Source organism: Gorillibacterium sp. CAU 1737, assembly GCF_039888655.1.
In the GTDB taxonomy this organism is placed as follows: Bacteria; Bacillota; Bacilli; order Paenibacillales; family NBRC-103111; genus Gorillibacterium.
In genome coordinates, this window is sequence record NZ_JBDQQO010000001.1 from 687,983 (window position 1) to 745,102 (window position 57,120).

Genomic DNA, 57,120 nt, shown 5'->3' on the forward strand with positions numbered 1-57,120 from the left:
TGGCTATGGATTCCCTGGACTTCGGGTAGACGGCAACGACGTGCTGGAGGTCTATCGCGTGGTGAAGGAAGCGCGCGAGCGTGCAATTGCCGGAGAAGGTCCGACGTTGATCGAGGCGATGATGTACCGGATTTCGCCGCACTCGACCTCGGACAACGATCTCCTGTACCGCACCAAGGAAGAGGTCGAGACGAACCGCAAGCTCGACGGAGTGCCGCGCTACCGCGACTACCTGATCGAAAGCGGATTGTGGAGCGAGGAGCAGGACAAGGAATTGCTAGCACGCGTGGACAAAGAAGTACGGGCCGCAGCGAAATTTGCCGAGGACGCACCTCATGCGCGTGTTGAAGACCTGCACCGCCACTTGTATGCCGAGACGTCCGAAACGGAGGGGAACCCATCATGGCGGTAATCACGTACCTCGAAGCAATCCGCACGGCAATGAAGGAAGAGATGGAGCGGGACGAGAACGTCTTCGTGCTTGGCGAGGATGTAGGCAAGGGCGGCGTATTTAACGCCACCAAAGGCTTCCGTGATCAGTTCGGCGAAGATCGCTGCATGGACACGCCCCTTGCGGAATCGGCTATCGCCGGTGTCGCTATCGGCGCAGCCATGTACGGCATGCGCCCGATCGCCGAGATGCAATTTGCCGACTTTATCCTGCCGGCCACCAATCAGATCATCAGCGAGGCGGCCAAAATCCGCTATCGTTCCAATAATGACTGGAACTGCCCCGTCGTTATTCGCGCACCCTTTGGAGCGACCGGCGGCAGTGCTCTGTATCACTCCCAATGCACGGAATCCATCTTTTTTGGAACCCCCGGGCTCCAGATTGTCGCCCCTTCGAATCCCTACGATGCGAAAGGACTCATGAAGGCCGCCATTCGCAGCGAGGACCCCGTCCTCTATTTCGAACATAAAAAATGCTACCTTTCGATCTCGGGCGAAGTTCCGGAGGAAGACTACATCGTGCCGATCGGCAAGGCCCGTGTTGCGCGGGAAGGCGAAGACATCACCATCATCTCCTACGGCATGGCCGTCAACCTGACGTTGAAGGCGGCAGAGGAGCTGGCGAAGGAAGGCATCACCGCCCACGTACTCGACCTTCGTTCGCTTGCCCCGCTCGATAATGAGGCCATTTTGGCCGCTGCGGCCAAGACGGGGAAAGTGCTCATCGTCCACGAAGACAACAAGACGGGCGGCGTTGGCGCGGAAGTTTCGGCCATCATCTCCGAGGAGCTGTTCTATGACCTCGATGCGCCGATCATGCGCTTGTGCGGGCCGGATGTTCCAGCCGTCAGCATGAGTCCGGTGCAGGAGAAAGGCTTCCTGCTCACCCCCGAAAAGATCGCCGACGCGATGCGCAAGCTGGCTGAGATCTAAATCGTAGGCGAAGAAGGTATCCCCGCGAGGGGTTCGATTAAAGGAAAACCATGAAGGAAACGAGGGATCGTCCCATGAGTGGCAAGGATAGCCGCGGAACCGCCGTACCGGTTCCCCATCTGGCCGAAAGCCTGGTTGCCGCAACCGTTGGCAAATGGCTCAAGAAGCCGGGCGAAACGGTCGAACAATATGAAGTGTTGTGTGAACTGATTACGGAGAAGGTCGTGGTAGAGATGCCTTCTCCGATCGAAGGCGTCTTGACGGAGTATGTGGTCGCCGAAGGCGCAACCGCCCAGGTCGGCGACCCGATCTGCTACATTCGCGAGCCGCAGGACCAAGCGGCCGCTCTAACCGCTGCGCCAGCCGCTTCGGGGCATGCCGCCCCGAACGCTCTCGCAGGGGCGGGGCAATCCGCAGCGGTCGCGCCTGGATCGCCAGCCGCTGCCGAAACGCCTGCCGCAGGCGGCGAGCACAGCAGCCGCTTCTCGCCAGCCGTGCTGAAGCTGGCCGCTGAGCACGGCGTGCCGCTTGCGAGCGTGCCAGGCACCGGCCTCGGCGGCCGCATCACGCGCAAGGACGTGCTCGCCTTCGTCGAGCGCGGCGGCGCCGCCGCTGCAACGACGGCGCACGTTTCTGCGCTGCAGGCGGCCCCGGCGGCGCCTACGGCCCCGCAAGCGCCGACTGCTGCGCCGGCCGTGCCGCAGCAAGCCCCGGCAGGTCCGGTTCGCTCCACCGGCCTGCACCTGACTTCCAACCCGCCGACTCCGTTCCGTGAGGCGGACCGGGTCGACGACAGCAGCCGCGGGGAGTACTTCATCGACGTCACGCCGGTGCGGGACACCATCGCGAGCCGCATGCGGCAGAGCGTTGCGGAGATTCCGCACGCCTGGACGATGGTGGAGGTCGACGTGACCAACCTCGTTCAGCTCCGCACGAAGCTGAAGGACGAGTTTATGCGCAAGGAAGGCATCAACCTGACGTACCTGGCTTTCGTGCTGAAGGCTGTCGTCGGCGCGATCAAGGATTATCCGATCCTGAACTCCGTCTGGGCGGTGGACAAGATCATCGTGAAGCGCGACATCAACATTTCGCTTGCGGTCGGCACCGAGGACTCGGTCATCACGCCGGTCATCAAGAAGGCCGATCACAAGAACATCGCCGGGCTCGCCCGCGAGGTCGACGAGCTCACCCGCAAGGCGCGGACGGGCAAGCTGGCCCTCAGCGATCTGCAGGGCGGTACGTTCACCTTGAACAACACCGGCTCGTTCGGCTCGATCCTGTCCTATCCGATCATCAACTATCCGCAGGCTGCGATTCTTACTTTCGAATCGATCGTCAAGAAGCCGGTTGTCATCAACGACATGATCGCCGTGCGCTCCATGGTGAACATGTGCTTGTCGCTGGACCATCGGATTCTCGACGGCGTCATTTGCGGCCGCTTCCTGCAGCGGGTAAAAGAGAACCTCGAAAGCTACGGACCTGACACCCAGCTGTATTGATTGCATGCATCAAAAAAGCCGCCTTCCTTCAGCATCTGCTGAGGAACGGCGGCTTTCGCGTTCGGGTTGAGTGCCGAAGCGGCGGTCTTCGACCTGTCAGGTCGGAGTAGCCAGCGCTTCAAACAGGTACAAAAGCGTGGACAGCAGCATGCTGCCGATCATCAGCCACAAAACGATGCGGAACCAGAACTTCGAAGACTTTGAAGACATCGAATAACGACTCCCCTTTTCAGGTGTTTTGGAAACGAGTAAGATAGAGAAAGCGCGCTATAGCGCAAGCTACATAGAAGTGCCATATCCGAACGGCCTTAAGAAAGCAAGCCTCGCGGGCACTTGGCATTGGAAACACACGATGAGAGTTCATGAGCTACTGGGTTTGCAAGCTCACGCTAGACCCAATAGGTTCAGTTTACCTAATCGAAGCGATGGAGGGAAGTCCCATGGTGCAAAAGGATCGATTGATCGAAGAGTTTATGGAGCTTGTCCGCGTAGACAGCGAGACCAAGCATGAAGAAGAGATTGCGGTTGTCCTGAAGGAGAAATTCGGCGCTCTCGGCCTTACCGTGGAAGAAGACGACACCAAGGAGAAGACCGGGCATGGAGCGGGGAACCTCATCTGCACCCTTCCGGCAAAAGGCAAGGGAGCGAACGCTCCAAAGCTAATGTTCACCTGCCACATGGACACGGTTACGCCCGGGAAGGGCATTCAACCGCAGCTGGGCGAGGACGGCTACATCCGAAGCGACGGCACGACCATCCTGGGCAGTGACGACAAAGCAGGCATTGCCGCTCTTCTGGAGGGCATTCGCGTCCTGCAGGAGCAGGGGACGGAGCATCCGCAGCTGCAATGCGTGATTACGGTTGGCGAAGAGTCCGGCCTTAACGGCTCCCGGGCCATGGACCCGAAATGGCTCGACGCGGATTATGGTTATGCGCTTGATTCGAATGGAGCCATCGGCGGGATCGCCGTCGCTGCCCCGTCTCAGCAAAAGGTATTTATCACCTTCACGGGGAAATCCGCGCACGCAGGCGTGAACCCGGAGGATGGCATCAGCGCCATCAACATTGCAAGCCGCGCCGTATCCAAGATGCGTCTTGGCCGAATCGACAAGGAAACGACAGCGAACATTGGTAGCTTCTACGGCGGAGTGACGGGGGCGACCAACATTGTTGTCGATAAAGTCGTTCTGGAAGCAGAAGCCCGCAGCCTGGACACCGATAAGCTGGGCAAGCAGGTCGAGTCCATGCGTCTCGCTAGCGAAGAAGCAGCAGCCGAGCTGGGCGGAACCTGCGAATTCCGCAGCCACCTGCTCTATCCGTCCTTCAAGTTTACGGATGAAGCCCCTGTGGTCCAACTTGCAAAGAAGGCGCTCGCGCGTATCGGCGCAGAACCAAAAACCTTCCATTCCGGCGGCGGCAGCGATGCCAACGTATTTAACGGGCATGGGGTCCCGACCGTGAACCTGTCGGTGGGGTACGAGAACATCCACACGAAGACTGAACGAATCCTGGCGTCGGATATCGTCCGACTGACCCAGGCGTTTGTGGCCCTCGTGGAGGAAACGGGCAGCTTGAGCAAGTAAGCTCGCCCCAGCGAGAAGCCGGTCGACGGACCCAGACTCACTCGCGATGAAAGAACAAAGCCACTTGAACCCAAGCCGACTTTGGCAGGTTTAAGTGGCTTTGCTAGCAAGCGAGCAAGCGGACGGTTGGGGAGTGGATGGACGGGAAGCTCCATGTGACCCAGAATGATGCTCAAGGAGCATTCAGGTATAACCCGCTTTCAGTAGCGGTTTCAAGCAAGGCTCAGCTGCGGTTGTTGCTTTTTCGCTTGGAAGGCGTTTTTGGCAGTAGGGAGGTGAAGGGGACGTCTTGCTTCTCCGTTTCCTTCGCCATTTCTTTCAACTTGTTTCTCACTTCCCATGCCTTGCCGACCATGCGCATGCCGCCGTTCGTCACATAGACTTTCATAAGAAACGCCTCTTTTCCCGAAAACTTCCGGTGAGGTCCGGTTGTGTTACAATCTATGAAGATCGCTGGCAAAGTATGACGCTTGTCCCCAAGAAGCACGAGTATGGCTTTGGAGGGGATCATTCTAACCAAGAGTTCGAGAGGGAGTGCACGCATGAGTTCGGAACAACGCTTTGAGGAAATCACGCTGGAGGTCAAGTCGATCTTCAAGGGGAAAATCATAGACGTCGATGTGGAGACGGTGCAATTGCCCGATGGAGGAAAGGCCAAGAGGGAGATCGTACGCCATCCGGGTGCGGTCTGCGTGCTGGCGCGTATAGGGGAACGGGTACTGGTCGTTGAGCAATACCGCAAGGCACTGGGCCGCAACCTCGTCGAGATTCCGGCAGGCAAGCTGGAACGGGGAGAAGACCCGCTCGCCGCAGCAGAGCGGGAGCTGCAGGAGGAGACCGGCTATACAGCCGGAAGGATGGAGAAGCTGTCTTCCTTTTACTCCGCTCCAGGCTTCTGCGATGAACTGCTGCATCTCTACCTGGCGGAGGACTTGACAGCAGGTGAAGCTCACCTCGACGAGGATGAGTTCCTCGATTGCGCTGCCATCACGCTGGATGAAGCCAAGGCACTTATCGAGAATGGGAAGATTGCGGATGCGAAGACCATCCTGGCGGTCCAAGCCTGGGAGCTGCTGGTCCTTCGGGAGAGCGCGAAACGAGCATGAGAGAGGTGTTTGCCGACCTTCATGTTCACATTGGACGAACGGAGCAAGGCATTCCGGTCAAGATTACAGGTGCTCGCAGTCTGACCTTCCAGAACATCGCGAAAGAAGCCTCAGAGCGCAAAGGAATGGACCTCGTGGGCATCATCGACTGTGCCTCGCCCGCGGTGCAGGAGGACATTCGCTCCTGCCTCAAGCGAGGGGAGATGGAAGAGGTTCCGGGAGGAGGCCTGCGCTACCGGCAGACCGTGCTTCTCCTGGGAAGTGAAATCGAGGTGCAGGATCCGGGAACCGGACCGGCGCATCTGCTGGCTTACTTGCCGGGGCTATCCGAGATGGAGCGCCTCACGGCCTGGCTGAAGCCGCGGATGACCAACGTGACGCTCAGTACCCAGAAGCTGAAGGCGCCGGCACGCGCTCTGCAAGCAGAGGTTCTGGCGCTGGGCGGAATCCTGATCCCCGCTCACGTCTTCACGCCTCATAAGGGACTGTACGGGAGCTGTACCGATCATTTGGCAACGCTGCTTGACCCGGACGGTGTGGCCGCTATCGAATTGGGCCTTAGTGCGGATACCTCCATGGGGGAGCGAATCGCGGAATTGGACCGCTATCCGTTCCTTTCCAATTCCGATGCGCATTCGCTCCCCAAGATTGGCCGCGAGTACAACCGCTTGCGGGTCGAGGAGATGAGCTTCCGCGAGGTCGTCATGGCTCTTCAGGGAAGAGAAGGACGAGCGGTGACAGGGAACTACGGCTTGAACCCGAGGCTCGGTAAGTACCACCGCACCTACTGTGAGGCTTGTTCCTCCATCGTGGATGAATCGGAACAGGCGGTGGAGCGCTGTCTCTATTGCGGCAGCACGCGCATCGTCCGAGGGGTCTTTGACCGCATAGAAGCGCGGGCAGACCGAGCGGAAGGACAGGCTCTGACCGAGCGGCCGCCATACATTCATCAAGCTCCCCTGGAGTTCATCCCCGGGCTTGGGCCCAAGCTGCTCGCCAAGCTGCTGGACCGGTTCGGGACCGAAATGAATATTCTGCATCGCACCTCTGCTGCCGAACTGACAGAAGCGGCGGGGGACAAGGTCGCATCGGCCATTCTCGCATCCCGGGAGGGAAGGCTTGTCGTCAGCTCAGGCGGCGGCGGGCGCTACGGAAAGCTGATGAAACAGGAATAGCGTGCTCCAGAGCATGTTTTGACGGGCAGCCTCATAAGCATTAGGGAATGGGACAAGGACTCTTGTCTCGAAGGAGGCTGCCCGCCATGCAAGGAAACCGCAAGCTTGCGACCCACGTGAGAACCAACCTTTCCTTTTACTTGTTCGTCTTTGCCATCTTTGCGACCGGTGTTGTCTTTGGGGTCGTGTTGGTCAGCGCGCTAACCCTCGACATGACCCAGGACATTCGCCGCCACCTCGGCCATTTTTTTGAGTCGATGATTCAGGGCGGACAGCCGGACTCGGCGCGGACGTTCTGGTCCATTTTCAGCATGAATGTGAAGTGGACGCTGCTCATCTGGCTGCTCGGCTTGTCGGTGATCGGCTTGCCGCTGATTCTTGTACTGGACTTTTTCAAAGGGGCTCTCATCGGCTTTACGATCGGGTTCCTGGTCGGGGAATACGCCTGGAAGGGTCTTCTGTTTGCGCTTGTTTCTGTGGTGCCGCAGAACCTGATTCTCATCCCGGTCATGCTGATCGGCAGCGTATCGGCCCTTTCCTTCAGTGTCTATCTGGTCAAAAATCGTTTTCTCAAGCAAAGAGGGTCGCTTTCTCAGCCGCTCGTGAAGTATTGTTCACTCGCATTTGTGCTCGTTCTCTTGACGGCCGGGGTCTCCCTCTATGAAGCTTACTTATCGCCTATGCTCATGAAGCCGATCGCTCCAGACCTCGTCTCGCTGATCGGCATGTTCAAGGAAACTGTTTGACTTTGCGACAGCTCTCCTCCTATAATAAATAGTAGCAACTTGCGCGCGAGGAGGTAGAGTATGGAAGCCCGAATCGAGAAAATTAAACATCAATTGCAATCCCAGGGCTACAAACTGACACCCCAGCGTGAAGCCACGGTGCGTGTTCTCTTGGAGAATGAAGAGGATCATTTGAGTGCGGAAGACGTGTTCATGCTGGTCAAGGACAAGGCTCCTGAAATTGGACTCGCAACGGTCTATCGGACACTGGAGCTTTTGAGCGAACTGCATGTGCTGGAGAAGATGAACTTCGGGGACGGCGTAGCCCGTTATGACCTTCGGAACGATCGGGCCCGACACCATCACCACCACATGATCTGCGTTCAGTGCGGATCCGTGAACGAGATTCTCGAAGACTGGCTGGCTCCACTGGAAGCCCGGCTGGAGGATGAGTTCGGCTTCAAGGTGTTGGATCATCGCCTGGACTTTCAGGGCATATGCAAATCTTGCGCGGAGAAGAACAAGCAGAAGACTCCGCCCATCCCATACAGCAGCAGCACCCTCTAATGCGCCCTAGCGCCCAAAGAGGGTGTTCTTTATTAGGGAGCATACCGCGGGTACCTCGATCATAGTCTACCTACAAGGAGATTCTGAACTTGTAAGGAGGAAGGGACATGGTCATTTCGCTTAGAAGGCTGTTGAAGCGGACAGCCTTTGTTGTGCTTCTGCTGATGGGATCCTATGGGATTCATGGCTTAACCGCCGATGTGGCGCATTGGCTGCAAACCGTTCGATCGGGCAACGGCGAGGTTACGCCGGTCTTGGCAGACCCCGTAGTCCAAGAGGGGAGCGGATCCCGTCTTTCTCGATTGCTTTTGTTCTACGAGTTAGGGGAATGAAGAGGTTGTGAACGATTTTCGCGGGGAACAAGCAGGATTTATTCTCGTTTGTGTGGAATGAAGTGGGCGGAGGCTTTTCATCCGGGAACCATAGGACAAGGGGCACTGACGTTATGGAAGCATCGCTTCAAACCTTCATTCACCACCTGACTGCGGAAAAAGGCTTAGCACCCAATACGCTGGATTCCTATGAGCGGGACATTTTCCAATACCTCGCCTATTTGCATGAGCAGGGAATCGCCGATATCCGCGAATCCAAGCGGGTACATATTCAAAAGTATCTTCACGAGCTGAAAAATCGGGGGCGAGCCGCTTCGACGGTTTCACGCTCCCTGGTCTCGATCCGTTCGTTCTATCAATACTTGTCAGACAAGCAGGTGATTGATGGCGGGAATCCGGCTCTCCAGCTGGATGCGCCGAAGGTGGACAAGCGGCTTCCGCATGTGCTCAGTGTGGAGCAGGTCATTCAGCTTCTGGAGGCGCCGGAGACCGATTCGCCTGCGGGCATTCGGGACAAGGTAATGCTGGAGATGCTGTACGCCACCGGCATGCGTGTGACAGAGCTGATCTCGCTCGATGTCGGGAAGGTGAACCCTGAGCTCGGATTCATCGAATGCAGCGGCAAAAACCGGCGCGAGCGGGTGATTCCCATCGGCAAGACAGCGGCCAAATGGCTGAAGCTTTACCTTTCGGAGATGCGGGCTTTCCTGCTTCGCCAGTCGAGCGAGGAAGAGGCGCTGTTCGTCAATCACCTGGGTACACGGCTCACCCGTCAGGGCTTCTGGAAGATTATCAAGAAGTATGCCCGCGAGGCGCAGATCGAGCAAGAGATCACGCCTCACACCCTTCGGCATTCGTTTGCTACTCATCTTCTGGACAACGGAGCGGATATCCGGTCTGTACAGGAGATGCTTGGTCATGCGGATCTATCCACCACCCAGATCTACATGCAGACGATGAAGAACAACCTCAAGGAAGTGTATGACCGGACTCATCCGCGAGCCCGGGAGGAAGCGGCCCCTCACTCCTCGTAACGAGAAGCAGCTTGCTTGGCTGTGGTCGAACTTGGGTAATGGGTTGGACGAGCGCACATGATCCAAGAGGAACGGAAGAATGATAAGGGCATAAGTGCATTGGCATGACGAATGATGGATTAGGAAAAGCTCCGGTTCGGGGCTTTTTACCTTCAAGGAGGAGTCAGATCATGACGTTTCGTAGAATTTGTTTGATTGTACTCGACAGCGTGGGAATCGGCGAGCTGCCGGATGCCCCGCAATTTCATGATGAAGGGGCCCACACGCTTGGCCATATCGCCGAAAGAGTGGAAGGCTTCGCTCTTCCGAACATGCAGAAGCTAGGTCTTGGCAGCATTGCCGAGTTGAAGAATGTCCCTCCGGCTTCCAGTGCGCAAGGGTATTATGGCAAGCTGGCTGAAGTTTCGGTCGGCAAGGACACGATGACCGGCCACTGGGAGATCATGGGCCTAAAGGTGGACGTGCCGTTCAATACCTATCCTGACGGCTTCCCGAAGGAACTGCTGGATGAATTCGAGCGCCGCACGGGCCGCAAAATTATTGGGAACAAACCGGCATCAGGCACCGAGATTCTTGACGAGCTGGGCGAGGAACAGATGAAGACTGGTGCGTGGATCGTCTACACGTCGGCGGACAGCGTATTCCAAATTGCCGCGCACGAAGACATCATTCCGCTGGATGAGCTCTACAACGCCTGTAAGATTGCCCGCGAGTTGACGTTCGCCGAGGAGTACTCCGTAGGTCGGGTCATCGCCCGTCCTTACAAGGGAGAGCCGGGGAACTTTAAACGGACGCCGAACCGGCATGACTACGCAGTGAAGCCGCCGGCACCGACCGTGATGAACACGATGAAGGACGCAGGGCTGGATGTCATCGCCATCGGCAAGATCAACGATATCTTTGTCGGTGAAGGCGTTACCGAAGCTACCTCGACCAAGAGCAATGAGCATGGCGTAGAGGTTACCATCGAGACGATGAGCCGCGATTTTCAGGGACTTGCCTTCACGAACCTCGTGGATTTCGATTCGCTGTACGGACACCGTCGCGACCCGCAAGGCTACGGCAAGGCGCTCATGGACTTTGACAAGTCCCTGCCGGATATCATGGCCAAGCTGAATGAAGACGACCTGCTTATCCTGACGGCAGACCATGGCAACGACCCGATTCATGCGGGCACCGACCATACGCGGGAATACACTCCGCTGCTGGTGTGGAGTCCCGCTTTCAAAGGAGGCGCATCGCTCGGCATTCGTGCCACCTTCAGCGACATTGGCGCCACAGTAGCAGAGAACTTCGGTGTAGCTCTTCCCCAATACGGAACCAGCTTCCTGTCTGAACTGAAGAAAGGATGAAACCCATGACCAACCAAACCATTCTCGATCGCATCGCGGCAAGTGCCGATTATATCGCATCCAAATCTCCCTTGAAGCCGGAGATCGGACTCATTCTGGGATCGGGGCTTGGCATTCTTGCCGACCTCGTGGAGAATCCTACGGTGCTCCCTTATGAAGAGATCCCGGAATTCCCCGTCTCGACGGTGGAAGGCCATGCAGGAGAGCTCGTCCTGGGGACGGTGAAAGGCCGCGCGGTCATCCTGTTGAAGGGGCGCTTCCACCTGTATGAAGGCTATGAAGCCGATACCGTTTCGTTCCCGATCCGGGTCATGAAGAAGCTCGGCGTGAAGACGCTGATCGTCACGAACGCCGCTGGCGGGGTAAACGTCGATTTCGACCCTGGCGATATCATGATCATCACGGACCACATCAACTTTATGGGCAAAAACCCGCTAGTCGGCCCGAACGCGAGCGAGTTGGGCGTTCGATTCCCGGATATGAGCGAGCCATACAGCAGACGCCTTGGCAAGCTTGCAGATGAAGCTGCAGCGGAGAAGGGCTACCGTCTCCGTCGAGGCGTCTATGCCGCCATGCTCGGCCCTTGCTACGAAACGCCGGCGGAAATCCGCATGCTGCGGGTAGTGGGAGCAGATGCGGTGGGCATGTCGACGGTACCGGAAGTGATCGTCGCCCGTCATGCCGGCATTGAGGTACTGGGCTTCTCCTGCATCACCAACATGGCCGCCGGCATCCTCGACCAGCCGCTCTCCCATAGTGAAGTCATGGAGACGGCGGACCGGGTGAAGGATCAATTCCTCGATCTCATTCTGACGATTTTGGAAAAGCTGTAAAGCCTCACAGAGAGAGCGACGGAGGAAAACAACCTATGCGTACAGTAGATGTCATTCAAAAGAAACGCGACGGACACGAACTCACCGAAGCCGAGATCTCGTTCCTTATCGAAGGTTACACCCGAGGAGAAATACCCGATTACCAGATGGCCGCATGGGCGATGGCGGTCTATTTCCAAGGCATGACGGCAGCAGAGACCGCCAGCCTGACGATGGCGATGGTTCGCTCCGGCGAGCAGATGGACCTTGCCGCGATCCCGGGCATCAAGGTGGACAAACATTCCACCGGCGGTGTCGGCGACACGACGAGCCTCCTGCTCGTTCCGCTGCTGGCGGCAGCGGGCGTGCCCGTCGCCAAGATGTCGGGCCGCGGACTCGGCCACACCGGCGGGACCATCGACAAGCTGGAAGCCATCCCCGGCTTCCGGACGGAGCTGTCCCGCGAGGAGTTTATCGAGCAGGTGAAGGAAGTCGGCGCCTCGATTATCGGGCAATCCGGCAACTTCACCCCGGCGGATAAGAAGCTGTACGGGCTGCGGGATGTGACCGCGACCGTCAATTCGATTCCGCTGATCGCAAGCTCCATCATGAGCAAGAAGATCGCCGCCGGTGCGGATGCGATTTTGCTTGATGTGAAGACGGGCGGCGGCGCCTTCATGAAGACGCTGGATGATTCGATCCGCCTGGCCGAAGCGATGGTGGCGATCGGCACCGAAGTAGGGCGCGAGACGGTGGCGCTTATCACCGGCATGGAGCAGCCGCTCGGCAACTCGATCGGCAACGCGCTTGAGGTGAAGGAGGCGATCGAAGCCCTGCACGGCAAGGGCTCGCCCCGTCTCACCGAGGTCGCGCTGACGCTTGGCTCACACATGCTCCGCTTGGGCGGGAAGGCCGCTGACCTCACGGAAGCGCGGAGCATTCTGTCGGAGCGCATTGCCGACGGCTTGGCCCTCGCCAAGCTGAAGGAGCTGGTCGCTGCTCAAGGCGGAGACACCTCCGTCATCGACGACCCTGGCAAGCTGACTTCCGCTTCTCGCGTGGTGCCGATCCCGGCGCAAGCGGACGGCTTCGTGGAAGCAATCGAAGCCGAGGAAGTCGGACTCGCTGCCATGACGCTCGGCGCAGGCCGTGCAACCAAGGAAGCGGAGATTGATCTCGCGGTTGGCATTGTCCTGCATAAGGGAGTAGGGGACGCCGTGAAGAAGGGCGAGGCGCTCGCCGAGCTTCATGTCAATTCCCCTGATGATGTGGTTGCCCAGGTGGCGGCACGCGTCACAAAGGCGTTCACGTTAAGCGAAGTACCGGTCGAGAAGCCGGCGCTCGTGTATGCCGTTGTCACGAAGGACGGAGTGGAGCGGCTGGCCGGAGGCCGGTCATGAGTTCGGCAGAGGAGCAGCAGGAGAGAGCAGCGGAATCCTGCGGTGGCGAATCCTGTGCCAAGCCATACGTATGGCCCGCACGCGTGGAGGTGCTCGACCGCATGGACGTGTCTGCGGATGAGGACATCGCCCGCTCCTTCGCTCTGGACGAGCTGCTGTGCCGCCAGGTGGGGGAAGGGCGGACGCCTGTGATCCACCTGTGGCGCCATCCGCGCGCCTTCGTGATGGGCCTGCGCGACCGGAGGCTCCCTCAGGCAGCGGAGGCGATGAAGGAGCTTGCGGACGAAGGGTACTGCGTGCTTGTCCGCAACTCCGGCGGGGCGGCCGTTCCGCTCGATGCGGGAGTCGTGAATGCGTCGATCATTCTGCCGAATCCTGATCGCTCACTTGCCTTCCGGCAAGATTTCCGCTACATGGTGGAGCTCGTAAAAGGCGCTCTTGCGCCGCATGGGCTCGTCGTGGAAGCAGGGGAGATCAGCGGGGCTTATTGCCCCGGCGATTACGACCTCAGCATCCGCGGTCGAAAGTTTTGCGGCATCGCCCAGCGCCGCCAGACGAAGGCGTTCGTCGTCCAAGGCTTTACGGTGGTACAGGACAGCGGCTCGATGCGAGCAGAGCGTGTTAAAGCCTTCTATGATCGGGCGGTCAGCGGATCGAGCGGGTCGGACAACGCTTCCTTGTTGCAGGTGCCGCTGACTTCCTCACCTCGAGAGCCGGACTATCCGCGTGTTCAACCGGAAGTGATGGCAAGCTTGCAGGAGCTCGGCTATCCCGGAGGAGCGGAAGCGTTCGCGCAGGACGTTCATCGCTGGCTGCTTGAGCAGGGGGAAACCGCGCTCATCTCGGATGCGGGCTTGCCGGAACTGCAGATTCAGGCCATGATCGAGCAATTGCGCAGCCGCTACGACAGGTGAAATAGATCACAATCCGAGCGCTGGTACAGCAAGAGGGCATGATTTTGCACAAAAAGACTCCATCCCGGTTGGGTGGAGTCTTTTTTTGATGTAGAATCTTCCTTGAGGGAACACTGGAATAAGCAGGAATAAGCAGGGATAAACAGCGTTCCTGTCTAATAGGATCTCTATACCATCAAGAAATGGCGAATGCCGTCTGAAAGCTTCGTTTGCCAAAAGCCCCAGATGTGCTTGCCGTCCGCCTCCTCATAGGCAACGCGGGCACCTTTTTCGGTAAAAAGGAGGTTCGCCCTGCGATTCAGGTCGAGGAAGTCGAAGGTGCCGCGATCGGTCTTGACTTCTTCCTCTTGCAAGCCGATCAATTGGTACAGCTCCAGGGGGGAGAGGTCTTGCTCCTCTGAGAGGCGATGAAGAGTGGGTTCCAGGAAGGCACCCGACAGCGATAAAACCTTGCGGAAGAGATCGGGATGATCCAGCGCCAGGTGCAGCGATACGGTAGCGCCCAAAGAATCACCGGCGAGAATACGGCCTTCGATGTCGTTGCGAACCGGGAACTCCCGTTCAATTGAAGGGAGCACTTCCTCCACCATAAAGCGACTGTACTCGTCAAATCGGCTTCCGTCAGGGGAGTACTCCTCGGTGCGGACCGGCAAATCCACCTCGATTCCAACGATCACCGGGGGAACGATTCCCTCTTCAAGGACAAGATAATTGGTATGGGTAGCAATCCGGCCGAAATTGAGGAATTCCAGTCCGTCCTGGCAGTAGATGACCGGATAAGTGGCCAGCTCCGTATAGCCGGGCGGCAGGTACACCCACAGACTTCGCTCCTTTTGGAGGTGACGGGAAGCAATCTGCCGTTTAAGGATGGTTCGTTTGTTGTAAGCAAGTGGGTCCATTAGGTCCTCCTTCTCGGACTTGCAGGTTTGTTCAACAATTAGTCAATTATATCAGCATCCCGACGGTTTCACCATTTTCGGGACGGGTTAAAGAAATCCGTGTGGTGTATTATCTGTATTACTAATATTCATATGCTGTTTCGTAACAGAATCGATATTTCGTGTGATAAAGTTAACTTTTTTAGTGGCTTTTTTGCTGAGACAGTATTATAATAACGGTATAACAGTTAGACGATAAATTTCCAAGCGAGGTGCGGGAATTCATGAGCAAGGAATACGAAGTAACAGCGAGTGAAGTGAAGGCTCTTACGATCATTTCTCCGGAAGGAAAAGTGGTTAACGAAGCAGAAATGCCCGATCTTACGGATGAACAATTAAAAGAAATTATGCGCCGCATGGTCTTTACCCGGACCTGGGATGAGCGTGCCATCAACCTCGGCCGCCAAGGTCGCCTCGGCTTCTACGCTCCGGTATCCGGTCAAGAAGCTTCGATGGTCGGCAGCGAGTTCGCTCTCGATAAGGAAGACTTTGTCTGCCCCGGCTATCGCGACATGCCTCAGCTCGTGTGGCACGGACTTCCTCTCTACCAAGCGTTCCTTTACTCCCGTGGACATCAGTACGGCGGTCAAATCCCGGAAGGCGTCAATGTTCTGATGCCGCAAATCATCATCGGGGCGCAAGTGCTTCATGCAACGGGTATCGCAATGGGCTTCAAGAAGCGCGGAAAGAAGAACGTAGCCATCACCTACACCGGTGACGGCGGCTCGTCCGAAGGTGATTTCTACGAAGCCTTGAACTTTGCAGGCGTGTTCAAGCTTCCGGCCATCTTCGTAGTTCAAAACAACGGCTACGCCATCACCACGCCGTTCTCGAAGCAAACGGCCGCTCATTCGGTCGCTCACAAGGCAGTTGCAGCCGGCATTCGCGGCGTGCAAGTTGACGGCATGGACGTCGTCGCCGTATACAAGGCCGTTAAGGAAGCCGCTGATCGCGGACGCAACGGCGAAGGCCCGACGCTGATCGAAATCCTGACGTACCGCTTTAAGCCGCACTCCTTGTCCGACGACACGACGAAATACCGGTCCAAGGAAGAAGAAGGCGAATGGGGCCACAAGGACCCGATCATCCGCTTTGGCGCTTACCTTGAATCCAAGGGCCTGTGGACGGAAGAGGACACGGCTCGCGTGAAGGACGAAGCGAAGGCTGCTGTAGCCGAACACATCAAGAAGGCAGAGGCAACCGAGAAGATGACGATCCCGGGTCTGATTGACTCGATGTTCGAGACGCCGACTCCGCAGCTCGCCGAGCAAAAAGCAGAATTCGCGTAAGCGACAGCTCACCATGACTGATCCAGCCATCCGACGGACGGCTGAACCATAGAGATTAGAAAAAGCAAGTCAGAACCTGTGGATCTTAAGGAGGATATCGGTTGCTATGGCACAAATGAACCTGAAAGAAGCGATCCGCGACGCCATCCGCGTCGAAATGAAACGCGATGAGAACGTGCTTCTGTTCGGAGAAGACGTTGGACATGTAGGCGGCGTATTCCGGGCAACGGAAGGGCTGCAAAAGGAATTTGGCGAAGAGCGCGTGTTCGATACGCCGCTCGCTGAATCGGCAATTGGCGGTCTGGCTGTCGGTCTGGCCGTTCAAGGCTTCCGCCCCATCGCAGAAATTCAATTCGTCGGCTTTATCTTCGAAGCGCTGGACCAAATGTTCATCCAGGCGGCTCGTATGCGCTACCGTTCCGGCGGACGCTACAACGCTCCGATCGTATTCCGCACTCCTTTTGGCGGCGGGGTAAAAGCGGCTGAGCTTCATACGGACTCCCTCGAAGGCTTGGCTATCCAAACACCCGGCATCAAGGTCGTCATTCCGTCGAATCCGTACGACGCCAAGGGCCTCATGATCTCTGCCATCCGTGACAACGATCCGGTCTTCTTCATGGAGCACCTGAACCTGTACCATGCATTCCGCGCAGAAGTGCCGGAAGGCGAGTACACGGTGCCGATCGGCAAGGCGAACATCGTTCGCGAAGGCAAGCACGCTACGATCCTTACCTACGGGCAAATGGTTCACAAGTCGCTGCAAGCGGCGGAAGAAATCAAGAAGACCCGCGGCGTAGAAGTGGAAGTCATCGACCTCCGTACGCTGAGCCCGCTCGACATTGATACCATCGTCGAATCGATCAAGAAGACGAACCGCGCGATCGTCGTGCAAGAAGCTCAACGCATGGCAGGCGCGGCTCCCGAGATCATTTCCCAAATCAACGAAAAAGCGATTCTCCATCTGGAAGCTCCGGTTCTCCGCGTAGGCGCACCGGATACGATCTATCCGTTTGCCCAAATCGAAGATGCATGGCTCCCGAATCCTGCCCGCATTATCGAAGGCTTGAATAAAGTTCTGGACTTTTAATACAAGGAGGAAAAGCTTGTGGCCAGATTTGAATACAAATTCCCTGAGCTGGGCGAAGGCCTGCACGAAGGCGAAATCGTCAAGATTCATATTAAGGTCGGAGACACCGTAACCGACGAAGACATCATCATGGATGTCCAAAACGACAAAGCTGTAGTTGAAGTTCCTTGTCCGGTTAACGGCAAGGTTTTGGAAGTGAACGTGAAGGACGGCCAAGTGTGCCACGTCGGCGATGTGGTAGCTGTCATCGATGCCGAAGGCGAACTTCCGGAACAACCCGTTGATGAATCCCAGGACAAAGGCACCACCCATGAGCCCGAGAGCGAAGAGCAAATCAAGGGCAACATCGGGCAAGCCGTCGTGGAAAATGTAAAAGACCCGGCAATCGAAGCTCAACCTACGCCGCAAGCGGCTTCCGCAGCTCCGGCCAAGGACCCGTCCGAAGTACTGGCTACGCCAAGTGTTCGGAAACTGGCTCGCGACAAAGGCGTCAACATCGGCAACATCACGGGCACCGGCAAGAACGGTCATGTCACCCGCGAAGACGTTCTGGCCTTTGCCGAAGGCAAGACGGCTCCTGCTGCCGCTCCGCAAGCGGCTTCTACCCCGGCTGCACCTGCTGCAGAAGCGGCTCCGCAAGCAGCCAAGGCTGCACCTGCTCCGGTTCCGGCTGGCCCGGGTGTCGAAGAGCGCGTTCCGTTCAAGGGCATTCGCAAGGTGATTGCGGGTGCGATGGTGAAGTCCGCTTACACCGCTCCTCACGTTACTCTCATGGACGAAGTGGACGTCACGAAGCTCGTGGAATTCCGCAACCGCATGAAGCCGCTGGCTGAGAAGAAGGGCGTCAAGGTTACCTACCTGCCGTTCATCGTCAAAGCCCTGGTTGCTGCCGCCCGCGAGTTCCCGATCCTGAACTCGACGTTGGATGAAGCTGCAGGCGAAATCGTCCTTAAGAAGTACTACAACATCGGGATTGCCACGGATACCGAAAACGGCTTGATCGTTCCGGTAATCCACGACGCAGACCGCAAGAACCTGTTCAAGATCGCAGAGTCGATCAAGGACCTGGCTGCTCGCGGCCGTGAAGGCAAGCTCTCCCCGAATGAAATGAAGGGAAGCACCATCTCCATCACGAACATCGGCTCCGCTGGCGGAATGTTCTTCACCCCGATCATCAACTTCCCTGAAGTGGCGATTCTGGGTACCGGCCGCATCACCGAGAAGCCGGTTGTGCGTAACGGCGAAGTGGTGGCCGCTCCGGTCATGGCGCTGTCCCTCAGCTTTGACCACCGCCTGATTGACGGTGCGACGGCCCAAAACTTCCTGAACCTGGTGAAGAACTTGCTGGCCGATCCTGATCTGTTCCTTATGGAGGTGTAAGCGATCATGGTAGTAGGTGACGCTTCTGTAGAGATTGACTTAGTGGTAATCGGTGCGGGACCTGGCGGCTATGTGGCCGCCATCCGCGCCGCTCAGCTTGGCAAGAGCGTACTGGTGGTCGAGAAGGAGTATGTCGGCGGCGTCTGCTTGAACGTCGGCTGCATCCCGTCCAAGGCGCTGATCTCCGCCGGCCATCAGCTGGAGACGGTTCAGCACGCAGCGGACATCGGCATCAGCGCCGGAGAGCCGAAGATCGACTGGAGCAAGGTTCAAGAATGGAAAGGCTCCGTCGTGAAGAAGCTGACCGGCGGCGTTGGCGCCCTGCTCAAGAAGAACAAGATCCAGGTGTACAATGGCGAGGCCATGTTCATCAACGATCAAGAAATTCGCGTCTTCAACGACGAAGGGCAAGCTCGCTATAAATTCAAGGATTGCATCATTGCCACGGGTTCCCGTCCGATCGAGCTGAAGGCATTCCCGTTCGGTCCCCGCATCGTATCCTCGACCGGTGCGTTGGCATTGAAAGAAATTCCAAAGAGCATGGTCGTCATCGGCGGCGGCTACATTGGCATCGAGCTGAGCCAGGCTTACGCCAAGTTCGGCACCCAGGTGACGATTCTGGAAGGCTCGAACAGCATCCTGCCGGGCTTTGAGAAGGAACTGTCGCAGTTGGTTGTGAAGAAGCTGAAAGCCAGCGGTGCGGAAATTCACACCGAAGCGATGGCTCAATCCTCCGAAGTGACCGACAAGGACGTCACCGTCACCTTCACCGTCAAAGGCGAAGAGAAGAAGGTAACGGCTGACTACGTGCTCGTGACCGTCGGACGCCGTCCGAACACGGACAACGAAGATTTCGGTCTCGAAATGATCGGTGTCGAAATGGGCGAGCGCGGCTTGATCAAGGTCGACAAGCAAGGCCGCACGAACCTTTCCCATATCTACGCCATCGGCGATATTGTCGCCGGACCGGCTCTTGCCCACAAAGCTTCCTACGAAGGTAAAGTGGCGGCTGAAGCCATCGCCGGACTGCCGAGCGAAGTGGAATACCGCGCGATCCCGCTCGTGGTCTTCTCCGATCCGGAGATCTCCAGCGTGGGACTCAGCGAAACCGAAGCCAAGGAAAAAGGAATCGACGTCAAGGTCTCCAAATTCCCGTTCATGGGCAACGGCCGCGCCTTGTCGCTGAATGCTGGTGACGGCTTCATGAAGCTGATCACGGCGAAGGATACCGGCCTTGTGCTCGGCTGCCAAATCGTCGGCATCGAAGCCTCCAATCTGATTGCGGAGCTTGGACTCGCGATCGAAATGGGCGCTACGGCCGAAGATATCGCGCTTACCATCCATGCTCACCCGACGCTGGGTGAAATTACGATGGAAGCCGCAGAAGTGGCTCTCGGCCATCCGATCCACATCTAATCACCGTCTTCCATTTGCATCCTGCTACCTGAGACACGCCTTCCACCAAATGGTGGAAGGCGTGTTTTTGCTATCGGCAGCCAGAAACAATCGCCTGCTGAAGGGTTCTTCTTGACGATCAAGGGAAGGAATAAGAAAATAATACAGGGAAGACTTTCCACCATTCCTGTCCAGGTGGAAGCCTGCTGATGACGTTATTCGTGAGACAAGTGAGTCTGATTAAGTCTTTTTGTGATTAAGGGGCCCTCGCCGTGGCGAGGCTAGAGTAAGGCTTGTGTGATTCGAAGGTTACCAACAAGTGATGACGAGGGGTTGGCAACGAATGGCTGTGCAAAAAGAGCTCGATTTTGCTATCGACTATGGGGATCCCGCCGTAACGGGGGGCTTGACGGTTTTTCATCCGGATTTTGATCAAGCGTATGCTTACAACGGCTCCGATCTGGGCTTGACTTATACACCCGAGAAGTGTGGGTTCCGTCTTTGGGCGCCTACTGCTTCAGAAGCGATGGTGGTGCTCTATTCCGATGGCGAAGAAGGGGAAGGCGAAGCTCGTTATTGCCCAATGACAAGAGGACAAGGCGGTACCTGGTCGGCCGAAGTGGCAGGTGATCAAAAGGGAAGGTTCTATACGTTCCGAGTTAAGATCGGCAATCACTGGAACGAGGCCTGCGATCCATATGCCCGCGCAGTAGGGGTGAACGGGGATCGGGCTGCCATCCTCGATCTGGAGGATACGAACCCTCCCGGCTGGGGAGAGCGCATGGAGCCCTTCGAGGCGGCCGTTGATGCCGTGATTTATGAGCTGCATGTGAGAGACTTGTCCAGCCATCCGCACAGCGGAATCATGCACCGAGGTCAGTTTTTGGGCATTTGTGAGGCGGGGACACGGGGGCCGGGCGGTATCCTGACTGGGCTGGATCACATCTCCAGCCTCGGAGTGACCCATATTCAGTTTTTGCCGCTCGCGGATTACAGTACCCTCAGCGTGGATGAACGCAACCCGGAGCTGTCCTACAATTGGGGCTACGACCCCAAAAACTATAACGTGCCCGAAGGATCCTACGCAAGAGATCCGTACAATCCGATCTCGCGGATCTACGAGATGAAACAGATGGTCCAGACGCTGCATGACCGAGGGCTCCGCGTCATCATGGACGTGGTCTACAATCATATGTATGACGGCTTTCGGGTCCATTTTGCCAAGCTGGTTCCGGGCTATTACTTCCGATATCGGGATGATAGAACCCTGTGGGACGGGGCATTCTGCGGGAACGAGGTAGCCAGTGAACGAGAGATGGTTCGGCGGTATATCGTCGATTCGGTCGTCTATTGGGCCAAGGAATACAGCCTCGACGGCTTTCGTTTTGACCTGATGGGGTTAATGGACGTAGACACCATGCGGGAAATCCGTCACAGGCTGGACGAGATCGACCCCTCGATATTGATGATCGGGGAAGGCTGGCACATGGAATGCGGCCTGACCGATGAACAGCGCTCCTCCCAACGGAATGCAGACCGTCTTCCGCGTGTGGGTCAATTCAATGACCATATGAGGAATGCGATTAAGGGGAGCCACTACCACCGCATCGAGCACGGCTTTGTGGACGGAGGGGAACACCTGGAGCGGGAAGTTTGTACCGGAATTGCCGGAGCCATTCCGTACAGTGAGGAAATTCGGTCTTTCGCTCATGAACCAGACCAATGCGTCAATTACGTGGAATGCCATGACAACTATACGCTGTGGGATAAGCTGGAGGTAACCAACGGCTTTGAGGAAGAGGAACTGGAGGCTATGCATCATCTGGCGACCGGGATGGTACTCACCAGTCAAGGCATCGCTTTCCTGCACGCCGGACAAGAGTTTCTGCGTACCAAGAATCACGTGGAGAACAGCTACAAATCGCTGGATCCGATCAATTGGCTGGATTGGGACCGCTGCGCGGTACGGCAGACGGATGTTCACTTTGTGCGGCAATTGATTTCGCTTCGGCATGCCCATCCCGCCTTTCGTCTGCGAAGCGCCGCTGACATTCGCCGTCACCTGACCTTTGAAAAGGCATCCGACGGCTGTGTTGCTTTCACGCTTCGGGATCATGCAGGAGGAGACCCGTCTCGCCATCTTTACGTGGCCTATCATGGGCGCAAGGACACGATTACCCTTCCCTTGCCGCCGCTTGGGGAGTGGGACCTGCTGATCGGCTCGGATGAGCGGGCGGTGCTGACGCCAGAAGGGCTAAAGTTGTACGGCATTTCCATGGCTGTGCTGGAAGTACCGAATTAATCTATAGAGTGGCCGGGGCCTTCTGCTGATTCAATCAGCGGGAGGCCTTCTTCGCGCAGGGCTTCCATCGTAACGTCAAGGAAGGCTTGAACCGTTCGCGAGCGGTAGCGGCTCTTCCGATAAGCCAGCACCAGCGTGCGATGAGGGAGTCCCTTGAGGGGAAGGTAGGCCGGCGTATAAGGGATGGACGCATCTCGGGCGATCATCGAGGGGATGAAGGCGATGCCCATTCCGGTTGCGACCAGTGACTGGATGGTTTCGATGTTGCTGCTTTCGAACACGATCGTTGGTTCGAAGCCTGCCTGGCGACACAATTCCAGGCTGATCTTGCGAAATGCCTGACCCATTTTCAACAGAATAAAGGGTTCGTTACGCAATTGAGCGATGTCCACGGGTGTGCCGGGATTGCGGAGGTTAAGCGGATGATCATGGGGAACGGCGAGCCATAGCTCTTCTCTGAGTAAAGGCGTGTAGTCAAGCGCCGGATCTTCGATCGGCAAGGTGAGGATGGCGATGTCCGTCTGTCCGCTGGAAGTGAACTTTTCCAGACGCGCGGTTGTATCCTCCACGAGTGTCAGTTCAATGCCCGGGTAGCTGCGCCGGAAGGCGGGGAGGACACGCGGCAGCATATGAGCACCCGTGATCGGCAGGCTGCCTACGACGAGGCGGCCTTTTTTCAATTGGGAGATGTCCTCCATCTCGCGTGTCAACTGATTGACTTGATCGAGAATAGCCTGCGCCCGTTCCATGAAAACCTCTCCGGCGTACGTCAATTCTACGGAGTTGGTGCTTCTCTGAAAAAGCAGCACACCGAGCTCCTTCTCCAGCTTGGAGAGCTGCTGGCTGAGGGAGGGCTGGGCGATGTGAAGCTTCTCTGCCGCTCTCGAAAAATGCTTTTCAGCCGCAATCTTTACCGCATAATTCAACTGGCGCAATTCCATGAGCAATCCCCTCAGCTTTCTGCAATGATTCTCTTTGTTCCCCCGCTCGAATACTCGCTCTTGATGTTTCTTCTATCCTATAGGTATTTGTTATAAAGTCAATAGCTTTTATATCTTAGCCGGATAGAACGAGAGGTGATAAGATAGCTACAGACGAAAGGCACGAACAATTGCATGAGGTGAATTCCTATGACCAAAACATTGTATGAGAAGATTTGGGATCAGCACGTTATCCATCAAGAAGGCAGCCAAGGCATCCTCTATATCGATTTGCAGCTGGTACACGAAGTAACCTCCCCTCAAGCCTTCGAGGGACTTCGGTTGGCCGGGCGCAAGGTGCGCCGCCCTGATCTGACCTTCGCAACGATCGATCATAATGTTCCGACGAAGGACCGCTTCCACATCGCGGACCCCATCTCCAAGCAGCAGATTCAGACGCTGGAGCAGAATTGTAAGGAATTTGGCGTTACCCTGTTCGGTCTGGACAGCATTGAGCAAGGCGTCGTGCACGTCATGGGGCCGGAGCTCGGCCTCACTGCACCCGGCAAGACGATCGTATGCGGGGACAGCCATACCGCCACGCACGGAGCTTTCGGAGCGCTTGCCTTCGGAATCGGAACAAGCGAAGTCGAGCACGTCTTGGCTACCCAGTGTCTTCAGCAAGCGAAGTCCAAGACGATGGAGGTTCGCGTAATAGGCAAGAGACGACCGGGCGTAACCGCGAAGGATCTGATTCTCGGCATCATTGCCCAATACGGAACGGACTTCGGAACCGGCTATGTCATCGAATACACGGGAGAAGCGATTCGCGGTCTCTCGATGGAAGAGCGGATGACGGTCTGCAACATGTCGATTGAAGCCGGTGCGCGCGCCGGTCTGATCGCGCCGGATGAGACGACATTCGCCTACCTTCGCGGAAGAAAGTATGCTCCGCAAGGAGAAGCGTTCGACGAAGCGGTCTCCCAATGGACGCAGCTTGTTACCGATCCGGGCGCAGCCTATGACCGGGTAGTGGAATTTGATGCAGACTCTCTCGTCCCGCAAGTCACCTGGGGCACCAGCCCGGGGATGGGTACGGGGATCACGGGACAGGTGCCCGATCCGACGAGCTTCCCAACGGAAAATGAACGCAAAGCAGCCGAGAAGGCGCTGGAGTATATGGGCTTGGAGCCGGGAACCCCGATGTCGGATGTTCAAGTGGACGTGGTGTTCATCGGCTCCTGCACGAATGGCCGGATCGAAGATCTGCGCGCTGCTGCGGCCGTTGCCAAGGGCTACAAGGTGAAGACGACGGTACAGGCGATCGTCGTGCCGGGCTCGGGTCAGGTGAAGCTGCAGGCAGAGCAAGAGGGACTTGACCGCGTCTTCACGGAAGCGGGCTTTGAATGGCGAGATGCCGGCTGCAGCATGTGCCTCGCCATGAACCCCGATGTGCTGACGCCGGGCCAACGCTGTGCCTCGACGTCGAACCGCAACTTTGAGGGCCGTCAGGGACGAGGAGGACGGACGCATCTGGTCTCTCCGGAAATGGCGGCAGCGGCAGCGATCTCGGGCCGCTTCACCGACGTCCGTGAATGGCAGTTCCAATAAGGGAAGGGGTACGTACACATGGAAGCATTCAAACATCATACCGGCCTCGCCGTTCCGGTGGACCGCGTCAATATCGATACCGACGCGATCATTCCCAAGCAGTTCCTGAAGCGAATCGAACGGACTGGCTTTGGCCAGTATCTCTTCTTCGAATGGCGTTGGGATGAATCCGGCGAGGTCATCGAACAATTCCCGCTTAATCAGCCTCGCTACCAAGGCGCCTCCGTCTTGCTGGCACGAGCCAACTTCGGCTGCGGCTCCTCCCGAGAGCACGCTCCATGGGCGATTCAGGATTATGGCTTCAAGGTCGTCATCGCACCGTCGTTTGCGGATATCTTCTATAATAACTGCTTTAAGAATGGTATCCTTCCCATTCGGTTGACGGAAGAGCAAGTGGAAGAGCTGTTCCAGCGCACGGGTAAGGAAGTTGGCTATCAGCTGACCGTTGATCTGGAAGGGAAGACGATTTCCGACAACAAAGGACTTGTCATTCCTTTCGACCTCGATGAGCATCGTCGCAAGTTTCTTCTGCTCGGGTTGGATGATATCGGGCTGACGCTCCAGCACGAGGCTGCGATCTCTGCCTATGAAGCTGCTCATCGATAACACGATTGATCTTCTCCACACATGACCAGTCGCCCTCCGAGGCGGCTGGTTTTTTCAATAACCTATCCATAGTGTATCTTAAATCCTGAATACTTCGGCTATAAGATGGGATTGTAGACACGTTCCAACTGGAGGTTGGAGGAAGAGAAGGAGCATTCAACCAATCGGCCATTGCTGGACCTGGCGCTTCTATCGTACGATTGCAGTGCGGCCGCAATCCTAGATAGGAGGATGAAATCTGATGTCCGAAATACGCATTCACGAGCAACTGGCTTTTCTTCGCAAGAAAAAGGGGATTACGCAAGAAGAGCTAGCCGGGGTGCTCGGCGTTACCAATCAGGCGGTCTCCAAGTGGGAGTCAGCAGTCTGCTGCCCCGATCTTCAACTTTTGCCGAAGCTCGCAGCTTACTTCGAGGTTACGGTCGATGAGCTTCTCGGGTATAAGCCAGCCGATACCTTTGGCAGTGTGTATCTGGGTATTAAAGGGATTTTCGAAGCATCCCCGTCTGAAGAATCGTTTGCCATCGCGTACCGGCTGGCTAGTCTTTTGCATGAAGGAGCGGCCAGCAGGGGCTATAAAGGGTATGTGCCTTGGGATACCAGCCGAAATCGCGGAATGATGGGGGTCGAGTGGGAATGGAACTATTCCGCCTGCTCCGAGCCGGAGGGGGCGACGCTCCATTGCGGCAGAGCCGTGCTAATTGCGGATCATTCGCTGGATGCTCCCGTCAGTCCCGCAACGATAAGAGAGATCTATAATGCATTGTCTGTTTTTCAGGAAAAGGATGTGCTGACGGTCTTCTTCGGGCTTTATGAATTGACCAAGAGGGATTTTGATCGGTTTGTCGGTATAGCGGAGCTTCAGGCACAGTGCAAGCTGCCGGAAACAGTCGTGGAAACGGCGTTGGGCCATTTGCCTGTACAGGTGAAGGTCGGAGAGTACGGAGCATGTCTCTATCGGATCGAAGGCCCCTCGATGCATATTCCGGACCTCCTCCTCATGCTGAGGGATCATTAAGAGAAGTGCGCATAAACACGCTCTGCAAAGGGTGTGTTTTTTTGTTGGAAAGGTAGGAATGTCCATGTAGAATGTCGAATTCAAGCAAAGAGCCGTCCGGCGCGGATTCGCAACTTTTTTCCAAATCTCGCGTCTATTCTTGTGTGCTCTAATCCTTATTCTCCGAGGTGGAAGATGAAAAAGCTCGTATGTGCCCTGCTTTCCCTACTCCTGTTCATCCTCATCCTGCCGCAGAACTCCTATGCCGCGACGACCGCCAGCGTGTCGCTTTTGCTGGACGGAAAGCCCTTAACCTCCGACGTCCCAGCCCAAAAGGTATCCGGCTATGTCATGGTTCCGATCCGTCTGGTCTCCACCAGCTTCGGAGCGTCCGTCGTCTATCAAGCGGCAGACAAAAAGGTGACGGTGAAAAAGGATGGAAAGCTCATCGAGCTGTTCATCGACAAAAAGACAGCCAAGGTGAATGGAGGAACCGTATCGCTGGATGCACCAGCCGTTGTCATCGGCGGACGAGCACTCGTTCCGATCCGTTTCGTGGCGAACAACATGGGAATCGGGGTTCAATGGATTAACAAGACCCAGACCGTTCTCCTTTCCAGCCCAACGGGAGGAACCATCTCAACGCCCACACCTACTTCAACGCCAACCCCAACTCCCACGCCGACCCCAACACCAACACCGACTCCTACGCCAACCCCGACGGCGACACCGTCTCCAACTTCGACGCCTACGGTAGCGCCGAGTTCGACGCCAAGCGCTGCGCCTGTTCTTACCCCAGACCCTAATCTTTATGAGCCGGGAACCTCCCCGACTCCTTCAACGGGCAATGCAGAGAAGGGGTACACGCAGCTTCTCGGGATTCACTTGGTGGAAAACAGTTTAACGGTATATGGAGATGGCCCGATTAACCCCAAGGTCAGCTATATCACCAATCCCGATCGGTTGGTGATCGATGTTCCGTCCGTTACCTTCAGCGATCTGCTTCCTCGGCCTGTAGGGGCTCCGGAAGGAGTAATTCCGGTGGATCATTCGCTTGTGAGCAAGATTCGGTACTCCAACTTTGATTCGGCCAGCCGAACCATCCGGATCGTAGCCGACTTGAAGCAGAAGACCCCTTACCAGGTTGGGATGAACGGCCTGGATGGAGCCTTTTCCTTGGACTTCACCAACGGAACTCCTGGAGGCAATCCGAACGGCAAGTACAAGATTGTCATCGATCCTGGGCACGGTGGAACGGATTCTGGCGCCGTATCGTTAAACAATCGGTATGAGAAGGACTTCAACTTGGCGGTGGCGCTCCGCCTTAATGATCTCCTTGTTAAGGTCGAGCAATTTGACGTGTACATGACTCGCGCAGACGACACCACATTGACTCTGGACGGCCGGCCCGCATTTGCCAATTCCCTTGGGGCGGACGCGTTCATCTCTATTCATGGCAACAAATTCTCGGCAACCAGCCGAGGAACCGAAACGTATTACTGGAATGCCAACAGCAAAACACTAGCAGATATCGTTCACAAGTATTTGCTTGCCGCGACCGGCTTCCCCGATCGCAAGGTTCAAAAGAACGACTATCGTGTAGTGAAAGCAAGCACCATGCCCGCCATCCTGGTCGAGGTCGGCTTCCTCAGTAATGCCGTGGAAGAAGCCCTCATGTATACTCCCGCGTTCCAGGACAAGGTTGCGGCTTCCCTTGCAGCTGGCATCAAAGAATTTTTCAATATCCCATAAGGAGTGTGTCTCATGCGTATCCGTGCCATCCTGACGGTTGTTCTTCTTGGTTCCATGCTCGCAGTAGCAGGGTGTTCGACGAAGAGCACAGGCAGTCCAGTAAACTCGGCCCCAGCCGAAACGGGGTCTCCTGCACCTACCGCAGCCAACAGCGAAGCCCCGGTATCTCCATCTCCTGCCATTCAAAAAGAATCAGTGAAGGTGTACTTTGCCAACGACGATGGTTCATCTCTGGTGGAGAAAACTGCCGAGATCCAATATGAGAAGTCGGAAGACAAGTATTTAAACACCCTCAAGGCGATGACGACGACGGATGATCCGAGCTTATTTCCATTAGCCAAGGGACTTACCTACCAGTCTGTTGAGCTGGCAGATGGAACGTTGACGATCGATCTTTCGATTTCAGATGAAGGAAGATTGGGTTCGGGCGGCGAAGTCCTTCTCATGGATGCCCTCAAAAAAGCGGTGTTTCAATTCAGCGAAGTCCAAGCCCTGGATATCCTCGTGGATGGAAAAATCGTAGACAGCCTGATGGGCCACGTAGAGTTGGAGCATCCCATCAAACGTCAATAAATTCGGAATCGACATTCGGGAGGAAGAGAAGATGAAGCGCACGACCCAATGGGCAGCGAAGGCGGCTTTGACGATGGCTGTCCTGACCAGTTCGGTAATTCCTACTGCTGCATATGCCGATTCAACTTCCGTGCAAGCGGCAGTGAACTGGAGAATTCAAGCGGCTAATACTTTTTTAGATGTGAAAAGTACGTACTGGGGAGCAAAGGATATTGCCAAGCTCTCCATGCTCGGCATTGTTCAAGGCTACAATGGCAACTTCACCCCGGAGAAAGAAGTGTCGAAGCAAGATTCCTTGATCATGGCCGTCCGAATGATGGGCTATGAAGACGAAGCGCTTGCGATTAACAACGAGTCCCTCGTTTATACGTTCGGTGTATCGGATTACGCGAAGCGGTATGTCAAGATTGCCCTCGACCACCGGTTGATTGAATTGTCTGAAATCCCGGCGAATGATGCTGCCTGGGGAACTGCGGCGGCCAGTCGGGAATGGATTTCGCGCGTTATTATCCGAATGGCAGGCAAAGAGACCGAAGCCCTTGCGAAAACACTGGCTCCGACGGCGTTCAAGGATGGAGATTCCATCGATGACGGCCTTGTCGGCTATGTAAATGAGGCGGTTGACCTCGGGATCGTCAACGGGTTCGAAGACGGAACCTTCCGTCCAGCTGTTTCCGTTACCCGCTCTCAGGCAGTTGCCCTGTTGAATCGTGCCTCCACTTATTTCTCGGTGAAGCCGGGTCATGCGTTGACCGGAACGATCACCTCGCTGGATTCCTCCAAGCTGACGCTTATGACGGATGAAGGCAAGGTTGTTGAGGCTGGCCTCACCGGTCAAACCTTGATCTACCGGGACAAAAACCTCGTCGCTTCCACCTCGCTCAAGGTTGGGAATCTGGTTGAGGTTGTCGCCGTCGGCGGCACGGCCTATTTCGTCGATTGGAAGAGTGATGCCGGTCCTGTTGTCTCCAATGGCGACGGCATAGCCGCATCGCTCGATGCAACGAACAAAACGATCTCGCTGGTAGCCGCCACTGGACAAGTTACATACAGTTTGACGGACGCAGCCTTGGAATCGGTCAAGGGCGCGGTGCAAGGAGACAAGATCCGGTACCAGCTCTATGGAACGAAGATGGTCTCCGCTGTCATTGTTCCGGTGGTGAAGGGCGAAATCGTCACCATCGAAACGAAGGGGACGGACCCCTTAATCACAATCAAGAAGGCCGATGGCAAGTTCGAGACGCTTACGCTGACCACTCAGCCGAAAGTAACGAGCCCGCTGAAAGCGAGTCCGACCGTAGCCGATCTGCTCAAAGGAGATCAGGTTGCCATTGAACTGGATGCAACCGGTAATCCCGCGGTAATCTCTGTGGTGCTCAGCAGTGTGACCAATCTGTATCAAGCTCGTGTCGAGAGCTTCAACTCGACTTCGAAATACTTGACCGTTACCGTAGGCGGCGTACCGAGGGTCTTTAAGCTGGATGACAAGACCGTTCTGGTAAGTGACAAAGGGCTTGAAACACCCTTCGTCACGGGCATGTATTCGTTAATTGCCGAAGGGCGCAAGCTGGATCTGGTCATAACGGGAGATAAGCTGTTAAAGCTTAGAATTTCCAGTGTTTATACCGGTACGATTGCTGCCGTCAACCTGAACAGCGGAGAGTTCACATTGAAGCTTGAGGACTCTCAGCAATTGACGTTCATCTGGAAGACGAGCACGAACGTTCTAGACGCCAGCGGCAAGAAGATTACCTTTGACCAGGTTGCGCTTGGCAAAAAGGTAACCCTCACGTACAACCAAGGCTCTGACCTGGTGACAGACATCCAACTGCAGAATTAACCTGAAACGAATCCTATGAAGACCGGCGGGAACTCCAGCCGGTCTTTTTGGTTGACAAGGCGCACAGAAGGGGCTTTTCTTAACCCGGGTTCGAAAAATGTTCGTATTTTCTTGGTCTTTGCCATTGATTATTCAAGGGTGATTCGATAGACTGAAAGCTATTGAGATTCACCGGTCGTTCAAAGGAGGCAAGTAGGATACAACGATGAACCAAAAAAACATTCGACGTATCCTCGACACCATGGGCGAAATGTTTCCCGATGCCCACTGTGAGTTGAACCACAGCAATCCTTTCGAGCTGCTTGTGGCGGTCATGCTGTCTGCCCAGGCAACGGATGAGTCGGTAAACCGGCTGACCCAGACTTTGTTTGTCAAATACAAGTCGCCGGCCGATTACCTTCACGTTTCGCTTGCCGAGCTGGAGCAGGATATTCGCACCATCGGCCTGTTTCGAAACAAGGCCAAAAACCTGCAAAGCATGTGCAGAATCTTAATGGAGCAGTGGGACGGACAAGTGCCGGAGGCTCATGAGGCACTGGTCACCTTGCCGGGCGTTGGACGAAAAACCGCGAATGTGGTCGTGTCGAATGCCTTTGGGGTTCCGGCCTTTGCCGTTGATACGCACGTAGAGAGGGTTAGCAAGCGTCTTGGACTCGCAAAACCAGATGATTCCGTGCTGGAAGTGGAGAAGAAGCTGAACCGGATTGTGCCTCGTGAGGAATGGACGCTGTCCCATCACCGGTTTATCTTTTTTGGACGATATCATTGCAAAGCCCAAAGTCCACGCTGCGGAAGCTGCCCCCTTCTGGATTTGTGTCCCGAAGGGAAGCGGAGAACCAAGGTGTCGGGGAGTATGAAACCCGCTGCGTTGAGAAAGAATGAAGGCTAGAGTTTGTCATGACACCGAGACCTGGACGATTGGACACCACGGGTGTTCAATCGCCGTACATAGTCTTTGGCAGCAAGAAAGCCGGGTCATCACCCGCTGCAGCACGACCACTAGACGTAGATCAAGAATGAAAAAGGATGGGATTATGGATATGAAATGCATCGCGGTTTATACGAACAATTTTGAGCAATTCTCCGATATTTACGAGCAAGTGCTGAACACTCCACTTGCCGACAACGAAGAAAAAGAAGTGGAAGGCGTCATGATCAGCGAATCGGGCCAAGTGCCGGAGAACTACCTGTCGCGCATGAAGGCGAAGCCGGAAGTGGTTGTCATGAAGGTAAAGGGTCAACCCATTACCATCCTTCAACATGGAGATGTCTTCGAAATCCTCATTCCGGAAGACGAATTGACCCCTGCCGTCGTTCAATAATGACCACCTGAGCTTAAACCAAAGAAGAGCCCGACTGAGCATGCTGCTCAATCGGGCTCTTGTTGTTTATCCGGTTACTTATTCCATAACAGCGGAGGAAGGAAGCGACTCTTCGGAGGAGTTTTCCGAAGAATCTTCGGTGACCTGTGCACCTTGATTGCTGGTGCGGAGCGGTAGCTCCTTCAGGAAGAAGACGAGCAGGAAGGCCACAGACAGCACCAGTGCGCCGGTCAAGAAGACGGTTGAGAGCGTCTGACCGAGTGCGTGCCGAATATTGGTGATGAGGTCGTCAAAGACCGGTTGAATCGTGGCCGGAAGCCCGGCTCTCGTTTCATCGAGAAGCGGCTTGTTCATGAGCGCTCTCGGGTTAGCGAAAGCGGCCATCTGCTTGGCGACAGCCGGATCAAGCTGTGCGAAGTTGGCTGCTTTCGCCTGCAAGGCTTCCTTCAGATGGCGGGTCAAATTGTTCGACATGACCGTTCCCATGACGGCGATGCCGATAGTGCCGCCCAGATTACGGAACAGCTGCATGGAAGCGGTGACGACCCCGAGCTGTTTGTGAGATACTGCATTTTGCGTCGCGATGGAGAAGACAGGCATGCCGAGCCCCAGTCCAAAGCCGAAGACGATCATGCTAAGCACGGCAGTAGGCACGTCGTTCATGACCACCATGATGCCCATGCCCGCCACCATAATCGGAACACCGATCATGGCATAGCGCTTGTACTTGCCTTTGCGCGAAATCAATTGTCCGGTAATGGCGCTGGAGATGACCATGACGATGGACATCGGCATCGTGACATAGCCGGCATAGGTAGCCGAAATGCCGAGAACCCCTTGAACGAAGAAGGACAAGTAGATGAGTGCCCCCATCATGCCAAAGTTCATCAGGAAGCCGATGATGTTCGAGACCGTAACCACACCGTTGCGGAACAGGTCGAGCGGTAAAATTGGGTTGGCTGCACGCATCTCCACAAACAGGAAGATCGCAAGAGAAAGCACAGATCCAATCAAAAGGCCGATGATTTGCCACGAGCCCCAGGGATATTCCGTTCCCGCCCAGGAGAACGCCAGCAGCAGAGGAACGATCGTCGTCGTCAAGAACAGCGAGCCCACGTAGTCAATGCTGATGGATTCTTTGCGCGCCGACTTTGGAAACAGGGCCAAGATGAGCGCGAAGGCGAAGACGCCAAGCGGCAGGAAGATCCAGAACAGCCAATGCCAATCCAGATGGTCGACCAGATAGCCTCCCAAGGTCGGTCCGATGACGCTGGAGAAGCCGAAGACGGCGGTCAAGAGCCCCATCCATTTTCCGCGCTCACGCGGGGGGAAGAGGTCTCCTACAGCGGTGAAGGAGGTCGATTGAATAATACCAGCTCCTACCCCTTGAATGCCGCGGTAGGTAATGAACTGAAACACATCCGTCGAGGTGCCGGTCAGGAAAGCTCCGACCATAAAGAGCAGGATACCCGCAAGCAAAAAGGGTTTGCGCCCGAACATATCGGACAGCTTACCGACAAGTACCGTGGCGATCGTCGACGTGAGCATGTAGATGTTAATGGTCCAGGTGTAGTAGTCCATCCCGTCGAGGATAGAGATAATGCGCGGCATGGCCGTGCTGGTGATGGTCTGATTGATAGCGGCAAAGAGCATGGCCGCCATGATCGAAATCATGATGGTCAGCTTTCGTTTTGAAGTTAATTGTTCCATAGGTAAGGGTACTCTCCATCCATTCTTTTTCTATTTTGATTTCTTTCTCTATCCGTAGGGTGACTTTAATGTCTTATTCTTTCTGTGCCTCAATCTCCGCGATCAGAACGCGAAAGATCCTTCGCAGGTGTTCAATGTCTTCAGGCGGCAGGACACCGAAATGCGACTTGATGAGCTCCATTTGATTTTCCAAAAACTCCTTAACCATCTCATCGCCTTTTGGGGTTAATCGAATGGTGACGATTCGCCGGTCCGATTCGTCCCGGTTTTTCTCGACGAAGCCTTCAGTGAGCAAGTGATCGGTAACACCCGTGATCGCAGCGGACGTGAGGCACATGGAGCTGGCGAGCTGCGAACCGTTCTGCGGACCGTGCTTATGCAGACTGAAGAGCACCTTGAACTGGGTTTGATTAAACTGATAGCCTCGTTTCTGCCACTCTTGAGACACGCCCTTCAAAAAGGTTCGAAACAAGGTGGACAGCTCGAACAGTTGTTCATCGGCTGACAAAGGGGAACCTCCTTTCCTTTTCACATAGCTGCGTCTTATGCGCAGTGATTAAGTAATTAATGTTTAACAAGTTAAAGATTTAACAGTTAAATAATATAGCACCAGACCGGAGAGAGGTCAAGAGCTCTTTCCGTCGGTTGCAAATCGACAACCAAAGTTTTACTCTAAAAGAAGCTTAATTGCCCGAATAGGAGGGACAAGCCATGAAATCAACCACTGCCCTGTGGAGGATCGCCGGATTATCCGCGCTTCTCGCAACCCTTCTTATGATCGTCGGGTTTGGGTACGCCGTTCGCACGGTTCTTTTTCCCACGAAACAGGAAAGCGCATCCCCTGTTCCTGCTCCAACGCCTGCGCCATCCATCGAAGGGGCTACAGGGAACCTGCAGCAGGCCAAAGAGATTCACATTCTCGCCGTGGGCGATTCGCTCACTCGAGGCCTCGGTGATACCACCGGCAAGGGAGGCTACGTTGACCGGGTGAAAGAAGGGTTGAAGACCAAGCTCGACAAGGATACCTTCGTCTGGAATTTTGCCATTTCCGGCTCGAAGACGGAGGACCTTCTCCAGCAACTGGAGGGAAGCAGTCAAGCCATTCCGGAAGCAGCGCGGAAGGCCAATGTCATTCTGGTCTCCATCGGCGGGAACGATCTCTTTCAAATGGGCGTTACCGACCCGGAAGCAGCGGCAAATGCAGGACAATTGACATTGGATTATGCAGCGGTGGAAGCGCAATTGCCGGCAGCCTTCCAACGACTGGAAGATAGTCTGACCAAGCTGTCTCAGCTCAATCCGAACGCGCGAATCGTCTACGTCATGTTCTACCATCCTTTCCTTGATTATGATAAGGAACGAGTCGGAGCCCTTCTGGTTCAGCATTGGTATGCGAAGGCGTTTGAGATTGCCAACCGTCTGGGCAATGTAACAGTAGTTCCGACATTCGATCTGTTTGATCAAACGCCGCAAAAGTATTTGTACACCGACCATTTCCATCCAAATGCCGAAGGCTATGCGCGAATTGCTGAACGCGTCCTGCAAGCGGTGGATTAGGAAGTCCAAGCAACGGGAAAGGAGACGAACCGATGACAGACAAACAGAAGGTATTGGATGTTCAAGGCTTACGAAAGACCATCCGCGGCCGAGAGATCATCAAAGGCGTGACCTTCGATGTTCGCGAAGGAGAAGTCTTCGGCTTTCTCGGTCCGAATGGAGCAGGGAAGACGACGACCATTCGGATGCTCGTGAATTTGATCCGACCTACTGCGGGAACCATTCAAGTAGGAGGGATTTCGGTCACAGCTCATCCGGAGAAGGCACTGGGCCAAATGGGTTGCATTGTCGAAAATCCAGAGATGTATGGCTACATGAGCGGACAAGAGAACTTGGAGCACTTTGCCCGTATGTTTCCGAATGTCGGAGCGGAACGGATCCGCGAGGTAGTCGAAATCGTCGGCCTAGGCGCTCGCATTCACGACAAGGTGAAGACGTATTCGCTGGGGATGCGCCAGCGGCTTGGCATTGCCCAAGCGCTCCTGGGACGCCCCAAGCTGCTCATCCTTGATGAGCCGACCAATGGGCTCGATCCGCAAGGGATCAAGGAGATGCGCGAGTTTATCCGCGAGCTCGCATCGGACGGATTGAGCGTATTCGTATCCAGCCATCTCTTAAGCGAAATCCAGTTGATGTGCGACCGTGTGGCAATCATCTCCCATGGGGAAGTGATTGCGGTGGGAGCCGTAGAGGATCTGCTTCAAGAGTCGGATAACCGCATTGTTTGGCAGGTCGAGCCGCGCGACCAAGCGTTGGCGATCCTTAGCGGTTATATGGAGGAAACAGGACCAGGCGTTTCCGTTCATGAGACCGCAGATGAGGCAGCCCGGTCGATTGTGGTGCGAATGCCCGCCAGCCAAGTTCCGACTATGACGAAGAAGCTGGTGGACAGCGGAATCGACGTATATTCCGTGACCGTAAAGAACCCCACTCTGGAAGAGCTGTTCCTTCAGCTTACGGAAGGTGAGACGATTGGTTAGCCTGTACCCGCTCGTGAAGAACGAGACGATCAAGATGCTTCGCAAACGGCGCTTTCAAGTCATCATCCTGATTGTGGCCGCCCTTATCCCGATCTTCGTCTATGCTCAGGTGAAAATCACCGAAAACAGCCGCAAGCAGCTGGGAGATGCCGACTGGCGCATTCGCGCCGAGAAACGAATCTCCGATATGAGCAACACGCTGAACAATAACATCCCCGAAGACTGGAAGGTCTATCGCAAGGTAGAAATCCAACGTCTTCAGTATGCGCTGGAGAGAGACGTGGACCCCGAATCGCCCAACTCGGTCACGTTCACGAGCACGTTCATTCGAAACTCAGTCGGTCTGTTTCTCCCGCTTCTTGTCGCGGTCGTGTCCGCCGACATCCTATCCTCCGAGCAATCCACCGGCACGATTAAGCTGCTGCTTACGCGACCGGTACGACGATGGAAGATTCTGACGAGCAAGCTGCTGACACTTGTCCTGTTTGTCTCGCTGATTGTCTTCTGTACGGCTGCCCTTACCTATCTGATCTCCGGCTTGGCCTTTACCTACGGGGGATGGGGAGCGCCTGTTCTGACCGGCTTCCAGGTGAACGGAGACCAGCTCGATACGTCCCATGTGCACATTGTTGAGCAGTGGCGTTTCCTGCTCATGGAGCTGGGGCTTGCCTGGTTCTCCTGCCTGGTAGTAGCTTGTATGGGGCTCATGATCTCGGTTCTCGTTCGCAGTACGGCAGCCGGAATGGGCATCATGCTCGCGGTGTTGATCGCCGGTACCATCCTGACGAACATGGTTTCTTCTTGGGAAAGCGCGAAATATTTATTTATGATTAATCTCGACACGATCTCCTTTCTCGCGGGCTCCATCCCGCCCGTCCCCGGCCTAACGCTGGATTTTTCCTTGACGGTTCTAGCCGTTTGGGCAGCAGCCAGCCTGGTTGTGTCTTATGGAGTCTTTACGCGACGCGATATCTTGGGGTAAAATAGAAGGAGTGCGCAGGAACGTTTGTTCCTGTTTTTCGCAGTCGATACTAAGCATCGGAGGATTTCCATTGAGCGAGCAGTTGAATTTATTCGCAAAAGAACAGGCGTCGCAAGCCGTGAGCTACGGCGCGGATGACATACAGGTGCTGGAGGGCTTGGTCGCGGTTCGCAAGCGTCCGGGGATGTACATAGGCAGCACCAGCTCATCAGGGCTTCACCATCTCGTCTGGGAGATCGTGGACAATGCCGTGGACGAGCACTTGGCCGGACGCTGTTCCGAGATTCAAGTCACCCTGCACGCGGATCTGTCGATCAGCGTACTGGACAACGGCCACGGCATTCCGACCGGCATGCACAAGACCGGCATTCCGACCCCGCAGGTCGTCTTCACGAAGCTGCACGCGGGCGGCAAATTCGGCGGCGCAGGCTACAAGAAGTCCGGCGGCCTTCACGGGGTCGGCGCATCGGTTACGAACGCCCTTTCCGAGTGGCTGGACGTGGAGATTTATCAGGAGGGCAAGACCCATAGAATGAAGTTCGCCTATTGGGTCGATACGGACGGCACGGAGCATGTGGGCGAACCGACGACTGGGCTCGAAGTCGTGGGTAACACCCGCAAGACGGGAACCCGCGTTACCTTCAAGCCGGACAAGCGGGTCTTTCATAGTGGAATCTCGCTGAATTACGACACGCTCTCCGAGCGGCTACAGGAGATTGCCTTCCTGAACTCCGGTCTCAAGATGGTCATCAAGGATGAACGAAGCGGCAAGGAGGACGTCTTCTACTACGAGGGTGGAGCGAGCCAGTTCGTCCAATTCCTCAACGAGGAGAAGAACGTTCTTACCGATGTCATCCACTTTGTCTCGGAGAAAGAAGACATCGAGGTTGAGATTGCCCTCCAATACAACGACGGCTATACAGAGACGATCGCCTCGTTCGTCAACTCCATTCCTACCCGGGGCGGAGGCACCCATGAAACAGGCTTTAAGACCGCCTACACGCGCGTGATGAATGAATACGCACGCAAAGCCGGTCTGTTGAAGGAAAAGGAAAAGAACTTGGAAGGCTCCGACCTCCGCGAGGGCATGATGACCGTCGTGAACATCAAGATGGCGGATGTCGAGTTTGTCGGCCAGACGAAGGATCAGCTCGGCAGCGCGTCTGCCCGGAGTGCGGTGGATGCCGTTGTCTCCGAGAAGATGACCGTGTTTCTTGAGGAGAATCCAGCCGTCGCCCAAAGCGTGCTGAAGAAGGCCGTGCAATCGGCAAAGGCGCGCGAAGCGGCTCGCAAGGCTCGCGACGAAGTGCGCAGCGGCAGGAAAGGGAAAAGCGAAAGCTCGAACCTGAACGGCAAGCTGACCCCGGCTCAATCCAAGGATTACGCCATGAACGAGCTGTTTATCGTGGAAGGAGACTCGGCGGGCGGCTCGGCGAAGCAAGGGCGTGACTCGAAGCATCAAGCGATTCTTCCGCTGAAAGGCAAGCCGATGAACCCGGAGAAGGCTCGGCTGGGGGAAATCCTGAAGAACGATGAATACCGGTCGATCATCTCCGCCATCGGAGCAGGAATTGGGCCAGAATTTGATCATACTGAGAGCAGCTACGGCAAGATCATCATCATGACCGACGCCGACACGGACGGAGCGCATATCCAGGTGCTGCTGCTCACCTTCTTCTATCGGTACATGAAGCCGCTGATCGATGCCGGTATGGTGTTTATCGCGCAGCCACCTCTTTACAAGGTGACCAAGAAGGGCAGTCGGACTGGCGGGGTTCGTTATGTCTATTCCGACGAAGAGCTGCAGAGCGTTTTGAAGGAATTCGGACGTAATGTAGAGCTTCAGCGGTACAAAGGACTTGGCGAGATGAACCCCGAGCAGCTGTGGGCGACCACGATGGACCCGCAGGAGCGCAAGCTCTTTCAGGTGCAGATCGAGGATGCTGCCAAGGCCGAGCGGCGTGTGACCACGCTGATGGGCGACAAGGTCGATCCTCGCAAGCGCTGGATCATCGAGAATGTCGATTTCAAGGAGTATGAAGAATAAGGAGAACGCAGCTGATGGGAATCTCGGAGCAATTTTTGCCGGCATTTTTGGAAGAAGTGGTCAGTGACCGCTTTGGCCGGTATTCGAAATATATCATTCAGGATCGGGCGATTCCCGATGTCCGCGACGGGCTGAAGCCTGTTCAACGGCGCATCCTGTATTCCATGTACGAAGCAGGCAATACCCCGGACAAGCCATATCGCAAGTCGGCCAAAACCGTCGGGGACGTCATGGCGAATTACCACCCTCACGGTGACTCCTCGATTTATGAGGGAATGGTGCGGATGGCGCAGCCTTGGAAAATGGGGCATGTCCTCGTCGACGGCCACGGCAACTGGGGCTCTATGGACGACGATCCTGCGGCCGCCATGCGGTATACCGAGGCCAGGCTGTCTCCGATTGCGATGGAGCTGCTTCGGGACATCGAGAAGCGCACCGTTTTGTTCAAGGATAACTTTGATAACACGGTGAAGGAGCCGGTCGTTCTTCCGTCCCGCTATCCGAATCTGCTTGTGAACGGAGTCAGCGGGATTTCCTCAGGCTTTGCCACCGAAATCCCTCCTCACAACCTCATTGAGATCGTGGATGCTTGCATTCAGCTGATGGATCATCCGGAGCTGACGCTGGAAGAGCTGATGAAGACGGTCATTGGCCCAGACTTCCCCACCGGCGGCATCATCATGGGCAAGGAAGGCATTCGCGACGCCTTCCGCACGGGCAAGGGGCGGATCTACATCCGATCCAAGACGGCCATCGATGAACTTCGCGGTGGCAAGCAGCAGATTGTCATCACCGAAATTCCTTACGGGGTCGTCAAGAGCCGACTGGTCACCGCCATGGAGAACATCCGGCTGGAGAAGAAGGTCGATGGCATCGCGGAGGTGCGCGACGAGAGCGGCCGGGACGGGCTGCGCATCGTTGTCGAGCTCAAGAAGGATGCGGATGCGACGGGCATTTTGGCCTACCTGCTGAAGAAGACCGACCTCCAGGTGGCTTACAGCTACAACATGGTATCCATCGTGGACCGCGCTCCGCAACAGCTTGGCCTGCGTGAAATGCTTCAAGCCTACGTCGAGCATCAGAAAGAGGTCGTCACGCACCGCACCGAATTCGAGCTGGAGAAGGCGCGTGATCGCGCTCATGTGTTGGAGGGCTTGGTTAAAGCTCTCAACATCCTCGATGAGGTCATCGCCGAGATCAAAGCCTCGAAGAATCGCGCCGACGCCCAGCGGAACCTTTGCGACCGGTTCGGCTTCTCGGAACGTCAGGCCGATGCGATCCTGACCTTGCAGCTGTATCGCCTGACCAATCTGGAGATCACGACGCTAGAGAAGGAGCTTAAGGAAACAAGGCGGACGATTGACTACCTGGAGGGCATTCTATCGAGCAACGCTCGCTTGCTCAAGGTCATCAAGGATGAGATGTCCGAGATTCGGGACAAGTACGGCGTAACGCGCCGTTCGGAGATTCAGGACGAGGTCGAGGAGCTGAAGGTCAACCTGGAGGTACTGGTGCCGGCGGAGGACGTGCTCGTGACGCTCAGCCATGAAGGCTACGTCAAGCGGACCAGCAGGCTTTCGTTCACCCGCTCCGGCGGAGAGCTCGCAACAGCGGGCACCAAGGATGGGGACTATCTGCGCTTCCTCTTCGAGATCAACACCATCGAGAACCTGCTGGTGTTCACCCAGCGCGGCCAATACTTCCTGCTTCCGGTGCATCAAATTCCCGAATACAAGTGGAAGGATAACGGGACGGCGATTGTCAACGTCATTCCGCTTGCCAAGGAAGATCGGATTGCGGCTGCTATCCCGGTCAAGGACTTCGAGAAGCCGGAGCGCTCCTTGCTCTTCGTCACCCGCAAGGGGCAGGTGAAGCGGACCGAGCTGAAGGAATACCATACCACCCGTTCCGGTGCCATCGCGGCATGCAAGGTTGGGGAAGGTGATGAGGTTCTGACCGTCCTGGAGACGACGGGGGATGCCGAGCTGCTGCTCGTGACCAAGCTCGGCATGAGCATCCGGTTCAAGGAGGAGGAAGTGAGCCAAATGGGTCGCGCCGCCGGCGGGGTGAAGGGAATCGCCCTCAAGGAAGGCGATGAGCTGATAGCGGCTGAGCGGGTATCCGGTGATGAAGGCGAGCTGCTGCTCATCTCCGATCACGGCTACGTCAAGCGGTCGCTCCTGTGCGACTATCCGGCCCAGGGCCGCGGCGGCAAGGGAATCGCCACGTTTGAATTCAAGGAAGGCAAGCGTGTCAAGCCGAATGGAACGGCATTGGTGAACGCCTACACCGTGAAAGAGCCCTACGAGCTTACAGCCGTTACCTCCAACGGAGAACAGCAAACCATCCAGACGGAGAAGGCTCCGATTGAGGAGCGACGGTCCACCGGCCGCCAGCTTCTCACGATCGGCAAAGGCGAAACCGTCCGAGAGGTCTTCCCGACCCCTGTGCTGCTTCATACACAGACTTAATCGTAAGTATCCGAAGGCGGATCGATCCGTCTAAGCAAGGCAAGAGCAAGCTCCAACACGACCCAAGCCGGCAAGGGCTCCTCCAGGGAGTCCTTCCAGCTTGGGTCTTTTTGAATGAGCCCTTCGGCTACGGCTTCCTCCAGGAGACGTGATGCGACACTATGTCCCAAATGGTACCTCCTCCTTCACTTTCTTCTGGCGTGTGCTCGTAGTATATGCGAACAAACGCCCATTGTTCCGGTGAGGATTGGCGAATCCTAGCGAGATATGGATGAAATTATTAATCCGATTAACCTTTAAATGGCGAGGAGGCGGATGGTATAATGAAGCGAACCTGGATTCCGGCGTCCCGGCCAACCGGGAGCACCGAACAGAGGAGAGAGGCACCGTGCATTCTGCCGATTTTATCCGCTTGTGGAGCAAGCTGACCAAGGAGATGAAGCAGCACCTGGAAGAGGAGCTCGCGCCGCTCACCGAAGGGCAGCTCCAGGTATTGGAGCTGTTAACCCAAGGAGACCCGATGAAGCCTTCCGATCTGGTGGAGATTTTGGAGACGACCCCCGCTGCCGTGACGACGCTCCTTGACCGGATGGAAAAGGGGGGCCTCATCGTAAGGGAACGCGACGAGAAGGACCGCCGACTTGTCTGGATTGTCGTTACGGACAAGGGGGCTTCCGAATGCCTCCGCGGGAGCGATATCCGCAATCGTTATGTGGAAAGCCGCCTCTCCGGGATCTCCAGCCACAATCAACAGCTACTCGTTTACTTGCTCGGCAAGGTGGCCAACTAAAGTTCGAGAGAGACACACAAAAAAACCTTGCCTGATCAATTCAGGCAAGGCATTCGTTCCAAGCTTCATTCCAGCCAGGGCTCTTTGTCTGCATCCTCCCACAGGTTCCATGGATAGACAGAGGGAGGGGCGGAGCGAAAGGCAAGCCGTTCCGGCTTCGTCGGGTGATCGAAGGCGACCATGGCGGACCATAGGGCAATCTGCTCCCCGGCGCGAGCCTTTCCAGCCGAGTAGCGTTGGTCCCCGTACAACGGACAGCCGATCGCGGCGAATTGAACGCGAATCTGATGCGACCGCCCGGTGAGCAGCTTCACGCGTACGAGCGACAAGCCTTCCGCCTCACCGATCACCTCGTAGTCGAGAATCGCTTCCTTTGCACCGGACGTGCCCGCCTTTACGGCCGTTACGGTATTGGTGCGGCTGTCCTTCAGCAGATGGTGCACAAGCCTTCCCGAAGGCTGGGAAGGACGTCCGTACACGACCGCAAGGTAGCTCTTCCCGAACGAGCGGGTTCGCACCGCATCCGCGAGACGGGACGCCCCCTTGCTGGTCTTGGCGAAGACCATCGCACCGCCAACGGGACGGTCGAGTCGGTGCACGAGGCCCAGGAAGACATTGCCCGGCTTGTTGTGCCGAACCTTCAACTCCTCCTTGAGCGCCGTGAGCAAGTCCCGGTCTCCCGAGGCATCCTCCTGGGTGGGCATGTTCACCGGCTTGACCACCACGAGGACATGATTGTCCTCATAGAGCACCGGAATGCTCGATTCCGCTTGCGGAACCGTCATGGCGATCAAGCCTCCCAGCGTCCAAGAATGCCGCAAGGCAAGTACAAGCCGCTCGCTGTGATCGGCAGACCGATCTCATCGCTCATGAGCTTGCCGCCGTAGCGATTCTTAAGCGTCATCGAGAGGATGTTCGTCAGGACGGAAGCCGACAGTCCGGTGGTGTAGGAGTTAATCAAGAAGAAGAGCGGATTGTCGCTCAGAATCCGGGTCGTGCTCTCCACAAAGCGGTAGAGGTCATTCTCCAGCTTCCACATTTCTCCGTTCGGGCCGCGTCCATAAGACGGCGGGTCCATAATGATCGCATCGTATTTGCTGCCTCGGCGCTCCTCGCGCGCCACAAATTTAAAGACGTCATCGGTGATGTACCGGATCGGCTGATCGGCAAGACCGGACAGCGTCGCATTTTCCTTCGCCCACTGCACCATGCCCTTCGCGGCATCCACATGCACGACTTCTGCTCCAGCCGCGGAACAAGCAACCGTTGCGCCTCCTGTATAAGCAAACAGATTGAGAACGCGGATCGGACGGCCCGCCTGGCGGATCTTGTCCATCATCCAGTCCCAGTTGGCCGCTTGCTCCGGGAATAAGCCCGTATGCTTGAAGCTGGTCGGCTTGATATGGAAACGGAGCTCCTTGTAGGAGATCGTCCACCGTTCCGGAAGCTTCACCAGCTCTTCCCAACGGCCCCCGCCGCTAGCACTTCGATGATAATGAGCGCTCACGTTCTTCCAAAGCGCGTTTTCGTTTGCGATGGGCCAGATGATTTGCGGGTCCGGCCGGCGCAGCACAAACCCTCCCCAGCGCTCGAGCTTCTCGCCGCCGCCGGTATCCATCAATTCGTAATCCTTCCAATGGTTCGTTGCTTGCATGAGTCCCTTCCTTTCCGATATCTTCCCTATTCTACAACACCCGACGTGGGAATATCCACCGCCTGATGATCGCCAATCTTCATTGTTTGGAAAAGCACCTTGAGGTTTAATCTAATAGAGAACACGACCGAAGGAGAGTTTGCCTTTGACATCGACATGGATCTCTATGCATGACCAATATTTGTTCCACCAGGGCAGCCTCTACCGGAGCTACCAGCAGCTTGGCGCACATGTCCGCGAAGAAAACGGAGAGATCGGAGTCCGATTCACCGTTTGGGCACCGCATGCGGCGGAGGTTCGCGTGGCGGGCGACTTTAACGAGTGGGACGGCGCCGCCCATCCTCTGGAACGGTTGAACAACAGCGGGCTTTGGTCCGGTTTTCTAGCGGGCATTAAACCGGGAGCCCTGTACAAGTACGAGCTCCTATCCCGGCAAGGAGAGCGGCTGTTAAGAGCCGATCCCTATGCGTTTCAAGCGGAGCTCCGGCCGAATACCGCCTCTGTCGTGAGCGAGGAGGGGCCCTTCCCGTGGACAGACCGCTCCTGGATGCAAGCAAGAAGAAGAAAGCCGATTTATGGCAAGCCGTTGAATATTTATGAAGTGCATCCGGGCTCCTGGAAATTCCACGGACCGGAGGAGTTCTATACATACGAAGAGCTGGCCGATCACCTGATTCCTTACGTCCAAGAGATGGGGTATTCGCATATCGAGCTGCTGCCGCTGGGCGAGCATCCCTTTGACGGCTCGTGGGGCTATCAGACAACGGGGTATTTCGCCGTCACGCGCCGCTATGGAACAAGGGAGCAATTCAAACAATTTGTGAATCGCTGCCATGAGGCTGGCATCGGCGTGATCGTCGATTGGGTTCCCGGCCATTTTTGCAAGGATGCGCATGGGCTAAGGTTGTTTGACGGGGAACCTTGCTACGAATACCGCGATGCGAATCGGGCGGAAAAGCCGCTATGGGGCACGCTGTCCTTCGACTTTGGTCGGCCGGAGGTGCGGTCTTTCCTCATTTCGAATGCCTTCTTCTGGTTTGACGAGTATCACGTAGACGGTATCCGCGTGGATGCGGTTGCCAGTATGATGAGCTACAACTTTGATAAGCCAAGGTCCATGTGGACGTTCAATGCAGATGGAGGCTCTGAAAACCGCGAGGCGGTGGAGTTCCTGCAAAAGCTGAACGAAGCGGTCTTCCTCCATTACCCGGATGTTCTTATGATCGCGGAGGATTCGTCGGATCGACCCGGAATCACAGCCCCTACGCACGCAGGCGGTCTCGGCTTCAATTACAAATGGAACATGGGTTGGATGAACGACATCCTGCGCTACATGCAAAAGGAGCCGGGGGAACGGAAGCATCATCACAACCTGCTCACCTTTTCCATCATGTACGCCTTCAATGAGAACTTCATCTTGCCGTTCTCCCATGACGAGGTCGTTCATGGCAAGCGGTCCCTCTTGAACAAGATGCCCGGGGACTATTGGCAGAAGTTCGCGGGCTATCGGGCGCTGCTTGCCTACCTGATGACCCATCCGGGGAAGAAGCTGCTCTTCATGGGCGGTGAATTCGCGCAGTTCATCGAATGGAAGGACCGCGACGAGCTGGACTGGCTGCTGTTCGACTATGACATGCACCGGCAGTTTCATGCGTATGTGAAACGGCTGAATCATCTCTACTTGGGCGAGAATGCCTTATGGGAGGATGATCACCGATACAACGGCTTCGAATGGATCGACGCCAACAATGCGGAACAGAGCATCCTCTCCTTCGTCCGCAAAGGCAAGAAGCGGAAGGAGGATGTGGTCGTGGTGCTGAATTTCACCCCGGCTACCTATCATCGTTATCGGATTGGCTTGCCGGCGAAGGGCGAATACATTGAGCTGCTGAATTCGGATGATCGGGCCTACGGCGGCTCCGGCCAATTGAATGGGGAGCCGATTCAGACGGAGCCGATTCCCATTCACGGGAAACGCTACAGTGCGGAGATTACCATCCCCCCGCTCGGGGCGGTTCTCTTGAAACGCCGTGCCCCAGCCGCTGCCCAAGCAACAACAGCATCGGACGGCACGGAGGGAGCAACTGCTGCTTTGGCAAAGCCAAGCACGCGAAGAGGGCTTCGACTCGGTGAGCCAGCTCCCACCCGCAAATCGATCAACCCGCCGAAGGCTCTTCGATAACCCCAACCCATCACGAAGGGAAGAATCCGTATGCGCAAAAAAGAATGCGTGGCCATGCTGCTCGCCGGAGGGCAGGGAACCCGGCTCGGAGCATTGACCAGCAACCTGGCGAAGCCCGCGGTTCATTTTGGCGGGAAGTACCGCATCATCGATTTTCCGCTTAGCAATTGCGCCAATTCCGGCATCGATACCGTCGGGGTTCTGACGCAATATCAGCATCTGGTTCTGCATGCGTACCTCGGCATTGGAACTCCCTGGGATTTGGATCGTCAGGAGGGCGGAGTGATGGTGCTGCCTCCTTATGTAGGGCAGGAAGGCGGCTCCTGGTACTCGGGAACCGCGAACGCGATTTATCAAAACCTATCCTTCATTGATCAATACGACCCGGATTACGTCCTCGTCTTGTCCGGTGATCATATCTACAAGATGGATTACGACAAGATGCTCTCCTACCATAAGCGCCAGCAAGCCGATGCAACCATTGCGGTCATCCCGGTGCCATGGGAGGAAGCAAGCCGTTTCGGTATCATGAACACGGACGACGAGTACCGGGTCGAGGAGTTTGCCGAGAAACCGAAGGAACCGAAGAGCAACCTCGCCTCCATGGGGATCTACATCTTCAGCAAATCGGTGCTGAAGCGGTACCTGCAAGCAGATGCGAAGAAGCCGGGCTCGTCGCATGACTTCGGCAAGGATGTCATTCCCGCGATGCTGAATGACGGGCTTAAGCTGCAAGCCTACCCGTTCAAGGGGTATTGGAAGGACGTCGGGACGATCAAGAGCTTATGGGAAGCCAGCATGGATCTTCTGGAAGCGGAGCCGGAGATGAATTTGAACGACCGCGATTGGCGGATTTACTCCGTGAATCCGTCCCAACCGCCGCAATATATTTCACCGGACGCCAAGGTGAAGAGCTCGATCGTCAACGAAGGCTGCGTCGTGCTCGGAACCGTGGAGCATTCCGTCATCTCGTATGGGGTTCAAATTGGGCGGGACAGCACGATCAAGGATTCCGTGCTCATGCCGGGGGCCAAGGTGGGGACAGGCGTCACCATTTACCGAGCCATCGTGGGCGAAGGCTGTGTGATCGAAGACGGGCAGACAGTAGGAAATCCGAATTCGGACGACATTACCCTTGTGGGCAGCTATGAAACGTTGATGTAACCGCAGTAGAGCGTGTTTGCAAACACGTTCTAGCCAATAAACCGGTATAGGTGGGATATGGATGAAGGACGTAATGGGTGTCATCAATCTGATCAACGAGCCGGATGATTTGGAGGAGCTGACTTACCACCGGGCTGTCGCTTCGGTTCCCTTTGGCGGCCGCTACCGCCTGATCGACTTCATGCTCTCCAGCATGGTTCACTCCGGGATACGGAACGTAGCTCTGTTTACACACGCCAAATACCGCTCGCTGATGGACCATGTCGGCTCCGGCAAGAGCTGGGATCTCGCTCGCAAGCGCAACGGTTTGTTTTTCCTGCCGCCCTCCATTGAGGAGGTTCAGGAATCGCTGAAGGGTGACCTGTTCCATTTTCATAAAAATAAAGATTACTTCCTTCGCAGCTCGTGCGACTACGTGGTACTCGCGCGTAGCCATATGGTCTGCAACATTGACCTTGCCGAAGTGGTGGCGTTCCACCGAGAAACGAAGGCGGATATTACGCTGGTCTACAAGGAAGACAAGACACAGGATACCGCACGCTGCCGACGGCTTCAGACGAACGCGGACGGACGCGTGACGGTGCTTCAGGATCATTTTGGCCGCTCGGACAGCGACAAGGTGTCAATGGAAATCTACGTCCTCCGCAAGGACCTCTTGCTCGATCTCGTGGAGACCTCGCTCGCGCAAGGCCATGATCACTTTGTACGCAATGCGGTGATGAAGAACCTCGACCGTCTGCAGGTTTACGGCTATTCGTTCAAGGGCTACCTCGCTGTTGTGAATTCCGTTCCGGCATACTTCCGGCACAGCATGAATCTGCTCGATCCCGATGTATACCAGCAGCTGTTCTTCCAGCCGGCCCCGATCTTAACCAAGGTCAAGGACGAACCGCCGACGAAGTATTCCGCGCGTGCGCGGGTTAAGAACAGCTTGATCGCCAACGGCTGTGCGATCGACGGGACGGTGGAAAACTGCATCCTGTTCCGGGGAGTGAAGGTCCATGCGGGAGCGGTGCTCAAAAACTGCATCATCCTGCAGAACGGCCAAGTGATGGAGCGGGCATCGCTGCAAAATGTCATCCTGGACAAAGACGTCCGCATTACCAATGACACGACGCTGGTAGGCGATCCGAAGGCTCCTTTTATAGCAGAGAAGTCTAAAATCATCTGACAGAGAAAACGCGAGCGTGTGAGGGTAGGCAGCACGCTGGGGAAAGCGAGTGGAGGGAAACGAGATGAACGTATTGTTTGCGGCATCCGAAGCGGTGCCTTTCGTGAAATCGGGCGGGTTGGCCGACGTCATCGGCTCCTTGCCCCGGGCGCTTCAAGCAGCGGGAGTGGACGTCCGCATCATCCTGCCTAAATATGAGGAGATCCCTGCCGAATGGCGGGAGCAGATGGTGACGGTGAAGGAATTTCGCGTCTATGTCGGCTGGAGGGAGCAGTATTGCGGCGTGCAGGAGCTGACGCACGATGGGATTCGGTACTATTTCATCGACAATGAGTTCTATTTCAAGCGGCAGGGCATCTATGGCTACGGGGACGATGCAGAACGCTTCGTGTTCTTCTCCCGTGCCGTCTGCGAAGCCATCCAGCATCTTGACTTCAAACCGGACGTCGTCCATTGCCATGATTGGCAGACTGGATTGGTTCCGTTTATCCTGAAGGCTCATTATCATCACCTGGAGGAGTACCGCCGCATTCGAACGGTGTTTACCATTCACAACCTCAAGTACCAAGGCCGGTTCTCCCGCGAGCTGCTTCAGGACCTGCTCGGGGTGGGTGATTCCTATTTCCATCAGGAATCGCTGGAGTTCTACGGGGATGGAAGCTGCATGAAAGGCGCGCTCGTTTACTCCGATTACATCACCACGGTAAGCGAAACCTATGCCGAAGAGATCAAGACTCCCTATTTTGGAGAAGGATTAGATGGCGTGCTGCGGTCCCGCTCCCAAGATTTAGTGGGTATTCTAAACGGCTTGGACAATGACTTCTACGATCCGATGAATGATCCGGCATTGGCCGTGAAATACCGCAATTCCCTATCGAAGAAACGGCAGAACAAGACCGCCTTTCAAGAGGAGTTTGGACTGCCTGTGCGGGCGGATGTTCCCGTAATCGGACTTGTGTCCCGTCTGGTGGAGCAAAAGGGCCTTGACCTGATTGAGCGCATCCTGGATGAATTGCTCCAACAAGACGTTCAGTTCTTGCTTCTCGGGACAGGCGAGTGGAAGTATGAGCAGCTGTTCCGTCAAGCGGCTGAGCAGTACCCGGATAAGGTCTCCACGCACATCCGGTTTCAGGAATCGCTCGCGCACAAGATCTATGCCGCATCGGACCTGTTTCTCATGCCGTCGCAATTCGAGCCTTGCGGCCTCGGTCAATTGATCGCCTTCCGCTACCGAACCGTCCCGGTTGTACGCGAAACCGGAGGGCTCAAGGATACGGTCATTCCCTACAACGAGTTTACCGGGGAAGGCACCGGCTTCAGCTTCGCGAACTACAACGCCCATGAGCTCTTGTTTACGCTGAAGCAGGCGCTTCAGCTCTATGCTGAGCCGGAGAAGTGGGCGGGCCTCGTCACCAACATCAACAAGACGGAATTCGGCTGGGGTCAAGCGGCGAAAGCGTACAAACAGCTGTATGGCCGGCTGATTCAAGGATAATCAACCATAGGCTTAAGCAAAGGTCTCGGCAAATCTGCAGCGGCGGATTTGCCGAGACCTTTTCGGTTGAATTCATGGATAGTTTCGTTTAAAGCAAAATGTCGGTTATTCGACAAGCAGGGGAATGGTATAGTCAACAGGGGGAAGACACGTATGACACAACCATTGACGAAAGGTAGCTATAGCCATGCAGATCATTTCCGTACGAGAACATCCGGATTACGCGGACACCGCCATCACTTACTTCCAAAGCAAATGGGCATCCGAAGACAGCAGGATGGTCTATCAGGATTGCATTCAACATGCGATCACCGCGAAAGCGCCCCTGCCTCAGTGGTACCTTCTGTATCAGGAGGAGAAGATCATCGGCTGCGCTGGACTGATTACCAATGACTTCATTAGCCGAATGGACTTATACCCTTGGGTTTGCGCTCTTTACATTGAAGCGGAGTATCGAGGTAACGAATACGGTTCCTTCTTGCTGAATAAGGCGGCAGAGGACGCAAAAGAAGCCGGTTTCACTCATGTGTATCTGTGTACCGATCATGTGGGGTATTATGAGCGTTATGGGTTTGAATACATAGGAGATGGCTATCATCCTTGGGGAGAGACCTCACGGATCTATTCCAAAGAATTATAAAGGCTGAAGCGCGACTGCTTCGAAAAAATGGCGAACCTCTTCGTCGCATTTGATGCGATGTGGGGGTTCGCCTGTTTTTATCGAGAGGAAAGAAACTCCGCATCCGCCGTTTCGGGCATGAACCCATTTCAGGAAGCTGCATATGCTGGCACTATGAAATCCACGAAAGGAGGCCTTGACCCATGCCCGAGCAACGATCCGTTCCCTCTGGATCGAACGTCATCTATCAAGCGAATCCCGAGGTCATGAAGGCCGTTGACAGCCTGCAGCAGCAATTTGCGGAAGTAGGTCAGAAGCACATCAACAAGCCGGTCCGTGTTCAAACGGTGCGAGGAGAGGTCTACGAGGGGATCATCACCCACGTTGACAAGACTCATCTCTACTTGAATGCCTTGCCGCAAAATCAATCCAATCGAGGGTTCTTCCCGCCGGCTGGGCCTTATCCGCCCTTTGCTCCTTATCCTGCTTATCCGGGGTATCCGCCGTATGGTTCGGGTTCCAATGTGGTATTGCCCCTTGCCTTGTTTGACCTGCTGGTACTTACTCTGTTGATTTAAGGACTGAAAATACTTTGGGTTTGAGTGAAAGGAGTTTGATTCGATTGGCGAATTTCTACCCCGAATATCTGCCGGAGGAAGGCGATCTGCAGGCAGCCGATGCTTCGGAACGCGCTGTCAGTTCGCAGCTGTTTCCCCCTCCTCCCCCTCGTCCTCCCTGGAACCAGTGGAATCCATGGAACCCGTGGAATCCGTGGAACCCCTGGAATCCATGGAATCCGTGGAATCCTTGGTTCCCAGGAGGCGGCCCTTGGCATCCGGGCCCTTGGCATCCGGGACCTTGGCATCCGGGGATGCCCCCTCGTCCTCCTGGCCATTGGGGACCAGGAGGCCCGGGCGGTCCGGGTGGACCATGGGGACCTGGCGGACCTGGCGGACCTGGCGGTCCGGGTGGACCATGGGGTCCAGGCGGCCCCGGCGGCCCGGGCGGACCTGGTGGTCCAGGAGGACCTCCCCGCCCGCCGATGGGACCCCGGTAGTAGCATCGGCTTCGTCAAAAACCCGTTGTCTTCCTTCAGCAGGAGGGGATAACGGGTTTCTTTTTGCGGAGGATGCAGAGTTTCCGTCTTTCGGTTAAACTAGAAGGGCTTGCCTTGGATGAACCGAGACGGAGTGAATAGCTCCGCTTTGAGAAGAAAGAGGTTTTTCGATGAGCTTCGCCGATATTGAACGATTATTTGAACTGTACGGATATGCCGTATTGTTTGGGGGACTGTTCCTGGAGTTTATCGCCCTTCCTTTTCCCGGAGAAACGACGCTGACGTATTCGGGTTATCTGGCCTACAAGGGGACGCTTCATATCGTTCCGCTGATAGGGATCAGCTTTCTGGGGACAACCTTAGGGATGACCATTACCTATGCCATTGGAAAGTTTGCCGGGATGCGGTTCTTGAATCGCTATGGCAAATGGGTATTCCTGACCCCGAGCAAACTGCTGAAGACTCGCCGATGGTTTGGGCGCTACGGCCCCAAGCTCTTGTTCATTGGCTACTTTATTCCTGGGGTTCGCCATTTTACCGGTTATCTATCGGGAACGATGGATATTCCGCTGCGTAAATTCCTGCTGTATACCTATACAGGTGCTTTGTTCTGGGTGTGCAGCTTTGCATTCCTGGGCTATGGCTTTGGGCCGCGTTGGCAGGTTGTGTTTGACGCTGTTGAGCATCACGGGTGGAAGCTGCTCGTCGGGATCGGGATGGCGGTGCTGCTTGTCGTGCTCGTCCGTATGCTGAAGGTCAAAAAAGCCGGAGGAAGCGTGTAGCTCACCGAAACTCAGGGGATAAAAAAAGAAGCCCTCCTGTTCCTTCTCGGAGCAGGAGGGCTTGGTCTATCAGAGGCTGTTATTGAATGACACGGGCAGCATCAATGTAGTGATTGTTCCAGTAGCCGGTCGTCAGGTCGCTGATGACGACATCTGACTTCGTGTTGACGTTATGGATGAATTTTCCGTCGCCTATGTAGATGCCGACGTGGCCAATCTTCTTCGGATCACTCACCGAGAAGAACACGAGGTCTCCTTTGCGCAGGTTGCTCTTGGCTACATGAGGGAATGCGTTGTACTGAGCATTGGCTCCCCACTTCATGGATATCCCGAGCGCTTCCTTAAACACGTACTGCGTGTAAGAGGAGCAATCGAACAACAGGTTGTTCAGGTCCGTCGTATTGCGGGTTGCGTATTTGTACTGAACCTTCCCGACTAAGCCCTTCGCATAGGCGATCAGCTTGTCCGCTGATTTTTCCCAGCTCGGCGTCGGGGTAGGGGTTGGCGTTGGGGTAGGAGTTGGCGTCGGAGTAGGGGTAGGTGTTGGAGTAGGAGTGCTGGTTGATGGAAGCTTGGAGACGGTAATGTACTTGGACGATACCCATCCGGTCGTTCCGTTGTAGACAATTTTGACCCAATATTGATTGGTCACTTCCAGAACCTTCACAACAGAACCCTTCTTCACGAAGCCCATGGTGGCTTCTCCGCTCTTCGGAGTCTTGTGGAAATAGGGACTTCCATTGATGATCGTTCCGGTTAGCGAAACCGATTCAGCGGCATAAGCGGCAGGTGCGGTCGGAAGCGCGAGGCTGGCTCCCAGGATCGACAGAGCTACAGTTGCGGAAAGAAGTTGTTTTTTCAAATGCGACCTCCAGTTGTCGGGGCTTGCGTCTCCAGAGAAAGGAGAAATTCACAGGCCTTTGGATTTGTTGGAAACACCTTCTACGGGTATTGTAACAATGCCTGTTCCAGCAAAACTAGCTGTAAATGTTGGAAACGACAGCCTTTTCATAGAGTGATTTTCCTGTTGGAGGCAAAAAAAAGAGAGGCGGGACAAGGACTTTCCCTCATCCATCTGCCTCTTCACAGCTATGATCCAGAATTTGCAGGAGATTGATCAACTGCATTTCTTCCTCTTCGCTGAGGGCTCGAACCAGCTTGCGGTTTTCCTGCATCAACAAGTCGCGCAGGGTGGGCTCGAATTCGATCGCTTTCACCGTAGGATAAAGCCGATAGGCCCTGCCGTCATGAGGGTCCGGCTGTCGGTCGATATATCCGGCCTCCTCCAACTGCTTGATGGAACGTGCGGTCGTGGCTTTGTCAAATTTCAGATCGCAGGTGAGCCGATCCTGGTTAACCCCAGGCATTTTTAACACATTAATGAGAAAAATATATTGATGACCGCCGCCAAGCCCGTAAGGCTGAAATTTTTTGACTAGCTGTTTTTGCTGGTGGCGGTGGATCTTGGAAAGCAGCCGGGAGATCGAATCCTGCTGCGGCGGGAAATGAGAGGGAGCCGTCATGTATCTTGAGCCTTCTTTCCTAAAAACTTGGGGAGGCACTGCCTGTTGCTCGCCTTCCAGGTACTCCTATTACTGTATCGGATTTTAGTTGCGCATGCAACTGATTAGGCGTATACTGGGTGAGGATTGTTGCGCACGCAACTAAATAGAAGCCGCCAAGTGTGCGTATACCCAACCCTGTAGAGAGAGAAGGCGGCCTATTGATGGATACGGAGGGGAAGCTATTGTCAGCCACTATTCGTACTTACCAGGATAATCCGGACATCCAACGAAAGCGCTGGATTATCCTTTTTGTCATGAACTTGTTTACGTTCATGTCAACACTGGACGGCAGCATTGTCAACATTGCCCTGCCGACCATATCCAAGGAGCTCGGACTCCCGCTTGCCCAAATCGAATGGGTAACGACGAGCTACCTCATGGCGATCTGCGCCGCGATTCTGTTCTTCGGAAAACTGGGGGATATCATCGGGAAGATTCGGATCTTTAAGCTCGGCACAGTCGTGTTCATCATCGGCTCGCTTTTGTGCGGAATAAGCACAAGCATTGGTCTCTTGGTCGGCGCTCGGATTGTCCAAGCCATCGGAGCCTCCATGACCATGGCGAACAGCCAAGGGATCGTAACGGATATCTTTCCTTCGACCGAGAGAGGAAAGGCTTTAGGTCTGGTAGGCACATTCGTTTCCCTTGGCAGCATTGCCGGTCCAAGTGTCGGCGGAGTTCTCGTCTCGCACTTCGGTTGGCAGTCCATCTTTTGGGTAAACGTGCCGATTGGGGTTATCGCGCTGCTCTATGGATGGAGAATTCTGCCGCCCGACTATACGAAGACGCATAAACGGATTGATGTTCCCGGCACGCTCTTGTTCAGCCTGTTTATGGTATCTCTGTTTGTCGGCCTGCTGCTCGGCCAGCAAATCGGCTACGCTGATCTTCGCATCATCGGGGCACTTGTCCTTGCTGTGGTCTCGTTCCTGGTGTTTTTGTGGGTGGAAGCTCGCCGAAGCGAACCGCTTCTTCATCTGCCGTTGTTCCGCAATTCGCTGTTCACCTTAAGCATCATTTGCGGGTTCCTCGTCTTTGTCGCCAATTTCTGCTTCAACATCATCGCGCCATTCTACGCACAGAGCTTGCTCGGCCTCTCTCCCTCCCAGGCAGGCCTCCTGCTCATGCTCTTTCCGATCATGATGGTGATCGTCGCCCCGATCAGCGGAGCCCTGTCCGACAAGATCGGCTCCGAGCCGCTCACCTTCGCCGGACTCCTCGTGATGGTCGTCGCCCAGCTTGGTCTTGCGACGCTGCACGAAGGAAGCTCGCTCGTGGTTGTGGGTACGCTCATCGCCTTGCTCGGCATCGGCAACGGTCTGTTCCAATCCCCGAACAACTCGCTCGTCATGTCGCGCATCGAACGGACTCAGCTCGGCCTGGCCGGCAGCGTCAATTCGCTCGTTCGCAATGTCGGGATGGTGGTGGGGATTACCTTGGCCACCTCGACATTGTTCCATGTCATGAGCACCCAGGCCGGGTATCGTGTCACCGGCCTCATCCCGGATCGCCCCGATATCTTCCTCGCCGGGATGCACACGGTCTTCCTCGTGTCGTCGACCATCTGCATCGCCGCTATGGTCCTCACCGGCTGGCGGATGCTGAATGCTCGCAAGCAGGGAGAGGGGCAGCGCGCCGTATAAGCGCACCTTGACTCAAACGCACCATGCGTCCTGCTGACGTTTACCCGCAGCGAAAGAAGAGCCGTCCTGATCCCTGCATGGCAGCGGGGAGGGGACGGCTCTTTTCGTGATCCTCTTCTCTGATTATGTATTATAAGATATAATACAAATAATACATAAAGGAGGAGAGTCCATGCGGGTTAGCCTGGATTTCAACAGCGAGGAACCGCTTTACACCCAGTTGCGGAACCAGATCGTGACGGCGATCGGAACCGGTGAATTGGAGCTTGGCGAGCGTCTGCCCACCGTCCGCCAGTTGGCGCAGGACCTTGGCATCAATCCAATGACCGTTAACAAGGCGTATGCTCAGTTAAAGGCAGAAGGGTTTCTGGAGATGGATCGGCGCAGAGGAGCAGCAGTCAGCGACGGCTTCTTATCGGCAGGCGGGGGGTACGAACCGTATCGTGGGAAGCTGGAGCGCGAATTGAAGCTGACCATTTGCGAAGCATTCCTGCGGGGAATGAACGCAGCGGAGTTCCATGAGCTATGTACGTCCATCATCGCGGGGCTGCGTCTGCCCAAGCCCCTTCCCGAAATGGAGGGGAACTAACATGCTATCCTATGTGTTCGCAGGCATTGCTCTGCTCACCGGCGCGATTGCGATGGGGACCTTTTGGGCTCAGGCGAAGCCGCAGAAGAGGTGCTCGTTTGGGATCACCTTACCCGAGCAAGCACTAATAGACCCCGAAGTTCAGGCGGCGACAAAGTACTTCCACCGAATGATGGGGATGGCGAGCGCCGTACTCCTTCTGTGTCTCCTCCCGTTGTTCTTCTTGAAGGCCTTTCTTTCGGTCTACGGATACTTTTTTTTCTGGGTTGTGCTATCTTTCGTCGTCTCCTATGCTCCATATGGCCAAGCGCATCGGAGTTTGAAGCTGCTGAAGCACCGCAAGGGATGGGATACGGGGGAGAAGCGGATTGTTCAAGCCGATCTCCGGGCTTCGCGGGAGAAGGGAAAGGGCCGCTTGTCGCTAGCCTGGTTCCTGTTCCCGTTCGCGCTATCCCTCTCTCTTGCCTACCTCGCCATTCAGGATAGCCAGACTCCGATTGCGATATCGGCAGGAATTTCATGCTTGTTCTCCGTGCTGTTTGCCTGGCAGGCTTGGACGGTGCGCCAGTTACAAACAAAGCTGTATCACAAGGAGAGCCAGGTTAACGCAGCGCTGCACCGTGTGAAAACAAGGGCGCTCGCGAAGCTTTTTCTGGCGGTTGCCTGTTTTGAAAGCTTGTTTGCCGCCCTGCTCTATTGGACTGGGGATGCAGAGACGGGGACGGAAGGCGGATTTGCCGCATGGGTGCTCGTGCTGGGGGTTGTTCC

The 57,120-nt window shown here is 55.7% G+C and carries 55 protein-coding genes (2 of these 55 only partly in view); 43 read left to right on the forward strand and 12 right to left on the reverse strand.

What is annotated here, in order from left to right; all coding sequences use genetic code 11:
• The 3 genes from AAFN83_RS03190 to AAFN83_RS03200 form a co-directional block, all read left to right on the forward strand.
• Window positions 1-412 carry the 3' end of a thiamine pyrophosphate-dependent dehydrogenase E1 component subunit alpha gene (locus AAFN83_RS03190; protein WP_347766996.1) on the forward strand. It extends 620 nt beyond the left edge of the window, so the window shows 412 of its 1,032 coding nt (coding positions 621-1,032); its start codon lies off the left edge, out of view; its stop codon occupies window positions 410-412.
• A complete protein-coding gene (locus tag AAFN83_RS03195; protein ID WP_347766997.1) occupies window positions 403-1,383 on the forward strand; it encodes an alpha-ketoacid dehydrogenase subunit beta in 981 nt (326 codons plus the stop codon). The genes AAFN83_RS03190 and AAFN83_RS03195 overlap by 10 nt, the downstream gene beginning before the upstream one ends.
• A gap of 74 nt (window positions 1,384-1,457) precedes the next feature.
• A complete protein-coding gene (locus AAFN83_RS03200) occupies window positions 1,458-2,882 on the forward strand; it encodes a dihydrolipoamide acetyltransferase family protein (RefSeq protein WP_347766999.1) in 1,425 nt (474 codons plus the stop codon).
• Window positions 2,883-2,978: 96 nt separating this feature from the next.
• On the opposite strand, the gene prli42 is transcribed toward AAFN83_RS03200, so the two are convergent.
• On the reverse strand, window positions 2,979-3,092 hold the full coding sequence (gene prli42 / locus AAFN83_RS03205) for a stressosome-associated protein Prli42 (protein ID WP_347767001.1): 114 nt from the start codon (window positions 3,090-3,092) through the stop codon (window positions 2,979-2,981).
• A 230-nt stretch (window positions 3,093-3,322) separates the two neighbouring features.
• Here prli42 and AAFN83_RS03210 point away from each other — a divergent pair, with 230 nt between their 5' ends.
• Window positions 3,323-4,465, forward strand: a complete 1,143-nt coding sequence (locus tag AAFN83_RS03210; RefSeq protein ID WP_347767003.1) for a M20/M25/M40 family metallo-hydrolase — start codon at window positions 3,323-3,325, stop codon at window positions 4,463-4,465.
• Window positions 4,466-4,688: 223 nt separating this feature from the next.
• Here the strand turns inward: AAFN83_RS03210 and mciZ are convergent, their stop codons facing one another.
• Window positions 4,689-4,853 carry a Z-ring formation inhibitor MciZ gene (mciZ, locus tag AAFN83_RS03215; RefSeq protein ID WP_347767004.1) on the reverse strand — a complete coding sequence of 55 codons (165 nt, stop codon included), beginning with the start codon at window positions 4,851-4,853 and terminating at the stop codon, window positions 4,689-4,691.
• A 154-nt stretch (window positions 4,854-5,007) separates the two neighbouring features.
• Here mciZ and AAFN83_RS03220 point away from each other — a divergent pair, with 154 nt between their 5' ends.
• The 10 genes from AAFN83_RS03220 to AAFN83_RS03265 all read left to right on the forward strand — a co-directional run bounded on the left by AAFN83_RS03220 (window position 5,008) and on the right by AAFN83_RS03265 (window position 13,882).
• Window positions 5,008-5,571 (forward strand): NUDIX hydrolase, encoded by a 564-nt coding sequence (locus AAFN83_RS03220; protein WP_347767006.1) that lies wholly within the window; start codon window positions 5,008-5,010, stop codon window positions 5,569-5,571.
• Complete coding sequence (locus tag AAFN83_RS03225) at window positions 5,568-6,746, forward strand: endonuclease Q family protein (protein WP_347767008.1); 1,179 nt, start codon at window positions 5,568-5,570, stop codon at window positions 6,744-6,746. The genes AAFN83_RS03220 and AAFN83_RS03225 overlap by 4 nt, the downstream gene beginning before the upstream one ends.
• Before the next feature lie 86 nt (window positions 6,747-6,832).
• Complete coding sequence (gene spoIIM, locus AAFN83_RS03230; RefSeq protein WP_347767010.1) at window positions 6,833-7,492, forward strand: stage II sporulation protein M; 660 nt, start codon at window positions 6,833-6,835, stop codon at window positions 7,490-7,492.
• Between the two features lie 60 nt (window positions 7,493-7,552).
• The gene (gene fur, locus AAFN83_RS03235; RefSeq protein ID WP_347767012.1) at window positions 7,553-8,038 is read left to right on the forward strand and encodes a ferric iron uptake transcriptional regulator; all 486 of its coding nucleotides are present in this window, start codon (window positions 7,553-7,555) and stop codon (window positions 8,036-8,038) included.
• Window positions 8,039-8,145: 107 nt separating this feature from the next.
• Window positions 8,146-8,370, forward strand: a complete 225-nt coding sequence (locus AAFN83_RS03240; protein WP_347767014.1) for a hypothetical protein — start codon at window positions 8,146-8,148, stop codon at window positions 8,368-8,370.
• A gap of 113 nt (window positions 8,371-8,483) precedes the next feature.
• Window positions 8,484-9,404 (forward strand): site-specific tyrosine recombinase XerD, encoded by a 921-nt coding sequence (xerD, locus tag AAFN83_RS03245; RefSeq protein WP_347767015.1) that lies wholly within the window; start codon window positions 8,484-8,486, stop codon window positions 9,402-9,404.
• Between the two features lie 170 nt (window positions 9,405-9,574).
• Entirely contained in the window at window positions 9,575-10,756 is a 1,182-nt protein-coding gene (gene deoB, locus AAFN83_RS03250) for a phosphopentomutase (RefSeq protein WP_347767016.1), read from the forward strand.
• Window positions 10,757-10,761: 5 nt separating this feature from the next.
• Window positions 10,762-11,589: a purine-nucleoside phosphorylase gene (locus AAFN83_RS03255; RefSeq protein WP_347767017.1), complete on the forward strand. Its 828-nt coding sequence runs from the start codon at window positions 10,762-10,764 to the stop codon at window positions 11,587-11,589.
• A 35-nt stretch (window positions 11,590-11,624) separates the two neighbouring features.
• Complete coding sequence (locus AAFN83_RS03260) at window positions 11,625-12,968, forward strand: pyrimidine-nucleoside phosphorylase (protein ID WP_347767019.1); 1,344 nt, start codon at window positions 11,625-11,627, stop codon at window positions 12,966-12,968.
• Window positions 12,965-13,882: a lipoate--protein ligase family protein gene (locus tag AAFN83_RS03265; protein WP_347767021.1), complete on the forward strand. Its 918-nt coding sequence runs from the start codon at window positions 12,965-12,967 to the stop codon at window positions 13,880-13,882. The genes AAFN83_RS03260 and AAFN83_RS03265 overlap by 4 nt, the downstream gene beginning before the upstream one ends.
• A gap of 167 nt (window positions 13,883-14,049) precedes the next feature.
• On the opposite strand, the gene AAFN83_RS03270 is transcribed toward AAFN83_RS03265, so the two are convergent.
• Complete coding sequence (locus AAFN83_RS03270) at window positions 14,050-14,781, reverse strand: alpha/beta hydrolase (protein WP_347767023.1); 732 nt, start codon at window positions 14,779-14,781, stop codon at window positions 14,050-14,052.
• A gap of 263 nt (window positions 14,782-15,044) precedes the next feature.
• Here AAFN83_RS03270 and pdhA point away from each other — a divergent pair, with 263 nt between their 5' ends.
• The 5 genes from pdhA to pulA all read left to right on the forward strand — a co-directional run bounded on the left by pdhA (window position 15,045) and on the right by pulA (window position 22,273).
• Window positions 15,045-16,109 (forward strand): pyruvate dehydrogenase (acetyl-transferring) E1 component subunit alpha, encoded by a 1,065-nt coding sequence (gene pdhA, locus AAFN83_RS03275; protein ID WP_347767024.1) that lies wholly within the window; start codon window positions 15,045-15,047, stop codon window positions 16,107-16,109.
• Between the two features lie 106 nt (window positions 16,110-16,215).
• The gene (locus tag AAFN83_RS03280) at window positions 16,216-17,196 is read left to right on the forward strand and encodes an alpha-ketoacid dehydrogenase subunit beta (protein WP_347767026.1); all 981 of its coding nucleotides are present in this window, start codon (window positions 16,216-16,218) and stop codon (window positions 17,194-17,196) included.
• An 18-nt stretch (window positions 17,197-17,214) separates the two neighbouring features.
• Window positions 17,215-18,576 (forward strand): dihydrolipoamide acetyltransferase family protein, encoded by a 1,362-nt coding sequence (locus AAFN83_RS03285; RefSeq protein WP_347767028.1) that lies wholly within the window; start codon window positions 17,215-17,217, stop codon window positions 18,574-18,576.
• 6 nt (window positions 18,577-18,582) lie between these two features.
• Window positions 18,583-19,992 carry a dihydrolipoyl dehydrogenase gene (gene lpdA / locus AAFN83_RS03290; RefSeq protein WP_347767030.1) on the forward strand — a complete coding sequence of 470 codons (1,410 nt, stop codon included), beginning with the start codon at window positions 18,583-18,585 and terminating at the stop codon, window positions 19,990-19,992.
• Between the two features lie 322 nt (window positions 19,993-20,314).
• Window positions 20,315-22,273, forward strand: a complete 1,959-nt coding sequence (gene pulA / locus AAFN83_RS03295) for a type I pullulanase (RefSeq protein ID WP_347767031.1) — start codon at window positions 20,315-20,317, stop codon at window positions 22,271-22,273.
• Here the strand turns inward: pulA and AAFN83_RS03300 are convergent.
• A complete protein-coding gene (locus AAFN83_RS03300; protein ID WP_347767032.1) occupies window positions 22,270-23,214 on the reverse strand; it encodes a LysR family transcriptional regulator in 945 nt (314 codons plus the stop codon). The genes pulA and AAFN83_RS03300 overlap by 4 nt on opposite strands.
• Window positions 23,215-23,403: 189 nt before the next feature.
• Between AAFN83_RS03300 and leuC the strand changes: the two genes are divergently transcribed.
• From leuC to AAFN83_RS03340, 8 genes are all read left to right on the forward strand, one after another.
• Window positions 23,404-24,804, forward strand: a complete 1,401-nt coding sequence (gene leuC / locus AAFN83_RS03305; RefSeq protein WP_347767033.1) for a 3-isopropylmalate dehydratase large subunit — start codon at window positions 23,404-23,406, stop codon at window positions 24,802-24,804.
• Window positions 24,805-24,822: 18 nt separating this feature from the next.
• On the forward strand, window positions 24,823-25,410 hold the full coding sequence (leuD, locus tag AAFN83_RS03310) for a 3-isopropylmalate dehydratase small subunit (protein WP_347767035.1): 588 nt from the start codon (window positions 24,823-24,825) through the stop codon (window positions 25,408-25,410).
• A gap of 241 nt (window positions 25,411-25,651) precedes the next feature.
• A complete protein-coding gene (locus tag AAFN83_RS03315) occupies window positions 25,652-26,428 on the forward strand; it encodes a helix-turn-helix domain-containing protein (RefSeq protein WP_347767036.1) in 777 nt (258 codons plus the stop codon).
• Between the two features lie 174 nt (window positions 26,429-26,602).
• Window positions 26,603-28,159 (forward strand): N-acetylmuramoyl-L-alanine amidase family protein, encoded by a 1,557-nt coding sequence (locus AAFN83_RS03320; RefSeq protein ID WP_347767038.1) that lies wholly within the window; start codon window positions 26,603-26,605, stop codon window positions 28,157-28,159.
• Window positions 28,160-28,171: 12 nt separating this feature from the next.
• Window positions 28,172-28,732 carry a GerMN domain-containing protein gene (locus AAFN83_RS03325; RefSeq protein WP_347767040.1) on the forward strand — a complete coding sequence of 187 codons (561 nt, stop codon included), beginning with the start codon at window positions 28,172-28,174 and terminating at the stop codon, window positions 28,730-28,732.
• Window positions 28,733-28,763: 31 nt separating this feature from the next.
• Complete coding sequence (locus AAFN83_RS03330; RefSeq protein WP_347767042.1) at window positions 28,764-30,572, forward strand: S-layer homology domain-containing protein; 1,809 nt, start codon at window positions 28,764-28,766, stop codon at window positions 30,570-30,572.
• 205 nt (window positions 30,573-30,777) lie between these two features.
• Complete coding sequence (nth, locus tag AAFN83_RS03335; protein ID WP_347767044.1) at window positions 30,778-31,461, forward strand: endonuclease III; 684 nt, start codon at window positions 30,778-30,780, stop codon at window positions 31,459-31,461.
• A gap of 151 nt (window positions 31,462-31,612) precedes the next feature.
• A complete protein-coding gene (locus tag AAFN83_RS03340) occupies window positions 31,613-31,894 on the forward strand; it encodes an NAD/NADP transhydrogenase alpha subunit (RefSeq protein WP_347767372.1) in 282 nt (93 codons plus the stop codon).
• Between the two features lie 78 nt (window positions 31,895-31,972).
• Here AAFN83_RS03340 and AAFN83_RS03345 read toward each other — a convergent pair whose 3' ends face one another.
• Both AAFN83_RS03345 and AAFN83_RS03350 read right to left on the reverse strand, forming a co-directional pair.
• A complete protein-coding gene (locus tag AAFN83_RS03345) occupies window positions 31,973-33,604 on the reverse strand; it encodes an MDR family MFS transporter (RefSeq protein WP_347767046.1) in 1,632 nt (543 codons plus the stop codon).
• A 73-nt stretch (window positions 33,605-33,677) separates the two neighbouring features.
• Entirely contained in the window at window positions 33,678-34,112 is a 435-nt protein-coding gene (locus tag AAFN83_RS03350) for a MarR family winged helix-turn-helix transcriptional regulator (RefSeq protein WP_347767048.1), read from the reverse strand.
• A gap of 203 nt (window positions 34,113-34,315) precedes the next feature.
• Between AAFN83_RS03350 and AAFN83_RS03355 the strand changes: the two genes are divergently transcribed.
• The 5 genes from AAFN83_RS03355 to gyrA all read left to right on the forward strand — a co-directional run bounded on the left by AAFN83_RS03355 (window position 34,316) and on the right by gyrA (window position 41,641).
• A complete protein-coding gene (locus AAFN83_RS03355) occupies window positions 34,316-35,161 on the forward strand; it encodes a GDSL-type esterase/lipase family protein (RefSeq protein WP_347767049.1) in 846 nt (281 codons plus the stop codon).
• A gap of 32 nt (window positions 35,162-35,193) precedes the next feature.
• Window positions 35,194-36,141 (forward strand): ABC transporter ATP-binding protein, encoded by a 948-nt coding sequence (locus tag AAFN83_RS03360; RefSeq protein WP_347767051.1) that lies wholly within the window; start codon window positions 35,194-35,196, stop codon window positions 36,139-36,141.
• Window positions 36,134-37,123: an ABC transporter permease gene (locus AAFN83_RS03365; protein WP_347767053.1), complete on the forward strand. Its 990-nt coding sequence runs from the start codon at window positions 36,134-36,136 to the stop codon at window positions 37,121-37,123. Before AAFN83_RS03360 ends, AAFN83_RS03365 begins: the two co-directional genes overlap by 8 nt.
• A 70-nt stretch (window positions 37,124-37,193) precedes the next feature.
• Complete coding sequence (gene parE / locus AAFN83_RS03370) at window positions 37,194-39,170, forward strand: DNA topoisomerase IV subunit B (RefSeq protein WP_347767054.1); 1,977 nt, start codon at window positions 37,194-37,196, stop codon at window positions 39,168-39,170.
• A gap of 14 nt (window positions 39,171-39,184) precedes the next feature.
• Window positions 39,185-41,641 carry a DNA gyrase subunit A gene (gene gyrA, locus AAFN83_RS03375; RefSeq protein ID WP_347767056.1) on the forward strand — a complete coding sequence of 819 codons (2,457 nt, stop codon included), beginning with the start codon at window positions 39,185-39,187 and terminating at the stop codon, window positions 41,639-41,641.
• On the opposite strand, the gene AAFN83_RS03380 is transcribed toward gyrA, so the two are convergent.
• A complete protein-coding gene (locus AAFN83_RS03380; protein WP_347767058.1) occupies window positions 41,638-41,811 on the reverse strand; it encodes a hypothetical protein in 174 nt (57 codons plus the stop codon). The genes gyrA and AAFN83_RS03380 overlap by 4 nt on opposite strands.
• 218 nt (window positions 41,812-42,029) lie before the next feature.
• On the opposite strand from AAFN83_RS03380, the gene AAFN83_RS03385 reads away from it, so the two are divergent.
• Window positions 42,030-42,431 carry a MarR family winged helix-turn-helix transcriptional regulator gene (locus tag AAFN83_RS03385; RefSeq protein ID WP_347767373.1) on the forward strand — a complete coding sequence of 134 codons (402 nt, stop codon included), beginning with the start codon at window positions 42,030-42,032 and terminating at the stop codon, window positions 42,429-42,431.
• Window positions 42,432-42,496: 65 nt separating this feature from the next.
• On the opposite strand, the gene AAFN83_RS03390 is transcribed toward AAFN83_RS03385, so the two are convergent.
• Window positions 42,497-43,216: an RluA family pseudouridine synthase gene (locus AAFN83_RS03390; protein WP_347767059.1), complete on the reverse strand. Its 720-nt coding sequence runs from the start codon at window positions 43,214-43,216 to the stop codon at window positions 42,497-42,499.
• 5 nt (window positions 43,217-43,221) lie between these two features.
• A complete protein-coding gene (locus AAFN83_RS03395) occupies window positions 43,222-44,085 on the reverse strand; it encodes a class I SAM-dependent methyltransferase (RefSeq protein WP_347767060.1) in 864 nt (287 codons plus the stop codon).
• 166 nt (window positions 44,086-44,251) lie between these two features.
• Here AAFN83_RS03395 and glgB point away from each other — a divergent pair, with 166 nt between their 5' ends.
• The 6 genes from glgB (at window position 44,252) to AAFN83_RS03425 (ending at window position 51,294) form a co-directional block, all read left to right on the forward strand.
• Window positions 44,252-46,267, forward strand: coding sequence for a 1,4-alpha-glucan branching protein GlgB (gene glgB, locus AAFN83_RS03400; RefSeq protein WP_347767375.1), 2,016 nt, complete (start codon window positions 44,252-44,254; stop codon window positions 46,265-46,267).
• 30 nt (window positions 46,268-46,297) lie between these two features.
• Window positions 46,298-47,431, forward strand: coding sequence for a glucose-1-phosphate adenylyltransferase (locus AAFN83_RS03405; protein WP_347767061.1), 1,134 nt, complete (start codon window positions 46,298-46,300; stop codon window positions 47,429-47,431).
• A gap of 61 nt (window positions 47,432-47,492) precedes the next feature.
• Window positions 47,493-48,602, forward strand: coding sequence for a glucose-1-phosphate adenylyltransferase subunit GlgD (gene glgD, locus AAFN83_RS03410; protein WP_347767063.1), 1,110 nt, complete (start codon window positions 47,493-47,495; stop codon window positions 48,600-48,602).
• A gap of 64 nt (window positions 48,603-48,666) precedes the next feature.
• Window positions 48,667-50,097, forward strand: coding sequence for a glycogen synthase GlgA (gene glgA / locus AAFN83_RS03415; RefSeq protein WP_347767064.1), 1,431 nt, complete (start codon window positions 48,667-48,669; stop codon window positions 50,095-50,097).
• A gap of 187 nt (window positions 50,098-50,284) precedes the next feature.
• Window positions 50,285-50,737, forward strand: a complete 453-nt coding sequence (locus AAFN83_RS03420; RefSeq protein WP_347767065.1) for a GNAT family N-acetyltransferase — start codon at window positions 50,285-50,287, stop codon at window positions 50,735-50,737.
• Window positions 50,738-50,919: 182 nt separating this feature from the next.
• Window positions 50,920-51,294 carry a hypothetical protein gene (locus tag AAFN83_RS03425; RefSeq protein WP_347767066.1) on the forward strand — a complete coding sequence of 125 codons (375 nt, stop codon included), beginning with the start codon at window positions 50,920-50,922 and terminating at the stop codon, window positions 51,292-51,294.
• A 117-nt stretch (window positions 51,295-51,411) separates the two neighbouring features.
• On the opposite strand, the gene AAFN83_RS03430 is transcribed toward AAFN83_RS03425, so the two are convergent.
• On the reverse strand, window positions 51,412-51,693 hold the full coding sequence (locus AAFN83_RS03430; protein WP_347767067.1) for a hypothetical protein: 282 nt from the start codon (window positions 51,691-51,693) through the stop codon (window positions 51,412-51,414).
• Between the two features lie 250 nt (window positions 51,694-51,943).
• Here AAFN83_RS03430 and AAFN83_RS03435 point away from each other — a divergent pair, with 250 nt between their 5' ends.
• Window positions 51,944-52,555, forward strand: a complete 612-nt coding sequence (locus AAFN83_RS03435; RefSeq protein WP_347767068.1) for a DedA family protein — start codon at window positions 51,944-51,946, stop codon at window positions 52,553-52,555.
• A gap of 79 nt (window positions 52,556-52,634) precedes the next feature.
• On the opposite strand, the gene AAFN83_RS03440 is transcribed toward AAFN83_RS03435, so the two are convergent.
• Together AAFN83_RS03440 and AAFN83_RS03445 are read right to left on the reverse strand one after the other, a co-directional pair.
• Window positions 52,635-53,417, reverse strand: a complete 783-nt coding sequence (locus tag AAFN83_RS03440; RefSeq protein ID WP_347767069.1) for a C40 family peptidase — start codon at window positions 53,415-53,417, stop codon at window positions 52,635-52,637.
• A gap of 205 nt (window positions 53,418-53,622) precedes the next feature.
• Entirely contained in the window at window positions 53,623-54,078 is a 456-nt protein-coding gene (locus AAFN83_RS03445; protein ID WP_347767070.1) for a MarR family winged helix-turn-helix transcriptional regulator, read from the reverse strand.
• A 224-nt stretch (window positions 54,079-54,302) separates the two neighbouring features.
• On the opposite strand from AAFN83_RS03445, the gene AAFN83_RS03450 reads away from it, so the two are divergent.
• The 3 genes from AAFN83_RS03450 to AAFN83_RS03460 form a co-directional block, all read left to right on the forward strand.
• Window positions 54,303-55,763 carry an MFS transporter gene (locus AAFN83_RS03450; protein ID WP_481810466.1) on the forward strand — a complete coding sequence of 487 codons (1,461 nt, stop codon included), beginning with the start codon at window positions 54,303-54,305 and terminating at the stop codon, window positions 55,761-55,763.
• A 172-nt stretch (window positions 55,764-55,935) separates the two neighbouring features.
• On the forward strand, window positions 55,936-56,352 hold the full coding sequence (locus AAFN83_RS03455; RefSeq protein WP_347767073.1) for a GntR family transcriptional regulator: 417 nt from the start codon (window positions 55,936-55,938) through the stop codon (window positions 56,350-56,352).
• A 1-nt stretch (window position 56,353) separates the two neighbouring features.
• Window positions 56,354-57,120, forward strand: partial view of a DUF5808 domain-containing protein gene (locus AAFN83_RS03460; protein WP_347767074.1) — the 5' portion only. It continues 622 nt past the right edge of the window; the window shows 767 of its 1,389 coding nt (coding positions 1-767); the start codon lies at window positions 56,354-56,356; its stop codon lies beyond the right edge, outside the window.

Bases quoted from the DNA above. Each gene is read 5' to 3' on its own strand.
- AAFN83_RS03195 (WP_347766997.1), top strand. From the start codon at position 403: ATGGCGGTAATCACGTACCTCGAAGCAATCCGCACGGCAATGAAGGAA.
- AAFN83_RS03200 (WP_347766999.1), top strand. From the start codon at position 1,458: ATGAGTGGCAAGGATAGCCGCGGAACCGCCGTACCGGTTCCCCATCTG.
- prli42 (WP_347767001.1), bottom strand. From the start codon at position 3,092: ATGTCTTCAAAGTCTTCGAAGTTCTGGTTCCGCATCGTTTTGTGGCTG.
- AAFN83_RS03210 (WP_347767003.1), top strand. From the start codon at position 3,323: ATGGTGCAAAAGGATCGATTGATCGAAGAGTTTATGGAGCTTGTCCGC.
- mciZ (WP_347767004.1), bottom strand. From the start codon at position 4,853: ATGAAAGTCTATGTGACGAACGGCGGCATGCGCATGGTCGGCAAGGCA.
- AAFN83_RS03220 (WP_347767006.1), top strand. From the start codon at position 5,008: ATGAGTTCGGAACAACGCTTTGAGGAAATCACGCTGGAGGTCAAGTCG.
- AAFN83_RS03225 (WP_347767008.1), top strand. From the start codon at position 5,568: ATGAGAGAGGTGTTTGCCGACCTTCATGTTCACATTGGACGAACGGAG.
- spoIIM (WP_347767010.1), top strand. From the start codon at position 6,833: ATGCAAGGAAACCGCAAGCTTGCGACCCACGTGAGAACCAACCTTTCC.
- fur (WP_347767012.1), top strand. From the start codon at position 7,553: ATGGAAGCCCGAATCGAGAAAATTAAACATCAATTGCAATCCCAGGGC.
- AAFN83_RS03240 (WP_347767014.1), top strand. From the start codon at position 8,146: ATGGTCATTTCGCTTAGAAGGCTGTTGAAGCGGACAGCCTTTGTTGTG.
- xerD (WP_347767015.1), top strand. From the start codon at position 8,484: ATGGAAGCATCGCTTCAAACCTTCATTCACCACCTGACTGCGGAAAAA.
- deoB (WP_347767016.1), top strand. From the start codon at position 9,575: ATGACGTTTCGTAGAATTTGTTTGATTGTACTCGACAGCGTGGGAATC.
- AAFN83_RS03255 (WP_347767017.1), top strand. From the start codon at position 10,762: ATGACCAACCAAACCATTCTCGATCGCATCGCGGCAAGTGCCGATTAT.
- AAFN83_RS03260 (WP_347767019.1), top strand. From the start codon at position 11,625: ATGCGTACAGTAGATGTCATTCAAAAGAAACGCGACGGACACGAACTC.
- AAFN83_RS03265 (WP_347767021.1), top strand. From the start codon at position 12,965: ATGAGTTCGGCAGAGGAGCAGCAGGAGAGAGCAGCGGAATCCTGCGGT.
- AAFN83_RS03270 (WP_347767023.1), bottom strand. From the start codon at position 14,781: ATGGACCCACTTGCTTACAACAAACGAACCATCCTTAAACGGCAGATT.
- pdhA (WP_347767024.1), top strand. From the start codon at position 15,045: ATGAGCAAGGAATACGAAGTAACAGCGAGTGAAGTGAAGGCTCTTACG.
- AAFN83_RS03280 (WP_347767026.1), top strand. From the start codon at position 16,216: ATGGCACAAATGAACCTGAAAGAAGCGATCCGCGACGCCATCCGCGTC.
- lpdA (WP_347767030.1), top strand. From the start codon at position 18,583: ATGGTAGTAGGTGACGCTTCTGTAGAGATTGACTTAGTGGTAATCGGT.
- pulA (WP_347767031.1), top strand. From the start codon at position 20,315: ATGGCTGTGCAAAAAGAGCTCGATTTTGCTATCGACTATGGGGATCCC.
- AAFN83_RS03300 (WP_347767032.1), bottom strand. From the start codon at position 23,214: ATGGAATTGCGCCAGTTGAATTATGCGGTAAAGATTGCGGCTGAAAAG.
- leuC (WP_347767033.1), top strand. From the start codon at position 23,404: ATGACCAAAACATTGTATGAGAAGATTTGGGATCAGCACGTTATCCAT.
- leuD (WP_347767035.1), top strand. From the start codon at position 24,823: ATGGAAGCATTCAAACATCATACCGGCCTCGCCGTTCCGGTGGACCGC.
- AAFN83_RS03315 (WP_347767036.1), top strand. From the start codon at position 25,652: ATGTCCGAAATACGCATTCACGAGCAACTGGCTTTTCTTCGCAAGAAA.
- AAFN83_RS03320 (WP_347767038.1), top strand. From the start codon at position 26,603: ATGAAAAAGCTCGTATGTGCCCTGCTTTCCCTACTCCTGTTCATCCTC.
- AAFN83_RS03325 (WP_347767040.1), top strand. From the start codon at position 28,172: ATGCGTATCCGTGCCATCCTGACGGTTGTTCTTCTTGGTTCCATGCTC.
- AAFN83_RS03330 (WP_347767042.1), top strand. From the start codon at position 28,764: ATGAAGCGCACGACCCAATGGGCAGCGAAGGCGGCTTTGACGATGGCT.
- nth (WP_347767044.1), top strand. From the start codon at position 30,778: ATGAACCAAAAAAACATTCGACGTATCCTCGACACCATGGGCGAAATG.
- AAFN83_RS03340 (WP_347767372.1), top strand. From the start codon at position 31,613: ATGAAATGCATCGCGGTTTATACGAACAATTTTGAGCAATTCTCCGAT.
- AAFN83_RS03345 (WP_347767046.1), bottom strand. From the start codon at position 33,604: ATGGAACAATTAACTTCAAAACGAAAGCTGACCATCATGATTTCGATC.
- AAFN83_RS03355 (WP_347767049.1), top strand. From the start codon at position 34,316: ATGAAATCAACCACTGCCCTGTGGAGGATCGCCGGATTATCCGCGCTT.
- AAFN83_RS03360 (WP_347767051.1), top strand. From the start codon at position 35,194: ATGACAGACAAACAGAAGGTATTGGATGTTCAAGGCTTACGAAAGACC.
- gyrA (WP_347767056.1), top strand. From the start codon at position 39,185: ATGGGAATCTCGGAGCAATTTTTGCCGGCATTTTTGGAAGAAGTGGTC.
- AAFN83_RS03390 (WP_347767059.1), bottom strand. From the start codon at position 43,216: ATGACGGTTCCGCAAGCGGAATCGAGCATTCCGGTGCTCTATGAGGAC.
- AAFN83_RS03395 (WP_347767060.1), bottom strand. From the start codon at position 44,085: ATGCAAGCAACGAACCATTGGAAGGATTACGAATTGATGGATACCGGC.
- glgB (WP_347767375.1), top strand. From the start codon at position 44,252: ATGCATGACCAATATTTGTTCCACCAGGGCAGCCTCTACCGGAGCTAC.
- AAFN83_RS03405 (WP_347767061.1), top strand. From the start codon at position 46,298: ATGCGCAAAAAAGAATGCGTGGCCATGCTGCTCGCCGGAGGGCAGGGA.
- glgD (WP_347767063.1), top strand. From the start codon at position 47,493: ATGAAGGACGTAATGGGTGTCATCAATCTGATCAACGAGCCGGATGAT.
- glgA (WP_347767064.1), top strand. From the start codon at position 48,667: ATGAACGTATTGTTTGCGGCATCCGAAGCGGTGCCTTTCGTGAAATCG.
- AAFN83_RS03420 (WP_347767065.1), top strand. From the start codon at position 50,285: ATGCAGATCATTTCCGTACGAGAACATCCGGATTACGCGGACACCGCC.
- AAFN83_RS03425 (WP_347767066.1), top strand. From the start codon at position 50,920: ATGCCCGAGCAACGATCCGTTCCCTCTGGATCGAACGTCATCTATCAA.
- AAFN83_RS03430 (WP_347767067.1), bottom strand. From the start codon at position 51,693: ATGGTCCACCCGGACCGCCAGGTCCGCCAGGTCCGCCAGGTCCCCATG.
- AAFN83_RS03435 (WP_347767068.1), top strand. From the start codon at position 51,944: ATGAGCTTCGCCGATATTGAACGATTATTTGAACTGTACGGATATGCC.
- AAFN83_RS03445 (WP_347767070.1), bottom strand. From the start codon at position 54,078: ATGACGGCTCCCTCTCATTTCCCGCCGCAGCAGGATTCGATCTCCCGG.
- AAFN83_RS03455 (WP_347767073.1), top strand. From the start codon at position 55,936: ATGCGGGTTAGCCTGGATTTCAACAGCGAGGAACCGCTTTACACCCAG.